This is a genomic window from Pararhizobium qamdonense, assembly GCF_029277445.1.
Taxonomy (GTDB): Bacteria; Pseudomonadota; Alphaproteobacteria; order Rhizobiales; family Rhizobiaceae; genus Pararhizobium; species Pararhizobium qamdonense.
This window is the reverse complement of sequence record NZ_CP119566.1, coordinates 4,313,864-4,362,853: the sequence shown is the minus strand read 5'-3', so window position 1 is coordinate 4,362,853 and position 48,990 is coordinate 4,313,864. Positions and strand designations below refer to the sequence as shown.

The window sequence follows — 48,990 nt, the reverse complement described above, 5'->3', positions numbered from 1 at the left end:
GTCGCCCTTTTCCCCTGCCGTTGCGTCAGACTGTTTTACCGAAATCTGACGTGCATTCTCCCCATTCTCGAATACGATCGCCGCCGTCACCGAATTACCAAGCATATTGCCGCCTTCCAATATCATTCCGCGACGCCGCCATTGCTGCCGGCGTCAGCCTTTATGTCTGTCTCGTGCGGCCCTTTTTCAAAGGCATGCCGCCCAATTCAAACGCTCTCCTGACCGTCAAGTGGAACCCTCATCTTCCTCTTGTGGTCCGGTTTCGTGCAAAATCCATTCAGCAAAGCCAAACGCATGTCCCGCTTGCACATTTCATTCCATCGTCCAGTCAGGCCTCGCGTCCTTTCCAGCCGTTCATGTCAAACCGGCCGTCCCAACCCTCGTGACAAGAAGGGCAGGCCAGTTTGTCGATAGTGCGGCCTTGCCCGCATATCGGCCATGTCCACGCAACGCTTGAACAATGGCGCAATGTGCATCGTCGAGCGCACCCGGCAATTCCAATCGTTCACAACCAAAAGTCGCAGAGTGTCATTCCGGGCAAAGATATTGCACAGCTGAAAACCGCCAGTTCTGATTGATGGAACGTTGTGGAACCACCCCGTTACAAAAGGCTTAGGTGAAATTTGTGCCGCCTGTTGAAAGGCTGCCTTTTCATCTTGTTCACAGGTCTGTCCTGCGCCTTCTGTGAGGGGCATTTAGGCAGGATCGTGGCACAAGATCAATCGCGAATTTTAGCAGTCCGGAAGGCCCGGCCGTTGACTCTCATAGCGTGTCCTGCATGGACGGGAGCCCTTCGCAAGAGAATCGCTTTTGAATCAAGGGCTTTGAATTTTGACCCGGATGTTAGCTGGCGAAAAACAAAAAAAATAAAAAATTTCTTGACTCGTTTAGAGCCCGGACGGGCCTTGCCAGGAGGCGGTTGAGTCTATGCCTCCTCCCGCAACCATTTGAATTTATTAGAAAATTATTGTCATTGCGGAGACATATTAACTTTTTTAAAGGAAGGGGCTTCAGTCTGCCGGAAGTCCGAATCTGAAAAGCCCGGTCATGGACCGGGCTAATTCATTGATGATATTTTAATAAGCCGGCTTAAGCCGAGAGCGAGTTGACGCGGCTTGCGAGACGCGAAACCTTGCGCGATGCCGTGTTGGCATGCAGCACGCCCTTGGTGGCTGCGCGCATCAGTTCCGGCTGGGCTGCCTTCAGGGCTGCCTGAGCGAGAACCTGGTCGCCGGAAGCGATGGCTTCCTCGACCTTGCGGATGAAGCCGCGAACGCGCGAACGGCGGGACTTGTTGACTTCCGTGCGGCGGGCGATCTTGCGGGTCGCTTTTTTCGCCGAAGTTGTATTGGCCATTTGGTGTCTCTCTTCGAAATCTGACAAAAACTCTCTACCGCCGTGCCGGGTCACTGCGACCTGTCGTCCAAGCAAGTAGGGAGCAATATCGGAAAACCTTGGAGCGGCTTTCCAAACTGTGGGCGGCATATAGCCTTAAACAGCCCGCCCGTCAACGCGCTATTTTCGAAAACGCGGCTTGCGGGCATGCCCGGCAGTATCGGCTATTTCTGGCATTTCGGGCAATAGAAGGTGGAACGGCCCGCCTGCACGACGCGCGCGACCGTCCCGCCGCAGCCAGGCGTGCGGCAAGGCTCACCTTCGCGATCATAGACCGAGAATGAATGCTGGAAATAGCCGAGCGTGCCATCCGTCTGGATATGGTCGCGCAGCGACGACCCGCCGGCGGCAATGGCATCGGCAATGACGGCCCGGATCGCCTCGGTCAGGAGCACGAGCATTGGTTTTGGCCTACCCTTGGCATCCACCAGCGTGCCGGCGGCGCGCAGCGGCGACAGGCCGGATCGCCACAGCGCCTCGCAGACATAGATATTGCCAAGGCCGGCAATGGTCTTCTGGTCAAGCAGCGCCGATTTCAACGGCTGCGCCTTGCCTGAAAAACGGGCGGCCAGATAGGCGGCATCGAGCACATTGCCGGTCGGTTCTTCGCCAAGCCCGCGCAGGAAGACGTTGCCGGAGAGCGTTTCACGCCGGGCAAGGTCCATGAAGCCAAAGCGGCGCGGGTCGTTATAGATGACGCGGACAGGGCCGTTTGGGCCTTCCAGGTGGAAGACCACGTGATCGTGCTTTTCGCTTTTGCCGCGCGGATGGTGAAAATCGCCGGGTGTTGCGGATGCAGTGCCATCCTCCACCCGGAACGATCCGGACATGCCGAGATGCGCGATGATCACGTCGCCGCCTTCAAGATCGATCAGGAGATATTTCGCCCGCCGGCCAAGCGAAGCGATCCGTTGTCCCGACACCAGCGCTGCAAAGCCATCGGGGAAGGGGAAGCGCAGGTCCGCACGCCGCAGTTCGGCTCTCACCAGAAGCGCACCTTCCATGGCGGGCACAAGGCCGCGCCTGACCGTTTCCACCTCGGGAAGTTCCGGCATTCCTGTCTCCTCATCGTCAGCCAAAGGGCCGGGGCCATTTGGCAATTCCATTCGCAGCCCACATATCCTATAGCAAGCCGGTCTCGACCGGCGCGAATGCCGCAGGCCGCAGCCTGCGGCAGAGATAGCGTGGATGAAGCGAATTCGCTATGGTCGGCGCAACAGCGATTGAACGGAGTAGATCTTGATGACGGGTGAGCGCACTTCTGCCGATGGCGGCATGGAAACCTCCTACGGGTTTCGCCAGGTTGGCCAAGGCGAGAAACAGGCGCTCGTCAACGACGTCTTCCACAAGGTCGCCAAGCGCTACGACATCATGAACGACATGATGTCCATGGGGCTGCACCGCGCCTGGAAGGATGCGATGATCGCTTCGCTCAATCCGCGCCGATCCGAGGATTACAAGGTTCTCGACGTGGCCGGCGGCACCGGTGATATCGCCTTTCGCATTGTCGAGGCATCGGACCGCAAGGCGCATGCGACCGTGCTCGATATCAACGGTTCAATGCTCGGCGTCGGTGCCGAGCGTGCCGGAAAGAAGGGCCTGTCGCAAAATCTCACCTTCGTCGAGGCCAATGCCGAGGAGCTGCCGTTCGAGGCCAATTCCTTCGACGCCTATACGATCGCCTTCGGCATCCGCAATGTGCCGCGCATCGACGTGGCGCTCTCGGAAGCCTACCGCGTTTTAAAGCGCGGCGGCCGCCTTCTGGTCCTGGAATTCTCCGAGGTCGAGATGCCTTTGCTCGACAAGGTCTATGATGCCTGGTCGTTCAATGCGATCCCGAAATTCGGCCAGATGGTGACGGGCGATGCCGAGCCCTACCAGTATCTGGTGGAATCGATCCGCAAGTTCCCCAACCAGCGCGATTTCGCCGCCATGATCACCAAGGCCGGCTTTTCGCGCGTCACCTATACCAATTACACCGCCGGCATTGCCGCGCTGCATTCCGGCTGGAAGATCTGACGCATGATATCCATTTTCGTGAAGCGCTCTAAGGGGCTGCATCGGCGCGGCGGCAAGCCGCTATGAGCACGCCTGGAGCCTATCTTCGCCTCATCCGGATCGGCTGGGTTCTGGTGCGCGAGGGCGTCGTGTCGGCGCTGCCGTCGGAAGATTTGCCGCCGCTGCCCAAAGCCGCACAATCCGTCGCCGGCCTCTTTGCGCGCCGCCGCGCCAGGCAAGAAGACCGCAGCGACCGGCTGGCCCGCGCGATCGAGCGGCTCGGCCCCTCCTATGTGAAGATCGGCCAGTTCCTGGCCACCCGCCCGGATGTGGTCGGCGCCGAATTTGCCGAGGATCTGTCCTTCCTGCAGGATCGCATGGCGACGTTTCCGGTTGCCGAAGCGCGCGCCGCCGTCGAGGCCTCGCTCGGCCGTCCGGTTGCCGAACTCTACACCCATTTCGGCGACCCGATCGCCGCCGCCTCGATTGCGCAGGTCCATCCCGCAATGGTGCTGAAGGACGGCGTCGAGCAGAAGGTTGCCGTCAAGGTCATCCGCCCCGGCGTTCGCCAGCGTTTTGCCCATGATCTGGAGGCCATGTTCCTCGTCGCCGGGCTGCAGGAGCGTTTCCTGCCCCATAGCCGCCGCCTGCGGCCGGTCGAGGTGACGAAGACGCTGGAGCAGACCACCAAGATCGAGATGGATCTGAGGCTTGAAGCCGCAGCTTTGTCCGAACTCGGCGAGAACGCCGCAGATGATCCAGGCTTCCGGGTGCCAAAGGTCGATTGGGAACGCACCGGCCGCGATGTGGTGACCATGGAGTGGATCGACGGCACCAAGATGTCGGATGTCGAGGGCCTGCGCGCCGCCGGCCACGATCTCGATGCGCTGGCCGATACGCTCATCCAGTCGTTCCTGCGCCATACCCTTCGTGATGGCTTCTTCCATGCCGACATGCACCAGGGCAATCTGTTCGTCGATCAAAAGGGCATGATCGTCGCCGTCGATTTCGGCATTGTCGGCCGTCTCGGCAAAAAGGAGCGCCGCTTCCTTGCCGAAATCCTTTATGGCTTCATCACCCGTGACTACCGCCGTGTCGCCGATGTACATTTCGAGGCGGGATATGTGCCCTCCCACCATGATGTCGCAAGCTTCGCCCAGGCGATCCGCGCCATCGGCGAACCGATCCACGGCCAGCCGGCCGAAACCATCTCCATGGCCAAGCTTTTGACGCTGCTGTTCGAGGTCACCGAACTCTTCGACATGGAGACAAGGCCCGAACTGGTCATGCTGCAAAAGACCATGGTCGTCGTCGAAGGTGTCGCCCGCACGCTCAATCCGCGCTTCAATATGTGGAAAGCGTCCGAGCCGGTGGTCGGCGCCTGGATCCGCGATAATCTCGGCCCCAAGCGTATCCTCGGAGACGTCAAGGAGGCCCTTCATGCCGCCGTCAGGCTGGCGGAAGCCGCACCGGAGATTGCCGCCAAGACCGAGAAATTCTCGCGTGAAATCACCGCCATGGCCGAAAACGGCATGCGCTTCGATGCCCAGACTGCCGAGGCCATCGGCCGGGCCGAGGCGCGTCATAGCCGCTCCGGCCGTGCAGCGCTTTGGGTGATCGCGGTGACGCTGATCGTGATTGCCTGGCGGATGTTTTAAGCGGCTATTCCTTGCCGGACTTGATCATGATGTCGCGGAATTCCACTTCCACGGTGTCGGCGTAGCGCAGCCCGTTGGTCTTGTCGTGGCGCATGAAGGCGGGCGGCTTGATGGTCACGGTCAGCGTATATTTGCCGTCGCCAGGGACCTTGATATTGCGGCCATAATGGTAAAGCCCCGGGTGCCAGAGAAACGGCACCTCGAAAGGCCCGATCTTGCGGCTACCATCTGCGGGTTTCAGGCTCGCCTTGATCTTCAAATAGGGGATGAAGCGGTGATCGCCGGCATCGCTGACCGAGATCTCGATATGGCAATTCTCCGTGTCCGGCTCCGTCCATTCGAGTTCGCCTTCGCTTTTGAGCATATACATGCCCTCAGCCCGCTCCTGGGCATAGCCGACGATATAGTCGCCGGCCCGCTGCGTGCCGCCGCTGTCTGCCACCTCTTCAGCCATGTAGCGCAGGGATGCCTGGTAGGCGTCGCCCTCGGCGCGCGCCATGTCGAGTTGCTTGCGGTCGGCTTCGTCGCTGGGTTTGGTCGGTGGGGTTCGCGTGCGCATGGATAGAGCTCCGGCGTTTGTTGGATGCACGGAAACGTCGAACTTGCCGCTGAGGTTCCAAATCCGGGGACATCGCTGTCAGGTGAGGGGACACACCTCAACTGCCGCGTTGTTTTCAGTTTGAGTGGAAACATTGCGAAACGAAAAACGGGAAAGATTACAGAGATTTCATGATGTTGGACTTCATTATGGCGTAGTTTCAATCTATCTGTCGCGAAAATGAAGACCGCGACCCCTGATTGAAGCCGAAAGAGATGTGAATGGCGGATGCCACCCGGAAAATTGCTCCTGCGGTTGAAGAGCTGGACGCTGCTGCCGCGCCTCAGCCGGTGCCTGCCCGCAGCAGGCGCCGCCGGATGCGCAAGCGCTGGCTGATCCTTCCGGTTGTGGTTCTCGGAGCGGCTGCCTGGTACGGCTGGTCTGTCTATGGCAAGCAGGAAGCGGCAGCCGCCGCCGTAACGGAAATGCCGCTGCGCGGCGATATCGAAAATAGCGTCACCGCATCCGGTCTTTTGAGCCCCATCAAGGATGTCGATGTCGGCGCCCAGGTTTCGGGCCAATTGAAGAGCCTCAAGGTCGAGATCGGCGATAGCGTCAAGGAAGGCCAGCTGATCGCCGAGATCGACAGCGCCTCCATCGAAACGCAGATCGAAATCGCCGAGGCCGAGCTTGCCAATCTCGAAGCGCAGATGATCGACAAATCGGCGCAGGTGGTTCTGGCCAGTGCCAACCTGACGCGCCAGCGCGCGCTTGTGGCAGGCAACAGCGCCGCCCAGTCGGCGCTCGACGAGGCGGTGGCGGCCCTGGCGGCAGCGGAAGCCAATGTGGATTCGCTCAAAGCCCAGGTCCGCAAGCAGGAGGCAACGCTCAAGGATACCCGCATCAGCCTTGGCTATACCAAGATCTATGCGCCGCTGACGGGAACGATCATCGATACCTCGGCCAAGGAAGGCCAGACCCTGAATTCCAACCAGACGGCGCCGACCATCGTCACCATCGGCAATCTCTCGACCATGACGGTCGAAGCGCAGGTGTCTGAGGCCGATGTCGGCAAGCTGAAACTGGGCATGAATGCCTATTTCACCCTGCTTGGCCAGCCGGGCAAGCGCTATCCCGGCACCCTGCGCCAGATCAAGCCGACGCCTGCGACCGAAAACAATGTCGTGCTCTATTACGCCCTGTTCGACGTGCCCAATCCCGATGGGACGCTGATGATGAACATGACGGCGCAGGTGTTCTTCGTCGAGTCCTCGGCAAAGGACGTGCTGACCGTGCCGGTCGCAGCCGTTCATTTCGGCCGCGACCGCGCCTCCGGGGAGATTACGGTCGTCACCGCCTCCGGTACCCGTGAAACCCGCAAGGTCGAAACCGGCATCCGCAACCGGGTGCGCGTCGAGATCAAGGAAGGTCTGGATGAAAAGGACACGATCGTCGTCAGCCAAGGCTCCGGGGATGGCGGGTCCGGTGACAGAGCCACGTCCGGCCGGGGTAATTCGCGGCGCGGCATGCCGCCGATGTTCTAAGGACGCAATCCGATGACCCCGATCATCTCGCTCAAGGATATCCGCAAGACCTTCGTCAACGGCGACGTGGCTGTCGAGGTCCTGCGCGGTGTTTCGCTCGATATCCAACCGGGCGAATTCGTCGCCATCGTCGGCGCGTCCGGTTCCGGCAAGTCGACTTTGATGAATATTCTCGGCTGTCTCGATACGCCGACCGGCGGCCGCTATCTGCTCGAAGGCGAGGACGTCTCTGGCCTGAACGCCGACGAGCTTGCGGCAAGGCGCCGCCAGCTGTTCGGCTTCGTCTTCCAGAGCTACAATCTCGTGCCAACCGCCACCGCGCAGGAAAATGTCGAGATCCCCGCCATCTATGCCGGCATGCCGGCGCGCGAGCGTGAGGAGCGTGCGAGCATGCTTTTGCGCTCGCTGCGGCTCGGCGACCGGCTCGATCACCTGCCAAACCAGCTGTCCGGCGGTCAGCAGCAGCGTGTTTCGATCGCACGCGCGCTGATGAATGGCGGCCAGATCATCCTCGCCGACGAGCCCACCGGCGCGCTCGACAGCCAGAGCGGCAAGGAAGTGATGGCGACGCTGCGGCAGATGAATGAAGACGGCCATACCGTCATCATCATTACCCACGCCCCGGAACTGGCCGAATCCGCCGATCGCGTCATCGAAATCAGCGACGGCCTGATCGTCGCAGACCGGATCCCCGGCAATGTCAGGCGGATCGGCCGCGCCAAGCCGGTTCTGGCAGCCCGCAAGCCCGGAAAAGCCGCTATTATCACCGATGTCGCCGCCGCCGTGCGCATGTCGTTCCGCGCGCTTCGGGCCAATCTGTTTCGAACCATCCTGACATTGCTGGGCATCGTCATCGGTGTCAGCTCGGTCGTGGCGATGCTCGCCATCGGCACCGGCGCGCAGGATTCCGTGCTCAGCCGCATTGCCGCGATGGGTTCCGACCTTCTGGTCGTGCGGCCGAACATGTCGAATTTCCGCGGCGGCGAAGGCGGCAGCATCGTCTCGCTCATTCCCTCCGATGCCGATGCCATTCTGGAACTGCCCAATATCAGCTTCGCGGTACCGGAAATGTCGAGCACGCTGACGGTCCGCGCCGGCAATCTCGATACGCAGACGACGGTCAACGGCACGGTGCCGCAATTCCCGCAGGCCAAATCCTGGACCGTCGAGGACGGCGCCTTCCTCGAAAAGACCGATATGGATGCCTATGCGTCAGTCGCCGTGCTCGGCCGCACCGTCGCCGATGCGCTGTTTCCCGATGGCGCCGATCCGCTCGGCCAATATATTCTGATCAAGAACATCCCTTTCCAGGTCATCGGCGTGATGTCGAAAAAGGGCGCCAGCGCCGGCGGCAACGACCAGGACGATACCGTTCTGGTGCCGCTGTCGACCGGAAACCTGCGCCTTTTCGGGGCGAGAAACGTCCGCTCCATCACCGTGCAAGTGAAGGATGGCGACGCCATCAACGTGACGCAGGACCAGATCCAGGCGCTTCTGGATGAACGTCACAAGCGCCAGGACACACAGATCATCAACATGGCCGCGATCCGCGAAACCTTTACCGAGACCTCGAATATCCTCAAGGTCTTCCTCGGGTCGATCGCCGCCATCTCGCTCTTGGTCGGGGGCATCGGGGTGATGAACATCATGCTGGTTTCCGTCACCGAGCGCACCCGCGAGATCGGCATCCGCATGGCGACGGGTGCGCGCAGCCGCGATATCCTCACCCAGTTCATCGTCGAGGCTCTGGTCGTGTCCGCGCTCGGCGGCCTGATCGGCGTCGGGCTCGGCCTCAGCATTGGTGCGGTGGCGCAGGCCTTCGGCATCGCCGTCAGCTTTGCGCCGGGGCCCGTCATCCTTGCCTTTGGCAGCGCCTTCCTCACCGGGCTGATCTTCGGCTATCTGCCGGCCTATAACGCCTCTCGCCTGCAGCCGGCCGTGGCATTGGCCTCCACCTGACCGGTTCGGCACATCGTTCCGGTTGACGCAGCCTGCCTGATCGTTTCCACTGATGCCAGAGATCAAGGAGGAAACCATGCCCGACGCTGACCGCTTCCTGACGCAGGCCATAACGCTCGCCCGCGACAATGTCCGCAAGGGCGGGCGGCCGTTCGGCGCCGTGCTGGTGATTGATGGAGAGGTGGTGGCAACCGGCGTCAATGGCGTGATCGAGACGCATGATCCGACAGCCCATGCCGAACTCGTTGCGGTGCGCGCGGCAGCGATCAAGCGCGGTACGGCGACGCTCAAGGGGGCTTCAGTCTATGCCAGCGGCCATCCCTGCCCGATGTGCCTCGCCGCCATGCGGCTGGCCGGCATTACAGACATTGCCTATGCCTATTCCAACGAAGATGGCGCCCCCTATGGGCTGACCTCGGCGCCGCTCTATGCCGATCTGAGCAAGCCTTTTGCCGATCAGCAGATGACGTTTGCCTATCGTCCGGTGCGGCCGGAAGAAGAGACGGATATCTACGAGTTCTGGCGGGACATGCAGCAGGGCTAAGCCGTTGGGATCGGCCGGCACTTTGCGGCAGGCAGAGGGGTGAGATGCAGAACTATTTGTTGCGCGTATGGTCATCCCTATCGCTGCCGGGCCTGGTGATCGGCGTCCTGTTCTTTGCCGTGTCGCTGACGCCAAGCCTCATTCCGCGCCCCTATATGCTACAGGGCGTGTTGTCCGGCTGTTCGCTTGCGGCCGGATATGGGCTCGGCGTGTTCGGCCGCTGGCTCTGGCACTATCTCGAGCTTCCTGCCCTTGCGCCAAGGCTCGGGCGTCTGATCCGGGTCCTGGCTGTTGCCGGATGTGCAGGCGTCGCCATCGTTTTCCTCTGGCAGGCCGCCCGCTGGCAAAATTCCGTGCGCAGCCTGATGGGGCTTGATCCGGTGGAGACGGCCGAGCCGCTGAAACTGGCGCTGATCGCCCTTCTGGTATTCATCGTCCTGATCACGCTCGCCCGTCTTTTCAGGATCACCTTCGCCTTTCTGTCGCGCAAATTCGAGCATGTCACGCCAAAGCCTGTCGCCCGCCTGCTCGGTATCTTTCTGGCGCTCGCGTTGTTCTGGTCGGTCGCCGACGGCCTGCTTCTGAAAGCCGGCTTGCGGCTGGCGGACTCCTCCTTCCGCGAGCTGGATGCCCTGATCGACAGCGATCTGGCGCCGCCTGAAAATCCCTTGAAGACCGGCAGCGCCGGATCGCTCATTCCCTGGCAGGATCTTGGATTTCGCGGCCGTGAATTCGTCACCTCCGGCCCGACGGCGGAAAAGATCGGCGCTTTCCTTCATCAGCCGGCACTGGAGCCGATCCGGGTTTATGTCGGCCTGAATGCGGCCGAAACCGCTAAGGACCGCGCGGCGTTGGCGCTTGCCGAACTCAAGCGCACCGGCGCCTTCGAACGCTCCACGCTGATTGTCGTGGTCCCGACCGGCACCGGCTGGGTCGATCCGGCAGCGATGGATACGGTCGAATATCTGCACCATGGTGATGTGGCGAGCGTCGCCCTGCAATATTCCTATCTCACCAGCTGGCTGTCGCTGCTGGTCGAGCCGAGCTACGGCGCGGAGGCGGGCGAGGCGCTGTTCAAGACGGTCTATGGCTATTGGACGACGCTGCCGAAGGATAGGCGCCCGAAACTTTATCTGCATGGCCTCAGCCTCGGAGCGCTGAATTCTGAGCGCTCGGCCGATCTCTTCGATGTGATCGGCGATCCCTTCCAGGGTGCGCTATGGAGCGGCCCTCCCTTTGCAAGCGCCGGCTGGAAATCGGCGACGGCAGGACGAGAGCCGGGTTCTCCGGCCTGGTTGCCGCGCTTCCGCGACAGTTCCGTCATCCGCTTCACCGCGCAGAAGAATGCGCTGGATATTCCGGGCGCGTCATGGGGCCCGATGCGGATCGTCTATCTGCAATATGCCAGCGACCCCGTGACCTTCTTCGATCCCCATTCCTTCTACCGGGAGCCGGACTGGATGAAGCAGCCGCGCGGCCCCGATGTCTCGCCCTATCTGCGCTGGTATCCGGTCGTCACCATGCTGCAGCTGGCGCTGGATATGGCGATGGCGACGACCTCGCCAATGGGCTACGGCCACGTTTATGCGCCCGAACATTACGTCGATGCCTGGATGGCGGTGACCGATCCGCAAGGCCTGGCGCCGGGCGATGTCGAGCGCCTGAAGGCGATGGTGTCGAAACGGGATTGAGGTTCCGGCGGCAGTACGCGGCCGGAACCTTGGATATCAGGCACGGCTGACGGGTGCGAGCAGCCTCAGCGCATTGATCGTCACCAGCACGGTGGCGCCGGTATCGGCGAGGATCGCCGGCCACAGCCCGGTGATGCCGGCAATGGTGGTGACCAGGAAGACCGCCTTCAGGCCCAGCGCGATGATGATGTTCTGACGGATGTTGGACATCGTCCGTTTCGACAGGTCGATCATCTCGGCGACATCCCCGACCCGGCCGTGCAGCACGGCGGCATCGGCGGTTTCGAGCGCCACATCGGTGCCACCGCCCATGGCGATGCCGATATCGGCCGCGGCCAGCGCCGGCGCGTCATTGATCCCGTCGCCGACCTTGGCAACGGTAAATCCCTGCTGCTTCAATTCGCCGACGATCCGCTGCTTGTCTTCCGGCATCAGCTCGGCGCGCACCTCGATGCCGAGCTGCTTGCCGATGGCGGTCGCCGTGCGTGTGTTGTCGCCGGTCAGCATGACGATCTTCACACCCGCATCCGTCAGCGCTTTCAGCCCCGATTTGGCGTCTGGACGTGGCTCGTCGCGCATGGCGATCGCGCCGGCCAGGGTCTCGCCGATGATCAGCACCGAGACGGTCTTGCCCTCGTCGTTGAGCGCGGTGATTGCGGCCGTCTGGTCGGCAGACAGCGCGATGCGGTCGCCGGCAGATTGCGGCGAGCCAAGAAAGACCGCCTTGCCATCCACCGTCGCCGTCACCCCCTTGCCGCCCAGCGCCTTCGCATCGGACACAGCGGGAACTGCGACCTTGTCTGTTGCAGCGCGCTCCAGGATCGCCTTGGCGAGCGGATGGCTGGAGCCGGTTTCAAGCGCGGCAGCAAAGATCAGCACGTCGGCTTCGGAATGGCCGAAGGCGAGGATATCCGTGACCTTGGGCTTGCCTTCCGTCAGCGTACCAGTCTTGTCCAGCGCAACGGCGGTAATGGTGCCCAGAGTTTCCAGGACAGCGCCGCCTTTGAGCAACAGGCCACGGCGGGCACCGGCCGACAAAGAGGCAGCAATGGCGGCCGGCGTCGAGATCACCAGGGCGCAGGGGCAGCCGATAAGCAGGATAGCAAGGCCCTTGTAAACCCATTCACCCCATTGGCCGCCGAAAAACAATGGCGGAATGATCGCGACCAATGCTGCGACGATGACCACGCCCGGCGTGTAATAGCGCGAGAAACGGTCGATGAAACGCTCGGTCGGTGCCTTGGATTCCTGCGCTTCCTCGACCAGCTTGACGACGCGGGCAATGGTATTGTCGGCGGCCGTCGCCGTCACCCGGACGCGCAGGGCTGCATCGCCGTTGATTGTGCCGGCGAAGACCTTTTCATCGACGCCCTTGCGCACCGGCGTGCTTTCGCCGGTCACCGGCGCCTCATCGATGGCGCTTTCGCCCGACAGGATCACGCCATCGGCGGAAATGCGGTCGCCGGGACGAATAAGAATGGTGGCGCCGACGGCCAGGCTTTCGGCAGGGACCGTCCGCGTCTGGCCGTTTTCCTCCACCAGCGCCTCCTTCGGCACCAGGGCCGCCAGCGACTGAATGCTCTGACGTGCCTTTCCGGCGGCAACGCCTTCCAGAAGCTCGCCGACAAGGAACAGAAAGACCACGGCTGCCGCCTCTTCGCCGGCATTGATGATGACAGCGCCAATAGCCGCAATCGTCATCAGCATCTCGATCGAAAACGGCGTTCCGGCCATCGCAGCCATGATGGCGCGCCGGGCAATCGGGATAAGCCCGATCAGCATGGCAACGATAAAGGCGTAGGATGCGATCGATGGCACGAGATGGCCGACGCCATAGGCGATGACCAGCGCCGCACCCGAAAGGATCGTCAGCCTGCCCTTTTTGCTCGCCCACCACGGACCGTTTGTTGGCCTATGGTCATGCCCGTGCAGGCCTTCGACGGCGTCTTTGGCGGCGGGCTTGGCATGATCGTGACCCGCATGGTCGTGGCCGTTGTGATCGTGATCCGCATGATCGTGCTTGGCCTGATCGTGCTTGGAATGATCGTGGCCGTCATGGCTTTGATCGCCGTGATCATGGCCGCAGCAGGCTTGCTTGGTATCCGCAACCGGCGCAGTTTTGCCGGCGATCTGCGAGACGGAGTAGCCGAGGCCGGTCACTTTTTTGGCGATTGCCGTGAGGTCGCTGACATCGTCATGCTTCACGGTCATCGTGCCCGCCGTCACCGAAACCGAAACGTCGGTGACACCCGGCATGCGCCGGACTGCCGTATCGATCTTGGATGCGCAGGAAGCGCAATCCATGCCCTCAACCCGGTATCGTGTCTGTGTTGCCTCTGCCATCGTCCGCTTCCTGTGTGCGTGCTTGTCAAACTCTGGCATCTTTCCTACATCCTCTAGTGACTAGAGGTGCAAGAGGAAAATAGATGAAAAATATCAGTATTGGCGAGGCGGCGCGAAAAAGCGGCGTCAAGGTGCCGACTATCCGCTATTATGAAGGCATCGGCCTCTTGCGTGAGCCAAGCCGCAGCGAGGGCAATCAGCGCTCCTACGAGCAATCCGACCTCAATCGCCTGACCTTCATCCGCCATGCCCGCGAACTCGGTTTCGAGGTGGAGGCCATCCGCACGCTTCTCAGCCTGCAGGACAATCCCCTGCAATCCTGCGCGTCCGCCGATGCCATCGCCAAAGCAAGACTCATCGAGGTGGAACAGCGTATCCGCAGCCTGATGGCGCTGAAGGCCGAGCTGGAAATGATGGTGGAGGGGTGCGGCCATGGCCGGGTCGATCAGTGCCGGGTGATCGAGGTTCTCGCCGATCACGCCCAGTGCACGCATCACGGCCATTAAAGCTGGAAGTCACAGTGCGATTGATGGCTGGGAACAGCCTTGATCATGCAAATTTCCGCCGAAAAAATATTTACAGCCGTCTGGAACCTTTTAAATATTCCTGCGTTAATCGCCAGTCGATAATCCTACCCGTCAATTTATATGCCCGGAAAAATTTAATGCCAGATCGGTCCCGCCGAGCCCAGTTGCGCGAAACGACGTCGCAAGCCCACGCCTCGCTCGACCAGATGGTCGGCTCCTTTGATAGCGCGGATTCATACAAAAGCTATCTGCGGGGCATCTGCGCATTCCGCGAGGCTGTCGAGCGAAAGCTCACATCGGCAGGCTGGCCGCCGCATTGTGATAGCTGGAGCCCCGAGCTGTTTTCAGATCTGATCGCGCAGGACCTTCAAAACCTGGGCGTCAACCCGCAGCCGATGGTGGAGGAGCCGGACGTGGAGGAGAGCCCCGAGGCTTTGCTGGGCATGCTCTATGTGCTGGAAGGCTCCGCACTTGGCGCCCGCGTTCTGTACAAACGGGCGCAGACGCTTGGCTTTGATGCGGATTTTGGCGCCCGGCATCTGGCCGTTCAGTCGCGCCGCAGTGATCGCTGGCCCGCATTTCTGGCCTTGCTTGAAAATGCCGATGGTATCGATATGGACCGGGTGGCCGATGCCTCGCGGGCAACATTCAAGGCTGCCGAACAGGCATTCCGTCAGGCATCCCATGAGCCAGCGTGACATCAATACCACCGGGCAGGTCGATCTCACCAATTGTGACCGCGAGCCGATCCATCTTCCCGGCAGCATCCAGCCGCATGGCTGCCTGATCGCCTGCGATGCCCGGGCGGCCACGGTTTTGCGGCATTCCGCCAATGCCGGAACCATGCTGGGTGTTTCTGCCGATCTCAACGGCTTGCCGCTGGAAACGCTTGTCGGGTCCGAAGCGACGCATACGTTGCGCAACGCGCTATCGACGCTTGCAGAAGGCGGGCGTCCGGCACTGCTGCCGGGGCTGCATGTCACGGCCGGTATTTTCGATGTCTCGGTGCACATTTTCCGCTCGACCGTCATTATCGAGTTCGAGCCTGCGTCCGCCGGCCAGCCGCTGCAGCTGGCGCGCAGCCTGATCGGCCGCATCAGCGATATCGGCGATATCGATGGTCTGGTGCGCCAGTCCGCCCGGCTGATCCGCGGCATGCTGGAATATGACCGCGTGATGATCTATCGCTTCGAGCAGGACGGCTCCGGCAAGGTGGCGGCCGAGGCCAAGCGCGGTGATCTCGAAAGCTTTCTCGGCCAGTATTTTCCCGCCAGCGATATTCCGCAGCAGGCCCGCATCCTCTATTTGAAAAACACCATTCGCATTATCGGCAATGCCAGCGGCGAGCGGATCGGCCTCATGCCGGTTTTCGACGCCTCGGGCGAGGCGCTGGACCTGTCGCTGGCGCATCTGCGCAGCGTTTCGCCCATCCATTGCGAATATCTGCGCAACATGGGTGTCGCGGCATCGATGTCGATTTCGATCATTGTCGATGGCGCTCTCTGGGGCCTGATTGCCTGTCACCATTACCAGCCGCGGATTTTGTCGATGGCGGAACGGGTGGCGGCCGAAATGTTCGGCGAATTCTTCTCGCTGCATCTGACGTCGCTGCGGCAGAAATCCAAGCTGGCAGCCGCCAACCGCGCCCGCGCCTCGCTTGATCGGTTCCTGCGCCTGGCCTCTCATCACGCCGATATCGCCCATTTGCTGACGGAACACCTGCCGGATTTCGATGCGCTGATGCCCTGCGACGGGATTGGTTTGTGGATGAACGGGGTGTGGAGTGCCTATGGGACTGTTCCGCCTGCCGCCGCTATTCCCGAACTTGCGCGGCTTGTCGGCACGCTGGCCGAAGGCCGGGTCTGGGCCACGCATGCCCTGTCGCAGCGCATGCCGGAGGCGGAGGCTTTCTGCGCGCAGGCCGCAGGTGTCCTCGCCATCCCCCTGACGCAGACCAAGCGGGATTACCTGCTGTTCTTTCGCAAGGAATTGATCCAGACCCTGAATTGGGCCGGAAATCCCGACAAGACCTATGAGACCGGTCCGCTGGGTGACCGGCTGACACCGCGCCAGAGCTTCGCCATCTGGAAACAGACGGTGCATCAGCAAGCGCAACCCTGGACGGAAGCCGACCGCGAGATTGCCGATGTGACGCGCGCAGCTTTGGTCGAAATTGGATTGCGCCACAGCGAGCTGATGGCGGAAGAGCGCAGCCGCGCTGAAGTGCGCCAGCGCATGCTCAATGAAGAGCTGAACCATCGCGTCAAGAATATCCTGGCGCTGATCAAGTCGCTGGTCGGCCAGCCGCTGCAGGACGGCCGGACGCTGACCGATTATGTCACGTCGCTGAAGGGCCGCATCCAGGCTCTGTCCTTCGCGCATGATCAGGTGGTGCGCGGCGATGGCGGCGGGCTGCTGCTCGATCTGTTGAATGCGGAACTGACGCCCTACCGGCAGCCGGCCATATCGATCACGGTCCATGGGCCGCCGGTCCTTCTGAATTCGCGTGCCTTCTCGGTCATGGCTCTGGTCCTGCATGAACTCTCCACCAATGCCGCCAAATATGGTGCCCTGTCGCGGCCGGGCGGCCGTCTCGACATATCCTGGTCGCTCACCGCGCATGGCGATTGCGATATCGTCTGGCGTGAATCCGGCGGCCCTCTCGTCTCGCCGCCGTCGCGCACCGGTTTCGGCACGGCGCTGATCGATCGCAGCGTGCCGTATGATCTCGATGGCCAGAGCGAGGTGACCTATGCCAGCGAAGGGGTTACGGCCCGGTTCCGGCTGCCTGGAAAACATATTTCGCTGACGGAACAGGCGGTCTATTCGCCCTCCGGCCAGATAACCGGCGAAGAACCGCGCAAGGCGTCTCTGCCAGAAGATCTGAAGGTCATGCTGGTCGAAGACCAGATGCTGATCGCGCTCGATGTCGAAGGCATGCTCGGCGATCACGGGGTGCTCGATGTGATGACGTCGGCCTCCGCCGCTGATGCCTTGAGCAGGCTTGCGCAATACACGCCCGATGTGGCGATCCTCGATGTCAATCTGGGCGCCGGCACCTCGCTTGCCGTGGCGCGCGAACTGGTGGGGCGAAACATTCCCTTTCTGTTTGCCACCGGCTACGGCAACAACGAAATGATCCCGCCTGATTTCTCCTGGGTACCGGTCATTCGCAAGCCTTATGACGCGGCGTCGCTGATCACGACGATTGCCGGGCTTTTGGAAAACAGAGGCACCCGGTGATCTGATTGCCTCGCGGCGGTGCGTCGAGTAGGGTCCAGCCGGAAGGGCAGGCGCAACCGCCGCCCGGCAACGGAATTCGCCATGACGCTTCAGGGAAAACGTATCCTCCTCATCATTTCCGGTGGGATCGCAGCCTATAAGAGCCTCGATCTGATCCGGCGCCTGCGTGAGCGCGGAGCATCCGTGCGCCCGGTGATGACGGCCGGTGCGCAGGCCTTCGTCACCCCGCTTGCCGTCGGCGCACTGGCTGCCGATAAGGTCTTCACCGAGCTGTTTTCCCGCGAGGACGAACAGGATGTCGGCCATATCCGTCTCGCCCGCGATTGCGATCTGATCGTGATCGCGCCCGCGACCGCCGGCCTGATGGCGAAAATGGCGCATGGCCTTGCCGATGATCTCGCCTCCACCATCCTTCTGGCGACCGATACGCCGGTGCTTGCCGCCCCTGCCATGAACCCGAAAATGTGGTCGCATCCCGCCACCCGCCGCAATCATGCAACGCTTGTTGCCGATGGCATCCGTTTCATCGGTCCAGCTTCCGGCGAAATGGCCGAAAGCGGCGAAAAAGGCGAGGGGCGGATGGCGGAACCGCTTGATGTCGCCGCTGCCGCAGAGGCGCTGCTCGATATAAGCCCCAAACCTCTCACCGGTAAAAAAGCCATCGTCACATCCGGACCGACGCATGAGCCGATCGATCCCGTGCGCTATATCGCCAACCGCTCGTCCGGCAAGCAGGGCCATGCCATTGCCGCCGAACTCGCCCGGCTCGGCGCCGATGTGACGCTGGTCTCCGGACCGGTCACCATCGCCGATCCGAAAGGGGTCACGGTCGTGCATGTGGAGCGGGCCGAAGAGATGCGTGACGCGGTCCTTGCGGCATTGCCGGCCGATATTGCCGTCATGGTCGCCGCTGTGGCCGATTGGCGGGTGGCAAGCGCGTCCGGCAACAAGATCAAGAAGCAGCCCGGCGAAGCGCCGCCGCCGCTGCTGCTGACCGAAAATCCGGATATCCTCAAAACCATCGGCCATCATGCCAAACGGCCGGAACTGGTGATCGGTTTTGCTGCAGAGACGCAGAATGTCGCTGAAAACGGCCGCTCGAAGCTGGTGCGCAAGGGTGCCGATTACATTCTTGCCAATGACGTCTCGCCCCATACCGGCATCATGGGCGGTGATCGCAATACGGTGAAGGTGATCGGCAAGTCGGGTGACGAGGACTGGCCGGAAATGGACAAGCAGGCCGTAGCCGAACGGCTCGGCGCGCTGATCGCCTCACATTTCCGCTGATACCATCCGGTCCATCCGCGCCGTGCCGGGCGCTGTACCCGCCGTGCCGAACAGGCGCACATCGACGCCGTTTTCGCCGACGATGACGGCGGTTCCATCCGGAATTTCCACCCAGGTATTGTCGTCGTCGTTCAGCGGCTCGGAGACCAAGCAATAGCCGCCGCTGGGCCCCATCGGCGACGCATAGAGCGTCGGCGCCTTCCAGTCGGATGCATAGCGCACGGCATAGAGATCATGTCCGTCGGAAAGTGCCGCCGTGAAACGCACCAGAACCTTGCGCTCCAGGTGCTCGGCCAGCCGTTCGACGAAAGCGAGCGTCTCGGCGATTGCGCCCAGCGGATCCTGATCTAGGCCGAACTGCAGCGCCAGCAAGAAGAGAAGTTCACTATCGGTCGAGCCGGTGCGGGCGGTGTAGAGATCGTTGTCGAGCATCGCCTCCATCGGCCGGCGCAAATGCTCGAAATCGCCGATCTGGCCGTTGTGCATGAAGGACCAGCGGCCATGCACGAAGGGGTGGCAATTGTCGCGCCGCGTGCCGCCGCCGGTCGCAGCCCGCACATGGGCGAGAAACAGCGGCGAGCGGATCTGCCTAGCAATGCTTTTCAGGTTGCAGTCTGACCAGGCAGGCAGGATATCGCGGTAGCGGCCGGGTTCCGGATGATCGCCGTACCAGGCGATGCCGAAGCCGTCACCGTTGGTCGCCGTCTTGGCGCGGGTGGCGCAATGGGATTGCTCGATCAGCGAATGGGCCGGCGAGGACACCAGTTCTTCCAGATAAAGCGGCTCTCCGCGATAGGCTGCCCAGCGGCACATGCAGGATACTCCGGATTGCGGGGATGGCCCGCCTTGATGGTTCGTTAACCATGATATTGGCCGATCATCCGGCCGAACATGGTAAAAATGCGTTAACGAACTCAATCATTTCCCCATCTTCCCGGTCAATTGGCCATTTTGGGACGTCCGGCCTGTTTGATGGGGAATGCCGGACGAGAAACCGGCCCATTCAGTCCGGCAACCACTGGTAGGCATCATCCTTGGAATACCCGCTAAACCGCCGAAAAAATGCAGATGTGGAATGTATGTTCTATTCTTGCGGCGATGTTTTGCATAAGGTCCTACGCGACAGCAGAGAGCAGGAAGAGACCCGGATCCATGGCCGAACCCGAAAACAGCATCGCCATTCCGCAGGATTTCGACGGGCTCAAGACGATCATCCTGGAGCGCAAGGCGCAGCTGCCGAAGCGGCTGCGCCAAGTGGCAGCCTATGCGCTCGACAATCCCGACGAGATCGCCTTCGGCACGGCAGCCAGCATCGCAACGTCCGCCGATGTTCAGCCCTCGACGCTGGTGCGCTTTGCCCAGCATTTCGGCTTTGAAGGGTTTTCCAGCCTGCAGCAGATTTTCCGGGCACGTTTGCGCGAGCGCACGCCCGGCTATGATGAGCGCCTGAAGGCACTGAGTGGCAATGATCACAGCAAGCTGGAAAGCGGCTCGATCTTCAACGGCTTCGTGGCCGCAGCCCATCGTTCCCTCGACAATATCGCCAGTTCCGTCGAGCCTGAAGCCTTCGAGCGCGCCGTCAATATCCTGGCTGCGGCCGAAACCATCTATCTCGTCGCCAAGCGGCGGTCCTATCCGATCTCCGGTTACATGGCCTATGCCTTTGGAAAGCTGAAGGTCAAATATCAGCTGGTCGGCACGGCGGCCGGGATCGATGACGATATTCTGGCCATGGCCGGCCCGAAGGATGCGGCCTTCGCCGTCAGTTTCTCGCCCTATGCGTCCGAGAGCGTCAATCAGGCCAAGCTGCTCGCCAATCGCAGGGTCCCCGTCGTATCCCTGACCGATTCGGCCTTCTCGCCGCTGGCGGAATCCTCGAAAGTCTGGTTCGAGCTGGTCGAGGCCGATCATGCCGGGTTTCGCTCGCTCTCCGCCAGCATGGCCTTCGCCATGGCGCTGACGGTTGCCGTTGCGGAAAAAAGGCGGCGGATCGGCGAAGATGATTTAATAGAATGAAAATTCCACATTGACTAAACGACGGAATTTATGTTTCATAACGGCGATACCCCACCAGCCAATAAAAATGTCGGCGCGACGCAAGCGCCCGCCGGGAGGAAGCAGTGAGCCAGAGCAACGGTACGCAGGCGGACAAGCCGCTTGATCTTATCACCATCGGCCGCGCCTCGGTCGATCTTTACGGCCAGCAGATCGGAACCCGGCTTGAAGATGTCGCCAGCTTCGCCAAATCCGTCGGTGGCTGCCCCACAAATATTTCCGTCGGCACCGCGCGCCTCGGCCTGAAATCGGCGCTTCTGACCCGTGTCGGCAAGGAGCAGATGGGCCGCTTCATCCGCGAGCAGCTGGAGCGCGAGGGTGTCGAGACGAAGGGTATCGTCACCGATCCCGAGCGGTTGACGGCCCTTGCCATCCTGGCTGTCGAAAGCGACCATTCCTTCCCGTTGCTGTTCTACCGCGACAATTGCGCCGATAGCGCGCTCTGCGAAGACGATATTTCCGAGGACTTCATCCGTTCGGCCCGCGCCATCTTGGTCACGGGCACGCATTTCGCCAAGCCGCATACCGATGCCGCCCAGCGCAAGGCGATCCGCATCGCCAAGGAAAGCGGCGCCAAGGTGGTGTTCGATATCGATTACCGCCCGAACCTGTGGGGCCTTGCCGGCCATGATGCCGGTGACAATCGCTACATCGCCTCGGAAAAAGTGTCGGCGCATCTAAAGACTGTGCTTGCCGATTGCGACCTGATCGTCGGCACCGAAGAGGAAGTGCTGATCGCATCCGGCGACAGCGATCTTCTGGCAGCGCTGAAGACCATACGCGCCAATTCGAAGGCGACGATCGTCTTGAAGCGCGGCCCGATGGGCTGCATCGTCTATGATGGCGCCATCTCCGATAATCTGGAAGACGGCATTGTCGGCAAGGGTTTTCCGATCGAGGTCTACAACGTGCTTGGCGCCGGCGACGCGTTCATGTCCGGTTTCCTGCGCGGCTGGCTGAAAGACGAGCCGCACGCGACCTCGGCCACCTGGGCCAATGCCTGCGGCGCCTTTGCCGTGTCGCGCCTGCTCTGCGCGCCGGAAATCCCGACCTGGACCGAGCTGCAATTTTTCCTCGAAAAGGGCAGCAAGGAAAAGGCGCTGCGCAAGGACGAGGCGATCAACCACATTCATTGGGCAACCACGCGGCGCCGCGAAATCCCGCAGCTGATGGCGCTCGCCATCGATCACCGCAGTCAGTTGGAGGATCTCGCCGGGGACAATGCCGAGCTTTTGGCCCGCATCCCGGCCTTCAAGGTTCTCGCCGTCAAGGCGGCCGAGCGCATCGCCAATGGCCGTCCCGGCTTCGGCATGCTGATCGACGACAAATATGGCCGCGATGCGCTCTATGCCGTCAACAAGAACTTCTGGATCGGCAAGCCGATCGAGCTTCCTGGCTCGCGTCCGCTGCAGTTCGAGTTCAGCCAGGATCTCGGCAGCCGGCTGATCGAATGGCCGGTCGATCACTGCATCAAGGTCCTGAGCTTCTTCCATCCCGATGATCCCGCAGAGATGAAGGCCGCCCAGATTGCCAAGCTGCGATCCGCCTTCGAGGCGGCCCGCAAGGTCGGCCGCGAAATCCTCATCGAGATCATCGCCGGCAAACATGGTACGCTTGATGATACCACGATCCCGAGGGCACTCACCGAACTCTACGATGCCGGCCTGAAGCCGGACTGGTGGAAACTGGAGCCGCAGGCAAGCCGCGCCGCCTGGGCCGCGGTCGATGCCGTGATCGAAGCGCGCGATCCCCATTGCCGGGGCGTTGTCCTGCTTGGGCTGGAAGCGCCCTATGAGGCGCTGAAGGACGGCTTTGCCGCCGCCCGCACATCAAAGACCGTCAAGGGTTTCGCCGTCGGCCGCACGATCTTCGCCGAGGCCAGCAAGGCCTGGCTGGCGGGCGAGATCGATGACGAACAGGCGATCGCCGATATGGCGGGCAAGTTCGAGGCGCTGGTCAATCTCTGGCTCGGGCTGGCGGAAACGAAGGCCGCCTGATGGGGTGGTGCGGCATTCGTGGCTGTACCCCCCCTCTGTCGGCGACGCCGACATCTCCCCCTCAAGGGGGGAGATGAACCGGAACTGATGTGCCAACAACGGGAAAAGAATGATCTCCCCCCTTGAGGGGGAGATGTCCCAAAGGGACAGAGGGGGGTAAAACTTTCCTCATAGACAAGGTTTAATGCGAGGCAATGTCCTCGTTCGAGGAGGAAACAATGAGCCACAAGACCGTTCGCCTGACCATGGCGCAAGCCGTCGCGCGGTTTCTGACCAAGCAGATGACCGTGATCGACGGTGAGAAGACCCCGATCTTCGGCGGTGTCTTCGCCATTTTCGGCCATGGCAATGTCGCCGGTATCGGCGAGGCGCTGCATGGCATCAAGGACACGCTGCCGACCTACCGCGCCCAGAACGAGCAGGGCATGGCCAATGCGGCGATCGCCTTTGCCAAGGCAAGCTTCCGCCGCCGCTTCATGGCCTGCACCACGTCGATCGGCCCCGGCGCGCTTAACATGGTGACATCGGCAGCCCTTGCCCATGTCAACCGCCTGCCGGTCCTGCTTCTCCCCGGCGATGTCTTTGCCAATCGCCGTCCGGACCCGGTCCTCCAGCAGATCGAGGATTTCGGCGATGGCACGATGACCGTCAACGACTGCTTCCGCCCGGTTTCGCGCTATTTCGACCGGATCACCCGCCCCGAACAGATCATCCCGGCGCTGCGCCGCGCCATGCAGGTGCTGACCGATCCCGCCGATTGCGGCCCGGTCACGCTGTCGCTCTGCCAGGATGTGCAGGCGGAAGCCTATGATTATCCCGAAAGCTTCTTTGACGAAAAAGTCTGGACCTCGCGCCGCCTGCATCCGGATGCGGACGAACTGGCCCATGCGATCGCGGTGCTCAAAGCGGCGAAAAAGCCGGTCATCATTTCCGGCGGCGGCGTGCTGTATTCCGAAGCCAGCAAGACGCTTGCGGCCTTTGCAGAACGGCATGGCATTCCGGTCGTCGAAACCCAGGCCGGAAAATCATCGCTGCCGCACAGCCATCCTCTCAACATGGGCTCGGTCGGCGTCACCGGCACATCGGCCTCCAACCAGATGGCCGAGGATGCCGATGTCGTTCTCGCCGTCGGCTCGCGCCTGCAGGATTTCACCACCGGCTCCTGGTCGCTGTTCAAGAACGACAGCCTGAAGATCATCGGCCTCAACACGCAAGCCTTCGACGCCGCCAAGCATGAAGCCCTACCGCTGGTCTCCGACGCCCGCGTCGGCCTCGATGCGCTGAGCGCCGGTCTGGGGTCGCACAAGGTGGATGCCAGCTGGACGCGGAAGGCAACGGACGGCAAGGCCGAATGGCTGAAGGCCGCAGACAAGGCGACTGCAGCGACCAACGCAGCGCTGCCCTCCGACGCGCAGGTGATCGGCGCCGTCCAGCGGGCCCGCACGGAAAATACCACGCTGGTCTGCGCCGCCGGTGGTCTTCCCGGTGAATTGCACAAGCTCTGGCAGGCGGATGCCCCCGGCAGCTATCACATGGAATACGGCTTCTCGACCATGGGCTATGAAGTCGCCGGCGGCCTCGGCGTCAAGCTCGCCAAGCCCGACAGCGACGTCATCGTCATGGTCGGCGACGGCAGCTACATGATGCTGAACGCAGAAATTGCCTCGTCGATCATGCTCGGCGCCAAGATCACCATCGTGCTGCTCGACAATGCCGGTTACGGCTGCATCAACCGGCTGCAGATGGCGACCGGCGGTGCCAACTTCAACAACCTGCTTCGCGACACCCATCACGTCACGCTGCCGGCGATCGATTTTGCCGGTCATGCTGCAGCCATGGGGGCGCTCACCCGCAAGGTCGCCTCGATCAGCGAGCTGGAAATCGCGCTGAAGGAAACCGCCGGCGAAAACCGCACCACCGTCATCGTCATCGATACCGACCCGCTGATCACCACCGGCGAGGGTGGCAACTGGTGGGATGTGGCGGTCCCGGAAGTCTCCGTCCGCTCCGAGGTCAACGCGGCCCGCAAGGGCTATGAAAAGGCGCTCGCGTCGCAGCGTATCGGTTAGAACAGGTATTCACACACTCCGTCATCCTCGGGCTCGCCCCGAGGATCCAGCCGCAAGGCGCCATCGGAAAGCCCGGGGATGACGGCAATACAAAATGAGAGGGGAAGGCCGGCCGCCTTCTTTCCAAGGAGAATGTTCATGAAAGCCAAACTCGGCATGTCGCCCATTGCCTGGTGGAACGACGACCTTCCGGAACTGAGCGACGACGTGTCGCTGGAGGAATGCCTGCGCCAGTCGCGCAGCGCCGGCTTTACCGGCATGGAGCAGGGGCGCCGCTTTCCCAACAATCCCGACGAGATGCTGCCGATCCTGCGCGCGGCCGACGTGACGCTCTGCGGCGGCTGGTTTTCCGGCACGCTGGTCGATGAGGATCTCTCAGCCAACAAGGACCGCATCGCGCCGATGATCGAGCTGTTCAAGGCTGTCAATGCGCCTTGCATCGTCTATGGCGAAGTCGGCCGTTCGATCCAGGGCGACCGGTCCAAACCGCTCGCCACCAAGCCGCGCCTTGGCGATGACGAGATGAAAGCCTATGCCCGCCGCGTTACCGAATTCGGCGAATGGTGTGCAGACCAGGGCATGCCGCTCTCCTACCACCACCATATGGCGGCTGTCGTGGAAACCGAGCCGGAACTCGACGCCTTCATGAAGAATTCGGGCGAGGGCATCCCGCTGCTTCTGGATGCCGGCCATCTGGCCTTTGCCGGCGGCGACGTGCTGCGCGCCATCGACAACCACCATGCCCGCATCAACCACGTGCATGTGAAGGACATCCGCCAATCCGTCGTCGACGGCCTGGATCGCAGCCGCCAGTCCTTCCTGGACGCGGTGGCGCTCGGCGCGTTCACTGTGCCCGGCGACGGCTCGCTCGATTTTGGCGCGATCGTTCAGCGTTTTGCTGATTACGGCTATGAAGGCTGGTTCGTCGTCGAAGCCGAGCAGGACCCCCGCAAGTCGCCGCCGCAAAGGATGGCAGAGGTCGGCTATGCCGAACTGATGCGCGTCATGACCGCTGCAGGCTATACAGTGGAAACGGAAGGGTTTCCGAAGGGGTGATCGCTTCGGGCACATTTGGTGGGGTGGTTTACCCCTCACCAACTTCGGCCAAGGGTTCGCAAATGCTCACCCTGCCTGCGTATCCTCTCCCGCAAGGGGAGAGGTAAAACCTGCCGCACCATCCTGCCTCATGTGAGGGGCGGTGATTGTGGCACCCTACCTCTCCCCTTGCGGGAGAGGATAGTAAGCCCGCGTGAGACGCAGTCGAACGCATGGGCGCACTTGGTGAGGGGTAGAAACGCTCCTCGAACACATGAGGAGAACATCATGCCGAACCTGCTCGTAAAACCCAAGGGCGACAAAGGCCGCGTAACGCACGTCACGCCGCAAAACGCCGGCTGGACCTATGTCGGCTTCGATCTCAACAGGGTGAAGGCAGGCGAGACGGTCTCGGGCGAAACCGGGGATCGCGAGGTCTGCCTGGTGTGGGTCAGTGGTAAGGGCGAGACCAGCGTTGACGGTCAGGATTTTGGCGTGGTGGGCGAGCGCATGACGCCGTTCGACGGCGCGCCGCATGCGTTATATGTCGCGCCGGGCGCAGCATGGCAGGTAACGGCCGTTACCGATCTCGAACTCGCCGTCTGCTCCGCGCCGGGCGGTGGCGGCTTCAAGACCAAACCCATCCCTGCAGGCACTCACCCGCAAATGACACGCGGCAAGAATACCAACACCCGCTATGTCACCAACATCATGCCGGAAGACGACAATGCCGCCCATTCCCTGCTGGTGGTCGAGGTCATCACCCCCGGCGGCCATACATCGTCCTATCCGCCGCACAAGCATGACGAGGACAATCTGCCGGCCGAGAGCTTTCTGGAAGAAACCTATTATCACCGGCTGAACCCATCCCAGGGCTTTGCCATGCAGCGGGTCTACACCGATGACCGCTCGCTGGACGAGACGATGGCGGTGGAGGATGGTGACGTGACGCTGGTGCCGAAGGGATATCATCCGGTGGCAGCGATCCATGGCTACGACCTCTATTATCTCAATGTGATGGCCGGCCCGTCCCGCGTCTGGAAATTCAACAATGCTAAGGAACATGCCTGGCTGTTCACCGGCGTCTGATGCGCTAGTTTCCTTCTGAACGAGGAGAAACAGCATCATGCATATCGATGGACATTGTCACTGCGGCGCGATCCGGTATGAGGCTGAGATCGATCCGGACAAGATCGGCATCTGCCATTGTACCGATTGCCAGCATCTGACCGGCTCGCCCTACCGGGTGACGGTCTCCGTGCCGGCAGCCGATTTCCGCATCATTGCGGGCGAGCCAAAGACCTATACGAAGACTGGCGACAATGGCAGCACGCGCTTCCAGATGTTCTGCGGCAATTGCGGTTCACCAATTTATACGACGGGCACCGGTGCGGATGCCGAAGAGGTCGGTATCCGTTGGGGCAATATCACTGAGCGCCGCGATCTTGCGCCCAAGCATCAGATCTGGTGTTCTTCTGCGGCCAACTGGTTTGGCGAGCGCGATGCGCTGCCGGGCCGGGAGCGCGAATGAAGTGCGCGAATAAGAGCGCGAATGAAGTGTGCGACTGAGGAGCGGTGCAGGTCATGAAAACCGGGATATTCCGGATGCGTCCCTGTGCAATGAAGGGGGTGGAGGCCGTCGAGGCGGATACCGCCCATAGTTTCGGCCGCCATACGCATGACCAGTTCGGCATCGGCGTCATCCTGCGCGGCGCCCAGAAATCTGCCAGCGGCCGCGGTCCGGTCGAAGCCGGTCCCGGCGACATGATCACCGTCAATCCCGGTGAAGTGCACGACGGCCATCCGATCGGCGCTGAAGGCCGTGCCTGGCGGATGCTCTATGTCGATCCGGAGGTGATTGCTGAGGCCGTTTTGGATATCGGCGAGGGCAGGGCGGAGGATTTTGTCTTTTCGCAGCCGGTCATGCACGACGGACGAGCCGTTCGAAGTCTGCTGCCGGTCTATGCAGCGATGACGCAGATGGGTGAAACACTGGCGCCGGAATCAGGATTCCTGCAGCTGCTTGCTTCCCTGATGACCCGCCGTAACGTTTCCCGTTTCGTCCCGCCATCCGTCAAACGGGCCATGGCCATGCTGGACGATGATCCCGCTGCCGCCACGTCGCTTGCCGATCTCGCTGCCGCAAGCGGCCTCAGCCGTTTCCAGGTGGTGCGGGCCTTTTCTGAAATGACCGGCATGACCCCGCATGCCTATCTCGTGCAGCGCCGCATCCGCTCCGTTCGCCGGATGATCGCCAAGGGGACGCCGCTTGCCGATGCGGCCTTTGCCGGCGGCTTTGCCGACCAGAGCCATATGACCCGGGCTTTCGTCCGCGCCTATGGCATCACGCCGGGCGCCTACGCTCTGGCGCATCGCTGACCCCTGCAATTTCGTTCAAGACCAGCGGGCAAATATCCGCTTTTCTGCGGCCTTCCTCATTGAGCGGAGTGCATCATGACCCTTGAATATCTGCTGACATCCATCGTCGTTATCCTGCTGCCCGGCACCGGCGTGCTCTATACGCTGGCAACGGGCCTCAATTCCGGCGCGCGCGCCAGCATTCTCGCGGCCTTCGGCTGCACGCTCGGCATTCTGCCGCATATCATTGCCAGCGTCGCGGGACTGGCGGCCCTTCTGCACACCAGCGCGCTGGCCTTTGAGGTGATCAAATATCTCGGCGTTGCCTATCTGCTGTATATGGCCTTTAGCGTCCTTCGCGATGCCGAAAGCCTGCAGGTCACGGAGAAAGCCCGGCCCATGCGGCCCGGCAAGATCATCGCAACGGCCATTCTGCTCAACAGTCTCAATCCGAAACTGTCGCTGTTCTTTCTGGCTTTCCTACCGCAATTCGTGCCGGATGCCACACCGTCGCCCACCCTGTCTATGCTGTGGCTTGCCGCCGTGTTCATGGCGCTCACCTTCATCATTTTCGTGTTCTACGGCGTCTTTGCCGCAGCGGCACGGCGCCATGTCATTTCGCGTCCTGGCGTGACCCTCTGGCTGCGACGCGGTTTTGCCGGTGCCTTCGGGCTGATGGGGCTGCGGCTGGCGCTCTCTGCGCGCTAAGGCGGGCAAGAAAGCTCGCCGGGGCCCGTCCAGAGGCGATATCCATTTGATCTTGAGGGGGAATCCCCTTATTCGAACGGGGTAAGCCGCGCAGTCACAAGACAGGCGGCGACCTTCAAAGGAGTCAGTCCCCGTGTCTTCAGTGTCCCAGCCGGTCTTCGGCAAGAAATACTCCGCCTTTCTGTTCGATATGGATGGAACGCTCCTGAGCTCCATCGAAGCGGCCGAACGGGTCTGGGGGAAATGGGCTGCAAGCCACGGCCTGGACGTCGCCACCTTCCTGCCGACCATGCACGGCAAGCGCGGCGTCGATACGATCCGCCAGCTGGGCTTGCCGGGCGTCGATCCGGAAGCGGAATCGGCGATCATCTGCCAGGGCGAGATCGAGGATATCGAGGGCGTCAAGCCGCTGCCGGGCGCGATTGAATTTCTCAAAAGCCTGCCGCCGGAGCGCTGGGCCATCGTCACCTCGTCGCCGCGTGAACTCGCCAAGGTGCGCATCGCCGCCGCCGGCCTGCCGGAGCCGAAATTCATCGTCATCGCCGAGGATGTCTCGCGCGGCAAGCCGAGCCCGGAATGCTACCTGCTCGGCGCCAAGCGCGTCGGCTTCGATGCCAAGGATTGCCTCGTGTTCGAAGACGTCGCCGCCGGCGTCATCGCCGGCGAAGCGGCCGGGTCCGACGTGATGGTCATCACCGCCACGCACACCCATCCGTTCGTAACAACCCACCAGACGATCCCGGGCTATATCGGCATCGAAGTCTCGGTCGATGAAAACGGTGATCTCACCCTGACCGATCGCCGCTGATCGCAACCATCACCGCCCCGTGTGGGTGAGGATATTGACGATCGTGCCGAAGGGGTCGCGGACGTAGAAGCGCCGCACCCCCCAGGGTTCGTCGGTGATTTCATAGACGATCTCCAGGCCCATCCGCTTGGCTTTTGCATGGATCTCATCGACATTATCGACCTCGATGGACAGCTGCGGCACCGGCGTTCCGGAGCCGCCTTCGCTGGCGATGGACACCTGTGCTGGCGCCTGCTCCCCGGATGCGAAAGTCAGGATCCAGCCGTGGTCCATGACGAGGTCGAGACCGAGCAGGTCGCTATAAAAGGCCCGGCCCGCCTCAGGGTCCCTGGCCTCAAGATTGGCGACGATACGAAGAACGGTCATCGCTCAAATCTCCTGTGCCCGCGCTTTCGCCATCGACGCGTCGAGTTGCGAGATCAGGGACAGGAGCATGTCGTTGGCCGGTGTCGGCACACCGGCCATGCGCCCCAAAAGCGTGACGGCGCGGGTGAGCGGCGTGATCTCCATCGGCCGGCCCTGTTCGAGATCCTGCAGCATCGAGGTCTTGGCATTGCCGAGCCCCCGGCCATGCTCCAGCTTCTCCTCCACCGTTTCGCGGACATGGCAGCCGAGCTTCCCGGCGACGCTATGCACCTCCGTCATAACCTGCTTCACCAGGTCCACGGCCGGTCCGTCCATGATCTCCGAAATCCGCCCCCTGGTCAGCGCGCTGATCGGATTGAAGGCCGCGTTGCCGAGAAATTTCGACCAGATCTCATCGCGGATGCGATCCGTCGTCTTGATCGTCCAGCCGCTGGCCTGCAGCAGATCCGCAATCGCCGTCAGTTCCGGCGAGATCGCGCCGGAGGGCTCGCCGAGATGCAGAAGGCCGCCGCTGGTGAGCCGGATATGGCCGGGCTCCAGCATCTGCGCGCCCTGATAGATGACCCCGGCGATCACGCGCTGCGGGCCGATCCGCTGCCAGATCAGGCCATCCGGATCGAGCGCCTCGACCTTGCGGCCTTCAAGACCACTCGTCTTGTCGCCATGGAAATACCACCAAGGAATACCGTTCTGGATCATCACCACGCGGCTGTCCGGTTTCAAAAGGCCGGCAATGTCGGCGCTGGCTGCCGTCAGCTGATGTCCCTTGAGGGTCACAATGACGAGGTCTTGGCGCTCAAGTTCGCCTGCATTACCGGTTGCGGCAAATCTGGCAACCAGCGGCTCGGTCTTGCCGGGCTCATGCAGGTGCAGACCCTTGTCCCGGATGGCGTTGAGATGTGCGCCGCGCGCGATCGCCGTGATCGTCGCGCCCTTGAGCATCGGAGAGGACGCCAGCCGCGCCGCCAGCGCCCCGCCAATGGCGCCTGCGCCGAAAATGCAGATGCTGCGGAACTGGCCCGGCTTCGTTTCGGTACTTTCCATATCGTCCCCTCCAGGCGTTTCCTTCGCTGTCACTGTCGTAGCAACGGCCAAAGCACGCGGCCAGCCGCGAAATCTGCCTGCCGCTAAAACGTGATCGCAACCGGCTACTTTATGGCGCGCGAGAACGCGTAGGAGCCCGAATGCACGGTGGGCGCTCCCCGATCTCCCCCTCTCCCCCGCGGGGAGAAGTGCCGAACGCAGTGAGGCGATGAGGGGGCCTTTCGGCAAATTCGGAGCGTCCCGCCCCCTCATCCGCCCTTCGGGCGCCTTCTCCCCGCCGGGGAGAAGGGGAGATTGAGAGCAATCACGCCGCCTTTGCGACGTGATATTCCTTGATGGCGATCATCTTGATGGCGGGATAACGCTCCGCCTCGTAGCGCAGCGAGAACGTGTCCTGCGCCAAAAACACCGGATCGCCATCGAGATCGCGGGCGATATCGCCGCGCCGGGCGGTAATGAACTTGTCGAGATCCGCCGGCTGGTCGGCCGAAATCCAGCGGCAGACCGAAAAGCGGGCAATGTCGAAGGAGACCGGCAGGCCGTATTCCGATTGCAGCCGTTCTTTCAGAACGTCCAGCTGCAGCGCGCCGACGACGCCGACAATGGCGGGCGAGCCGTCTTCGGGCGAAAACAGCTGCACGACGCCTTCTTCGGCCATCTGCTGCAGCGCTTCCTTGAGCTTCTTTGCCTTCATCGCATCTTCCAGGCGCACGCGGCGCAGGATTTCCGGCGAGAAGTTCGGCACACCCTGAAACACCAGCTGCTCGCCCTCGGTCAGCGTGTCGCCGATCCGCAGCGTGCCGTGATTGGGGATACCCACCACGTCGCCGGCATAGGCGGTGTCGGCCAGCTGCCGCTGCGAGGCGAAGAAGAACTGCGGCGCGGTCAGCCCGAGCTGCTTGCCGGTCCGCGCCAGCCGCGCCTTCATGCCGCGTTCCAGCTTGCCGGAGCAGACGCGGGCAAAGGCGATGCGGTCGCGATGGTTCGGGTCCATGTTGGCCTGAATCTTGAAGACGAAGGCGGTCATTTTCTCGTCGGTTGCATGCACGGTCCGGATATCGGCCACCTGGTCGCGCGGCGGCGGTGCGATGTCACCCAGCGCGTTGATCAGGTCGCGCACGCCAAAGTTCCGGAGCGCCGAGCCGAAGAAGACCGGCGTCAGATGGCCTTCGAGGAAAGCCTTCTTGTCGAAGGGCTTGCAGGCTTCGATGGCGAGCGACGTCTCGTCGATGAAGGCCTCGCGCTCGTTTTCCGGCAAGCGGTGGGCGACCATTTCCGGGCCGTTGACCTTGGTGGGGATTTCCTGCGTGTCGGAGCCGCGCACGGTATTGTCGGCCAGGTGATAGGAGCCGCAGAAGGTCTTGGAACGGCCAATCGGCCAGGTCACCGGCGCGCAATCGAGCGCCAGCTTCTCTTCCACTTCATCGAGAATTTCGAAGGGATCGCGGCTTTCGCGGTCCATCTTGTTGATGAAGGTAATGATCGGGATGTCGCGCATGCGGCAAACCTCGAAGAGCTTCAGCGTCCGTGGCTCGATGCCCTTTGCGGCATCGATGACCATGACGGCCGCATCGACGGCGGTCAGCGTGCGATAGGTATCGTCGGCAAAGTCTTCGTGACCGGGCGTATCGAGAATGTTGAAGACATTGCCGTGATATTCGAAGGTCATCACCGAGGTGACGACCGAGATGCCGCGTTCGCGCTCGATCTTCATCCAGTCGGATCGCGTCTGGATGCGGTCCTTCTTCGCCTTGACTTCGCCGGCAAGCTGGATCGCGCCGCCGAACAGCAGCAGTTTTTCGGTCAGCGTCGTCTTACCCGCATCCGGGTGGGCAATAATAGCAAAGGTGCGACGGCGGGAAACCGCCTCGGCGATACTTTCGGCCATGATGTGAATCCTGTGAGTTGCCGCGTATGTAGCGATTCCGTGGATAACTTGCAATTCGCATTGGCCCTACCCAAGCCGGAATTGCTAGGAAGAAGCATGTCTATTCCATCCTCCACCCGCCCGGCCCTCAAGCTCGTCCGCCTGCAAAACGGCGAGGGCATCGATCTTCCCGCTTATGAGACTGCAGGCGCCGCCGGCATGGACCTTCGCGCCGCCGTCGAGGCGGACCGGCCGCTGTTCCTCGGCCCCGGAAAACGGGCGCTGGTGCCGACCGGCTTCATCTTCGAGGTTCCCGCCGGTTACGAGGCGCAGATCCGCCCGCGCTCCGGCCTTGCCTTCAAGAACGGCATCACCTGCCTGAATACACCCGGCACGATCGACAGCGATTATCGCGGCGAGGTCAAGGTTCTGTTGATCAATCTCGGCGACGATGATTTCCTCATCGAGCGCGGCATGCGCATCGCCCAGATGGTCATTGCTCCCGTGACGCAGATTGCCGTGCTGGAAACAACGGATGCCAGCGACACCGCGCGCGGCGCCGGCGGCTTCGGCTCCACCGGCGTTTAATTGGCAGGCGCTGCAGACAGCCACGGCCTGACATTCCGGCAGGATTACTTTGACGATCCTGCAGCCTGGGCCGCGCTGGCCGCCCTCCTCAAGGATACGTTCGGCATCGATGTCTCCATCCAGGATCACTTTGGCGGTCCGGACCCGACCAGCATGCCGTTTGGTTATTTCGATGCGGACGGCGTTTGCGCTGCCAATTTCAGCGTCTTTTCCATGCCAATGATAATCGATGGCCGCCTGGTCCGGACAGCGGGGTTCCAGTCGGGCGCGGTGCGGCCGCAATGGCGCGGCAAGGGGCTTTATCGCGACCTGATGAACCGCGCGTTCGGCTGGTGCGACGAACAGGGATTTGAACTCGGTATCCTCTTGACGGACAAGCCGGCACTCTATGAGCCCTATGGCTTCCGGATCCTGCCGCAGCACCGGTTTGTAGGCTCCCCGCCGCCGGTGGCAACGAAGCCCGCCGGCCCGGCGCGCGCCCTGTCACTGGATAAAGCTGCCGATATCGCCCTGATCCGGCACGCGTTGCAGGGGAGAACGCCGGTTTCCCCGGTTTTCGCCGTGGCGGCGCAAGCGGAGATGTTCCTGCTCAACAGTGCCTTCGATGCCGGTATCAGGCTCAGTTTAATGGAGGACTGGGAAGCCGTCGTGGCCTGGACATCCGAGGGCACAACGTTCGAACTTCTCGACATCGCCGGAAAATCCATCCCGCCGCTCTCGGCCATTCTCAGCGCGCTTGATCAGCATCCCGATCACGTCCGGGTTTACTTCCCGCCCGGAAAATTGGGCTGGCAGGCCACGCCGGAGCTGTCTCCGTCCGATATCTGCCTGATGGTCCGGGGAGACGATGCCAACCCCGTGTCCAGCCCCGTCATGCTGTCGCCCATGGCCGAGTTCTGACGGCTATCTCATGGCGCCGAGCGGCGGCAGCCGGCGCTTCACCGGCGACGATTTGACGATGGATGTATTGGTTTGGGATCGCTCGGCGATCCGGTCGAGGATCGCGTCCAGCTGCTCCATGTCGCGCACCAGAAGCTTGGCGATGAAGCAGTCATCGCCCGTCACCTTGTCGCATTCGACGAATTCCGGTGTGTCCTGGATCATCTTCTCGACAATATGCAGCATGCCGGGCATGGGACGCACCCGAACGACCGCCTGCAGCGCATAACCGAGCGCCGCTGGATTGATGGAAACCGTAAAACCGGTGATGACGCCGCGATCCTCCAGCCGCCGTAGGCGGTCGGCGGTGCTGGGCGAGGACAGGCCCGCCTCCTGCGCCAGCTCTTTTAGCGATATCCGCGCATTGAACGAGAGAATGTCGAGCAGGCGCCGGTCGAGATCGTCGAGCATTGAGAACTCCGTAAGGCGAAACAAACGACATGCCTTCCATGGTAAGGCATATTGCCAAAAAAGCCTTCCAAAATCCATATATTCCGATGTCCTTCCACCATAATCTGCTGCTTCGTTCAAAGGGTGGATGAATGGACAAGGATATCAGGACCGGCAGCATCGAAATGACCGCCGCCATGCTGATTTCGGGAACGATCGGCTGGTTCGTGCTGATGTCCGGCCAGCCTGTGATTGATGTGGTGTTCTGGCGTTGCCTGTTCGGGGCGCTGACGCTTCTGACGATCTGCGCCATCCTCGGCCATTTTCGCGCGGGCATTCTGACATGGCGGCTGTTTACGCTGGCCGTCATCGGCGGCGTCGCCATCGTCGTCAATTGGCTGCTGCTGTTCGGCGCCTATGCGCGCTCGTCCATTTCCATTGCCACCATGGTCTATAACACCCAGCCCTTCATGCTGTTGGCGATCGGCGGCCTGGTGTTCCGCGAAAAGATCACCGCCACCAAACTCGGCTGGCTTGCCGTCGCCTTTATGGGCATGGTCGCGATCGTTCAGGCAAAGCCCTCAGGCGGTTATGCCGGTAGCGATTACCTGACGGGGATTGCCATGGCCTTGGCGGCCGCGTTCTTTTACGCGCTCGCAGCCCTTGCCGCCAAGCGGTTGAGGGGCACGCCGCCGCACCTGATCGCGCTGATCCAGGTCGTGACCGGCCTGTTGATGCTGGCTCCTTTCGCCGGCGCATCCGGCTTGCCAGCGCAGCCCTATCAATGGGCGTTGCTGGTGGCGATGGGCGCTGTGCATACCGGGCTGATGTATGTGCTGCTCTACGGCGCAATCCAGAAATTGCCGACCCATCTGACCGGCGCGCTGTCCTTCATCTATCCGGTGGCAGCGCTTGCCGTTGACCGCATCGCCTTTGGCCACCAGCTGCAGATGACCCAGCTTCTCGGCTCAGCAGCAATCCTGATTGCGGCCGCCGGCATGACATTCGGCTGGACATGGCGAAGCCGGATGCGGCATCATGCAGGCTGAGAGTTCACTCATGGGGGCCTGCATGATCACCTGCTATCTGCGCTACACGATCGATCCCTACAAGCTCGCCGAATTCGAAGACTATGCCAAACTCTGGATCCCCCTGGTCAAACGTCTCGGCGGCACCCATCACGGCTATTTCATGCCGCAGGAAGGGGCGAACAATATTGCGCTCGCCCTTTTCAGCTTCCCAAGCCTTGCGGCCTACGAAGACTATCGCGTGAAAATGGCTGAGGATGCCGAATGCCAGGCTGCTTACGCGCTTGCCGAAAGGACCCGCTGCATCGTCAGCCACGAGCGCAGCTTCATGCGGCCGATCTTTTAGATAAAGGCCTAGAACGTGATTTCGCCCGCGCGGCGAAGCTCGACCGCGTGCGCTCCGGCATGGAAGCCGCCAAGCATGTGGTTGTGGTGGGCGACGATCTGCGCAAAGGTCAGTTCGCCCATGTCGCCGGTCGTGTGGCCGTCGGATAGAAGCGTGACGTCGTAGCCCAGCGAAACCGCGCGGCGTACGGCCGTATCGACACAGAATTGCGTCTGACAGCCGCCGATGACGAGATGGGTGATCGCAAGTTTCGCAAGTACCTCGCCAAGGTTCGTCTGGAAAAAGCTGTCGCAGCTGGTCTTGTGAATGACCGCCTCGCCGAGGACAGGCGCGATCTCGTGGCGCAGGCCCCAGCCGTTGGAAGAGCGCGCCAGCGGATTGCCAGGCCCGCCGTCATGCTGCACCAGAATGACCGGAATATGCGCGGCGCGGGCACGGGCCTGGACCGATTGCAGACGGCCAATGGTTTCGGTGAAGGCGGCATCGATGGCCGGCTGGCGTTCCGGCGTGCCTTCGCCGTCGAGAACGGCGTTTTGAACGTCGATGATGAGAAGCGCTGTGGTCATGGCTATGCTCTGTTTTGGTGTCGAAAAAGGGATGTGGTCAGCGCCGGCTGTCCATCGCCATGCGGACCGCAAGCGCGCCGAGCACGCCGCCCATCAGCCAGCGTTGCACTGAAAGCCAGGCCGGACGGCTGGCAAGAAAGGCTGCGATCGAGCCTGCGGTCAGCACGAACAGGGCGTTGACGGTGACGCTGGTGACGATCTGGATCGTTCCGAAGACGATGGACTGAAAAAAGATGTGCCCGAGCGCCGGATCGATGAACTGCGGCAGCAGCGAAAGATAGAGAACGGCGATCTTCGGATTGAGCAGACTTGTCGCAAAGCCCATGAGGAACAGGCGCTGCGGCGGGTCCTTTGCCAGGTTTCGCATCTCGAACGCCGACCGCCCGCCGGGACGCACCGCCTGCCAGGCGAGATAAAGCAGATAGAGCGCGCCACCGATGCGCAGTGCATCATAGGCATAAGGCACGGCCAGCAGCAGCGCGGTGATGCCGAAAGCCGCCGACAGCATATAGACGAGAAAGCCGAGCGCGACCCCGATGAGCGAGGTCAGCCCCGCCATCGGCCCCTGACAGAGCGAGCGCGAAATCAGGTAGATCATGTTCGGGCCTGGCGTCAGCACCATGCCGAGCGCAACAAGGGCGAAGGCTGCAAGGCTGGCTGCTGCGGGCATGAAGGACGTCTCCCCTGAAACGCTGGCGGGCGGAAATCCCGGTCCGTGACGAGATGTTGAATTAGCGGGAACTGTCACCTGGATCAATGCCGTACGAATTGCCCGCCTGGACAAAAACGGTTAGATATTGCGCTTGCCTATCAACGGAGCCGAAATGAGCCTCGCCACGCTTTTTGCCTATTGTACCGCGCTGTTCATTGCTGCCGCGATCCCCGGGCCCGGCATGACCGCGATCGTCGCGCGGGCTTTGGGCTCCGGCTTCCGCGAGACCTTCTTCATGGGGCTTGGCCTCGTGCTTGGCGATATCGTCTATCTGACTGCGGTGATCCTCGGGCTGGCGCTGGTTGCGCAGACCTTCACCACCACCTTCATGATCATCAAGATCCTTGGCGCGCTCTATCTGGTTTATATTGCCTACAAGCTCTGGACCGCCGGGCTTTTGCCGCAGGATATCCAGGCCAAGAAAAGCACCAGCATGGGCATGTCCTTCCTGTCCGGCCTTTTGGTGACGTTTGGCAATCCGAAGACCATGCTGTTCTATGTGGCGCTGGTGCCGACCTTGATTGACGTTCACCAGATCGGCCTCAACGACTATGCCGTTCTTTTGATGGCAACCTTTACCGTGCTGATGGCGGTGCTCATCCCCTATATCCTGCTCGCGTCGCGGGCACGGCTGCTTCTCAAGCAGCCACGGGCATTGAAGTCGTTGAACAGGATTGCCGCCGGGATCATCGGAACGACGGCCGCCTACATCGCCACCCGTGCCGCCTGAAAAAATCGTTCCGTAACTGCCGGTTCCGAGATCGTTTTTTCCAACAGGAACAAGGTGCTGGCGAATGACACTCTGGCAAGCCAGCGGCTTTGCCCCTATTCTCCCCGCAACTGATGAGAAAAGGGAGAGCACCATGTCAGAACAGCGCAAGCCCGGCCGCGGCCGCGTCTATGCTTCGATCACCGAGACGATTGGCGATACGCCGATCGTGCGGCTCGACAAGCTGGCCAAGGAAAACGGCGTCAAGGCCAACCTTCTGGCCAAGCTCGAATTCTTCAATCCGATTGCTTCCGTCAAGGACCGTATCGGCGTGGCGATGATCGAAGCGCTGGAAGCCCAGGGCAAGATCACCCCCGGCAAGACGACGCTGATCGAGCCGACCTCGGGCAATACCGGCATCGCACTCGCCTTTGCCGCCGCCGCCAAGGGGTACAAGCTCATCCTCACCATGCCGGAGACCATGTCGATCGAGCGCCGCAAGATGCTGGCGCTGCTCGGCGCCGAACTGGTGCTGACCGAAGGCCCCAAGGGCATGAAGGGCGCCATCGCCAAGGCCGAAGAGCTGGCCGCATCGCTGCCGGACGCCATCATTCCGCAGCAATTCGAAAATCCGGCCAATCCGGAAATCCATCGCAAGACGACGGCCGAGGAAATCTGGAACGACACCGACGGCAGCGTCGATATCCTCGTTTCCGGCATCGGCACCGGCGGCACGATCACTGGCGCCGGCCAGGTGCTGAAAGGCAAGAAACCGTCGATCAAGGTGATCGCCGTCGAGCCGGCCGAATCGCCTGTGCTCTCTGGCGGCGCCCCCGGCCCGCACAAGATCCAGGGCATTGGCGCCGGCTTTGCGCCCGCCATTCTCGATACGAAAATTTATGACGAGATCATCACCGTTTCGAGCCCTGAGGCGATCGAGACCGCCCGCCACGTTGCGCGCCTGGAAGGTGTCCCCGTCGGGATTTCGTCCGGTGCCGCTCTGAAAGCTGCGATCACGATCGGCCAGCGCCCGGAAAACGAAGGCAAGACCATCGTCGTGATCATTCCGTCCTTTGCCGAACGCTATCTGTCGACAGCGCTGTTCGAAGGTCTTGGCGGTTAAGAAGCCCTTAAGAGGATGGCGCCGCAATCTGGTGGCGCCATCCTCACTCCCGCACCCTCGTTGCCATTTCCGTGGGGTGCTCGGGGAAAGACAACCCGCTGCCACCAGCGCAGAAGGGAATCTGCCAAACGGGCGATCAAACCGCTCAGCTATCGATATTCTTTTTTCAAAGAACCGGCAGCACCTTCATTGAGGTGCTTGCCCTAACTAACGGCGTGCACGGTGTCGCCGGGACAATCTCATGCCGCTGCCGTCAGCCGCTCGCCAGCGATCCGGTAGGAGATCGCTTCGGCCAGATGAATGCGCCCGACCGTGATCTTTTCATCGAGATCGGCCAGCGTGCGGGCGACCTTCAGCACCCGGTGATGGCCGCGCGCAGAAAACTTCATTTTTTCAGCGGCATCCCGCAGCAATTGCAGCCCGCCGGCATCGGGCTCGGCCATTGTTTCAATCATCGATGTGGAACAGCGGGCATTGGAGAGAATGTGCGGCATGCCGAAGGTGATGAACCGGTCCATCTGGATTTCGCGGGCGCGCGCCACCCGCCTTGCAACGACGCTGGAGGGCTCGGCAGGGGCTGGGCGGATGAGATCGGCGGCGGTGACGGAGGGCACGTCGATGCGGATATCGATCCGGTCCATCAGCGGCCCGGAAATGCGGCCCTGATAATCGGACAGGCAGCGCGGACCCCGGGCACAGCTATGGCCGGGCTCGCCGGCCATGCCGCAGCGGCAGGGGTTCATCGCAGCAACCAGCTGGATCGCGGCGGGATAGGTAACGCGGTGATTGGCACGCGCGATGATGCACTCGGCTGTCTCCAGCGGCTGGCGCAACGCATCGAGCACCTGCGGCGTGAATTCGGGAAATTCGTCCAAAAACAGCACGCCATGATGCGCGAGCGACGCCTCGCCGGGCTTGGCCCGCAGGCCGCCGCCGACCATCGCAGCCATGGTGGCGGAGTGATGCGGCGTGCGGAACGGCCGCCGGTCCGACAGCTTGCCGCCTGCCAACTGTCCGGCGATCGAGTGGATCATCGAGACCTCAAGCAGCTCGGGCGGCGACAGGGGCGGCAGGATCGAGGGCAGGCGGGCCGCCAGCATCGACTTGCCGGAGCCGGGCGGGCCGACCATCAACAGGTTGTGGTTTCCCGCTGCCGCCACTTCCAGAGCCCGCTTGGCGCTTTCCTGGCCCTTGATATCGGCGAGATCGGGCATATTGGCAGCACTGGCGCGCACCGCCGGTTCGGGACGCGACAGAACCTGCGTGCCGCGAAAATGATTGGCAAGTGCGATCAGGCTGCGCGGCGCCAGGATATCGATCTCTGATCCCGCCCAGGCCGCTTCCGCGCCGCTCTCTGAAGGGCAGATCAGGCCCTTGCCGACGGCATTGGCGCCCATGGCGGCGGGGAGAGCCCCGGCAACGGCTGCAATCGTGCCGTCGAGATTGAGTTCGCCGATCACCACATAGCCATCCAGCGCATCGCCGGGAATAGCGCCGAGCGCCGCCATCAGGCCGAGCGCAATCGGCAGGTCGAAATGCGAACCCTCCTTGGGCAGATCGGCCGGGGCAAGATTGATGGTCACCTTCTTGGCGGGAAGCGACAGGCCGGAGGCATGCAGCGCAGCCTGAACCCGCTCGCGGCTCTCAGCGACAGCCTTGTCGGGAAGGCCAACGATCTGCATGCCGATCTTTCCCGGTGCGACCATCACCTGAACATCGACGGGTACGCCTTCTATGCCCTGAAATGCAACCGTACTGACACGTGCGACCATGATTGTCCCTCTTGCCGCGCGGCAGGCCGACAACCCGCCAATGCAACCTCAACCGGTTGTGGCTTCAAAACTTACACGGAAAAAGGAATAAAACAAGAACAATTATCGAACAGATTCACTCTTCACAAACGGAAGAGTTGTGGTAGGTTGTAAAAATGGAACGAAGGAGAACAACCGTGAACGGATGGAGGTAAATTCAGGTTGTGCCAGCCTGCCGGGATGGCTGGCCGCCCCGGCGTGCGGAAAGCTTTGCTCGGGCTGTCATCAACTGCGCTTGCGCTCGATCGCTTCCCATAACAGGGCTGCGATATCGGCGCCGCCGAATTTCTTGACTTCGCGGATGCCGGTGGGGGAGGTGACGTTGATTTCGGTCATCACGTCGCCGATCACATCGATACCGACGAGCAGGAAGCCGCGCTCGCGCAAGGCCGGTCCGATGCGGGCGCAGATTTCCTTTTCGCGCGCCGTCAAATCCGTCGGCATCGGCGTGCCGCCGGCATGCATGTTGGAGCGGGCGTCGTGTTCGGCCGGCACCCGGTTGATCGCGCCGACAGGCTCGCCATCGACAAGGATGATGCGCTTGTCGCCCTTGCGGACGGCGGGCAGATATTCCTGGGCGATGAAGGGTTCGCGGAACATCTGGCCGAACATTTCGAGCAGCGACGACATGTTGCGGTCGTCGCGAGTCGAATGGAAGACGCCGGCGCCGCCATTGCCATAGAGCGGCTTTAGGATGATATCGCCCATTTCGGCGCGGAAGCTGGCAATTTCGGCGGGATCGCGGGTGATCAGCGTCTTCGGCATCAGGTCGGGAAATTCGGTGACGAAGATCTTTTCCGGCGAATTGCGCACCCAGGCGGGATCGTTGACCACCAACGTTTTCGGGTGGATGCGCTCCAGCAGATGCGTCGAGGTGATATAGGCCATGTCGAAGGGCGGATCCTGGCGCAAAAGCACTACGTCCATGCTCGACAGGTCGATGCGCTCGGCCTCTCCCAGCGTGTAGTGGTCGCCCTTGACGTCGCGCAGCGTCAGCGGCTCGACGGTGGCGATCACCTTGCCGTCGCGCAAAGACAGCTGGTTTGGCGTGTAATGGAAGAGCTTATAGCCGCGCGCCTGCGCCTCGAGGCTCATCGCGAACGTGCTGTCGCCAGCAATATTGATGCCTGAAACATGATCCATCTGGATCGCGACATTTACGATTTTCGCCATAAGACATTCCCTGTTGATCGTGGGCATCGTTGAGGTTTCTGTCTATAGCAAATGGCATAAGGGACGCCATACAGATTTCTGCTGCGGTTTCGATCAGGCGCGCCTTCGCGTTCACGCGGCGCGGTTATCGCCCGTGGTTTGTCTCATCTGCAATGTCTGCCGCTTTTTGGCGCGGCAGGGTCGGCCGGGGCACATCGGGTGCCTCAGGTAGTTAAGTGTAGGTGACACGCGATGTGCCCCGTTTCGGTGTCTTTTGCCGCGCTTCTCAGGTTCTTCTGCGCCACTCTTTTTCAAGGAGAGGCCTCCAATGCCCCAGCCCGGCCGCTTATCCGCCAGGCTTTTCACTAAGGCGGGGTTTCGCCCTGGGCCGTCATAAGACGGCGTGACGAACCCGGCACGCCCGGTTCATTGGCGAACCGGAGGAGAACCACCTTTCACGCAGTCCCGGGGATTTTGCGCGCGTTCCGCAAAACCGTCCGGGCACCGGCCCCACCTCGCCGGCAACGCAAACCGGTGTATCCGTGATGGGACGGGAGTGAGTATGGCACGGGTTTTGGGGGCGGGGATTTTGGGGGATGAAATTTTTTTTTGGGAGAGTGCCAGGGGAGGCCGTGCTGCGGGAGCAAACTTGGCCGTCACGCGCTAACCTCGTCCTATCGTGGTTTTTCGTGGTAGCCATGCATCATGCAGTTACCTGACCTCGCTCCAGATATTCGATTTCCTTTGCTTGGCCCGGACGAGTGCGAATTCTCGTTTCAGGTAAAAACACAGGCGATGGGTCCGCACATCAAACACCATTGGGGCTGGGACGAGGAATTCCAGCGCGGCATTCACAGCAAAAACATGCTGGAGAAACCATTCTCGAAAATCGAGTTTCAGGAAAAACCGATCGGCACAATCTCTCTGCAACGGTGCTCTGCCCATTTTCAATTCGGTGAATTTTATCTCGCAAATGAATTCCGTGGCCGGGGAATTGGCACCGCAATCCTGCGCCATTGCCTCATCCTAGCCGACGGGTTGCGTCTGCCCGTACGGCTGGAATATCTTCTCTGGAATCCGGTCGGCACGCTTTACCGGAGGCATGGTTTTCTGGAAACGGCCGCCACATCAACACATTATTTGATGGAGCGGCCCGTGCTGGCGTCGAAGCTGTGATCGTTGGGTTGGTTTCTTTGGACCGCATGTCCCGTTTGGCCGGATCGCGCCAAGAGCGGCGTCAGCCGAAACCCTGAATAGGTTGCCATTCACATTATTCATGAAACTATTTTGGATGGGCGATGGATTCCCGTTCTGGTGGAAACTAGCATTGGCGCTGGCTTTACACTGAACGGTATTTTTGATGCCTCTTCTCGACGAAAACGCAATGCACCCCATCACCCTGCCGGAAGGTACGCTGTACCGCGATACCGTCTACCTGAAGAATGTGATCAGCCATCCGCGTATGGAAATCGGCGAATACAGCTATTTCACGCACTCCGGAAAGCCGGAAGACACCGCCGGGATACTCGCACCCTATCTGGGCCATAACGTCCGCGAGCGGTTGGTCATCGGCAAATTTGTCCAGATCGCCCGGGGAAGCTATTTTATCACAAGTTCAGCCAATCATCCGATGACGGGCTTTACAACCTATCCCTTCCGGATCTTCAAACCAGAGACCTTCGGCTACAAAGACCTGCCGGCGAAAGATACCGTGGTCGGGCACGATGTATGGATTGGCCATGGCGCAGCGATCATGCCCGGTGTGCAGATCGGTGCAGGCGCGATCGTGGCTGCTGCGTCGGTGGTCGCTCGAAACGTTACACCTTACGCAGTTGTCGCAGGAAACCCAGCCACGGTCATCCGGATGCGCTATCCCGCCGAGATCGTCAGCCAGCTTCTCGAGATAGCTTGGTGGAATTGGCCCATTGAAAAAATCGAAGCGAATTTGGCGGCCCTGGAATGCGGTGACCTTGTGGCGCTAAACATGGTTTGAGAGCCAACAAATTCACAACAAGAGCGCATCATGTGACTGCCTCATAGGGTGACGATCCCACACGTCACAACCAGCGGCCAAACGCGAACTTCGAAATCAACCTTGCCGCTGTTTCCGGAACATAAGCGACAACGCTAATCCTCAACTTTGAGATCGCCCGGAAATCCGGGCGCACTTTGATATCATCTCAGCTTTTCATACGGCAATCTGTCTCTCGTCCCAGCAACGTCACGCCGCCGCATACACCACCGTCACGCCACGCTGGCGAAAATAAGCCTGCAGCAGTTTTCGGCCAGAACGGTTGTTCTGCACCAGCCTGGCCGGGTCGAGGATGGCTTCTTTCAAGCCCTCCCGCGTCAATGCTGCCTTGAGATTGGCGATGTGCATATCGATGTCGGCATTGTCCGCCTGGAGCGATTCATAAATGCGGTTTGTGGCCTCGGCTACGGTCTGTTCGCTCACTGTTACGCTCCTGTTGTTGCTTGGCTGGCGCTGTGGCGCCTGTCTTGGCCTGACCCTATCGCGGTGAACAATGGCGGTGTCAACGGGGGGCGGTGGATTGACCGTCTGAGCTTTCGCGCCGCACTGCCTTAACGGGCGGTGCCGGAAAGGTCTGGCGCCGGTTCGCAATATTCGATCAGCAATTCGATGAGGACGCGGATCTTGCGGGCGGGGTGCTGGCCCGGCGGGCGGATGACATAGGCGCCGGCCGGCGGCGGCGGATGACGGGTCATGACCGGCACAAGCGCGCCGGAGGCTATGTGGTCATGGGTGAGGCAATCGGGCAGGTAAGCGATGCCGAGCCCTGCCGTGGCGGCGGCCACGAGGGCAACGCCGTTATCCGCCTTGAAGCGTCCCTGCGGGCGCACCGTGATGATTTCGCCGCCATCCGTGAGTTGCCAGCTTTCGGTGCCCTGCATGAGGGCCTCGTGCGCCAGCAGTTCCTCCGGCGTCTCGGGCGATCCATGCTGCCTGATATAATCCGGGCTCGCGACCAGCTTGCCGAAGATGGGGCCGACGCGTCTGGCGATAAGATTAGAGTCCTGAAGGTAGCCGACCCGTATCGCGCAATCATATCCTTCGGTGATCAGATCGACGAAGCGATCACTGTAGCATGTGTGGATTTGCAGCTGCGGGTGGCGGCGCGCCATTTCGGCAAGGATGGGCGCAAAGTGCGCCTGGCCGAAAGACAGCGGCACGGCCACGCGCAGGCGCCCGCGAAGCGCGCCGGCAGGCAGGATCGTTTCCCTGGCGACATCGATCTCGGCGCAGACCCTTGCGGCATAATCGCGGAACGTCTCGCCGGCCTCCGTCAGAGCGGCGCCCCGGGTGGTGCGCGCCAGAAGCTGGACGCCAAGTTCCGCCTCCAGCCGGAAGAGCCGCCGGCTGACGATGGACTTGGAGACGCCGAGCCGGCGCGCTGCAGGCGATACGCCACCCGCATCGGCCACTTCCACAAACGTCCGCAGCTCCTCGATATCCATTGAGCGTTCCCCATTCCGCGACGCAGCTGGCCGCCAACTGGTACTACCGCATCTCAGGTAGGAACGGCAATACTGGTGTGAGGCAACGGCGCCTTCGCGCCTGTCTCCCGGAAAACCAGTGCCGCTCAAACGGCAGCAAAGGATTTAGCAATGACCTTTCGTAACGGCCTCTCTTCGCTTCTTCGTCCCGAAGACTCGGTCCTCGTCCTGATCGACCACCAGCCCTACCAGCTGGCCAATCTCAACAGCCACGACCCGCATGCGGTGGTCAACAATTCGACGGCGCTGGCCAAGGCCGCCAAGGCTTTTGGTGTCCCGACCATCCTGACGAGCGTGATCGCCGAACGCGGCGGCCTCATCTTTTCGCAGATCACCGACGTGTTTTCCGGCCAGGATGTCATTGACCGGACGTTCATCAACACTTGGGAAGACAGCAAGGTCGTGGACGCGGTCAAGGCGACCGGCCGCAAGCAGCTGATCATCGCCGGCCTTTGGACCGAGGTCTGCGTCGCGATGCCGGTCATCCAGGCGCTGGGGGAAGGCTGGGATGTTACCGTGATCACCGACGCCTCCGGCGGCACTTCGGTCGAGGCGCATGCGGTCGCCATCCAGCGCATGATTGCGGCCGGCGCCAACATGATGACCTGGCTGGCGCTCGCAGCGGAATGGCAGCGCGACTGGGCGCGCACCGAGCACGCCGCCGAACTGACGGAGGTGCTCAAACAGCACGCCGCCGGCAGCGGCGTCGCGTATATGTGGGAACAGCAGCTGCTGAACACGCCGGTGCCCGCCAACGCAGGCTGATTTGAGCGGGGATGACGGACGTTGAACGCGTGATGCAAAAAAGTGATCGCCTGTCCGGGTTCGTTATCCCCATTCTTTGGAATGCGATAATGTGTATCGGAGGACCGGCTTTTAGAGACCGCCGCCCCCCGAATATTATCTGATGGAACGGCCCCGTCCCGGCTTGGAAAGTATGACTGACACGGTTCTGCCTTCGGAGCGCCAGCCGGTTCAGGATCATGCTATTTGCAGACCTCGAAACTCGCGATAGTGTTGAGCAATGGCAAGCGGGATCGATGATGAAAGAACGGAAGCGAACCGCAGGGCTTGGAATGCTCAGCGATTTGATGCCTGGCGAGCAGCGTTTGGCAGCCCAGAGGCAGAGGCACGAAAGATAGTCGCTGAGCCGGAGCATGTTCTTCGTCGGCTTCTTCCCCATCTCGGAAGTGTTGCGGGGAAGCGAATTTGCAATGTGCAGGGTTCCCATGGCCGTATCGCAGTCGCGCTCGCGCGTCTGGAAGCCGATGTGCTTGTGATCGATTTTGCAGAGGAAAACAGGCGCTTTGCGCTTGAGCTTGCTGCGAGCGCGGGCGTGGAGATCGAATATGCGGTGTGCGATATCCTCAAGGCGGATGAACTCGGCCTCGGTCACCAATTCGACATTCTGGTGCTTGAGCTTGGCATTCTCCACTACCACCAGGACTTGGACCGTTTTTTCGCGGTGATGCGGGAACTCATCGCAGACGGTGGCACGCTCCTTTTGAATGAATTTCATCCGTTGCAACGTAAACTGTTTTGGCCCGAAGGCCCGCATGATTACTTTCAAACGGATTTGGTTGAAGCGGATGTGCCGAACCCGGCTGACGGCGGAGCCAGTCTTGGAACATGCACCTATCGCTTTTGGACCATGGGCGAGATCTTGACGGCCGTGGTCAAGGCGGGGTTCAAGCTCACAAAGCTTGAGGAGCATCCTGACTGGGTAGACCCGACAATCCCCGGCTCGTTTACGCTGCTGGCCCAGGCGTAAGGCCATGTCCGAAAATATCGTCATTCCGCAGCAGTTTCATATTGGCGAGGCTCCCGGCTGGTCCGTGAACCACCGGATCAATTCGGCTCTCCCTGGCTATCTGATGATCAGTTCGACGACGGCCACGAATGACCTTAGTGATCTGTCCACCGAAGCTTTACGTTCAATTGGGACAGTATTTGCCAGCGTGCAACATGCATTGAAATCGGTCTTGCGCGCGAAACGGATCTATATCAGCCGTTTTGGGCATGCGCCGGGTTATGCCATCCATTTTCACGTCATTCCGATATACGATTGGGTTGAGGAGCTTTTCTGGCAAGACGACCGCTACCGGGTGCTCGAAACATTGGCGGAAGGGCCAGGCGAAACACCGACCGATGGGGCGGAGTTGACGCTTTTTGTCTGGCGCGAATTCTGTGAAAGATCCGAGCCTCCACCGATCAAAGGTCCGTCGGTGGCCGAGACTATCGCGATGTTGCGCGAGGCCATCGCATTTCCTTAAGGCCAAAGGCCCGCCATCACCGCCCACCGCTCACGCGTCCGCGATCTCCAGTCTTTCCGCGCGCTTGCTCCCGGATGCTGCGAAGGGTTGCGCCAGGCGTTTGCCCGTTGTGGCGTCGAAGAAGTGCAGGCGGTCGGGGGCGATGGTGAGGGACAGGCTTTCGCCGATCCCGATCTCGGGCGATAGCGATGCCGTCAGCTTCTTGCCGTCGATCGTGCCGTGGACGAGGCGTTGGGCGCCGAGTTCTTCGATATAATCGACCTTCAGCGTTAGGGCCTGTTCACTTGCTGTGGCAATCCGCAGGTCTTCGGCGCGGATGCCGGCGGTGACCTGGCCGGGGAAGGCTGCCGCGCGGCCGAGGTCGAGGATCTGGCTGCCGAAATGCAGGAGGGTGCCTTCGCGGGTGCCGCGCAGGAGGTTCATGGCGGGGGAGCCGATGAAGCTCGCGACGAAGGTAGAGGCGGGGGTGTGGTAAACATCGAGCGGCCGGCCGATCTGCTCGATCTCGCCGCCGTTGAGGACGACGAGGCGGTCGGCGAGCGTCATGGCTTCCAGCTGGTCATGGGTGACGTAGAGCGAGGTCGTGCCGAGGCGCTTTTGCAGCTGCTTGATCTCGCCGCGCATGGAGACGCGCAGTTTGGCGTCGAGGTTCGACAGCGGTTCATCGAACAGGAAGGCCGCGGGTTTGCGCACGATGGCGCGGCCCATGGCGACGCGCTGGCGCTGGCCGCCGGACAGCGCACGTGGTTTGCGGGTGAGGTATTGCTCGATCTCCAGCATGCGGGCGGCTTCGGCCACGCGCG

Annotated in this window: 46 protein-coding genes (1 of these 46 running past the window's edge); 30 read left to right on the top strand and 16 right to left on the bottom strand. The window is 61.6% G+C overall.

What is annotated here, in order from left to right:
* Positions 1–1,089: 1,089 nt before the first annotated feature.
* On the bottom strand, positions 1,090–1,356 hold the full coding sequence (gene rpsT / locus PYR65_RS21300) for a 30S ribosomal protein S20 (protein WP_060638011.1): 267 nt from the start codon (positions 1,354–1,356) through the stop codon (positions 1,090–1,092).
* A gap of 203 nt (positions 1,357–1,559) precedes the next feature.
* On the bottom strand, positions 1,560–2,450 hold the full coding sequence (mutM, locus tag PYR65_RS21295) for a bifunctional DNA-formamidopyrimidine glycosylase/DNA-(apurinic or apyrimidinic site) lyase (RefSeq protein ID WP_276119417.1): 891 nt from the start codon (positions 2,448–2,450) through the stop codon (positions 1,560–1,562).
* Positions 2,451–2,637: 187 nt separating this feature from the next.
* Here mutM and ubiE point away from each other — a divergent pair, with 187 nt between their 5' ends.
* Together ubiE and ubiB are read left to right on the top strand one after the other, a co-directional pair.
* On the top strand, positions 2,638–3,414 hold the full coding sequence (gene ubiE, locus PYR65_RS21290) for a bifunctional demethylmenaquinone methyltransferase/2-methoxy-6-polyprenyl-1,4-benzoquinol methylase UbiE (RefSeq protein ID WP_276121127.1): 777 nt from the start codon (positions 2,638–2,640) through the stop codon (positions 3,412–3,414).
* 62 nt (positions 3,415–3,476) lie between these two features.
* On the top strand, positions 3,477–5,051 hold the full coding sequence (gene ubiB / locus PYR65_RS21285) for a 2-polyprenylphenol 6-hydroxylase (RefSeq protein WP_276119416.1): 1,575 nt from the start codon (positions 3,477–3,479) through the stop codon (positions 5,049–5,051).
* A 4-nt stretch (positions 5,052–5,055) separates the two neighbouring features.
* Here the strand turns inward: ubiB and PYR65_RS21280 are convergent, their stop codons facing one another.
* Positions 5,056–5,610, bottom strand: a complete 555-nt coding sequence (locus PYR65_RS21280) for an iron transporter (protein ID WP_276119415.1) — start codon at positions 5,608–5,610, stop codon at positions 5,056–5,058.
* Positions 5,611–5,870: 260 nt separating this feature from the next.
* On the opposite strand from PYR65_RS21280, the gene PYR65_RS21275 reads away from it, so the two are divergent.
* From PYR65_RS21275 to PYR65_RS21260, 4 genes are all read left to right on the top strand, one after another.
* Positions 5,871–7,133 carry an efflux RND transporter periplasmic adaptor subunit gene (locus PYR65_RS21275; protein WP_276119414.1) on the top strand — a complete coding sequence of 421 codons (1,263 nt, stop codon included), beginning with the start codon at positions 5,871–5,873 and terminating at the stop codon, positions 7,131–7,133.
* Positions 7,134–7,145: 12 nt separating this feature from the next.
* The gene (locus PYR65_RS21270) at positions 7,146–9,092 is read left to right on the top strand and encodes a MacB family efflux pump subunit (RefSeq protein ID WP_060638017.1); all 1,947 of its coding nucleotides are present in this window, start codon (positions 7,146–7,148) and stop codon (positions 9,090–9,092) included.
* A 76-nt stretch (positions 9,093–9,168) separates the two neighbouring features.
* Positions 9,169–9,636, top strand: coding sequence for a nucleoside deaminase (locus tag PYR65_RS21265; protein ID WP_276119413.1), 468 nt, complete (start codon positions 9,169–9,171; stop codon positions 9,634–9,636).
* A gap of 44 nt (positions 9,637–9,680) precedes the next feature.
* The gene (locus PYR65_RS21260; RefSeq protein ID WP_276119412.1) at positions 9,681–11,327 is read left to right on the top strand and encodes an alpha/beta hydrolase; all 1,647 of its coding nucleotides are present in this window, start codon (positions 9,681–9,683) and stop codon (positions 11,325–11,327) included.
* A gap of 36 nt (positions 11,328–11,363) precedes the next feature.
* Here PYR65_RS21260 and PYR65_RS21255 read toward each other — a convergent pair whose 3' ends face one another.
* Positions 11,364–13,670, bottom strand: a complete 2,307-nt coding sequence (locus tag PYR65_RS21255; RefSeq protein ID WP_276119411.1) for a heavy metal translocating P-type ATPase — start codon at positions 13,668–13,670, stop codon at positions 11,364–11,366.
* Between the two features lie 83 nt (positions 13,671–13,753).
* Here PYR65_RS21255 and PYR65_RS21250 point away from each other — a divergent pair, with 83 nt between their 5' ends.
* The 4 genes from PYR65_RS21250 to coaBC all read left to right on the top strand — a co-directional run bounded on the left by PYR65_RS21250 (position 13,754) and on the right by coaBC (position 18,727).
* Positions 13,754–14,176, top strand: coding sequence for a MerR family transcriptional regulator (locus PYR65_RS21250; RefSeq protein ID WP_276119410.1), 423 nt, complete (start codon positions 13,754–13,756; stop codon positions 14,174–14,176).
* A 158-nt stretch (positions 14,177–14,334) separates the two neighbouring features.
* Complete coding sequence (locus PYR65_RS21245; RefSeq protein ID WP_276119409.1) at positions 14,335–14,895, top strand: biliverdin-producing heme oxygenase; 561 nt, start codon at positions 14,335–14,337, stop codon at positions 14,893–14,895.
* Positions 14,882–17,440 (top strand): HWE histidine kinase domain-containing protein, encoded by a 2,559-nt coding sequence (locus tag PYR65_RS21240; RefSeq protein WP_276119408.1) that lies wholly within the window; start codon positions 14,882–14,884, stop codon positions 17,438–17,440. The genes PYR65_RS21245 and PYR65_RS21240 overlap by 14 nt, the downstream gene beginning before the upstream one ends.
* 81 nt (positions 17,441–17,521) lie before the next feature.
* Positions 17,522–18,727, top strand: a complete 1,206-nt coding sequence (coaBC, locus tag PYR65_RS21235) for a bifunctional phosphopantothenoylcysteine decarboxylase/phosphopantothenate--cysteine ligase CoaBC (protein WP_276119407.1) — start codon at positions 17,522–17,524, stop codon at positions 18,725–18,727.
* Here the strand turns inward: coaBC and PYR65_RS21230 are convergent.
* Complete coding sequence (locus tag PYR65_RS21230) at positions 18,713–19,540, bottom strand: class II glutamine amidotransferase (protein WP_276119406.1); 828 nt, start codon at positions 19,538–19,540, stop codon at positions 18,713–18,715. The two genes, coaBC and PYR65_RS21230, sit on opposite strands and share 15 nt — an antisense overlap.
* A gap of 339 nt (positions 19,541–19,879) precedes the next feature.
* Here PYR65_RS21230 and PYR65_RS21225 point away from each other — a divergent pair, with 339 nt between their 5' ends.
* The 9 genes from PYR65_RS21225 to PYR65_RS21185 all read left to right on the top strand — a co-directional run bounded on the left by PYR65_RS21225 (position 19,880) and on the right by PYR65_RS21185 (position 29,757).
* Complete coding sequence (locus PYR65_RS21225; RefSeq protein WP_276119405.1) at positions 19,880–20,743, top strand: MurR/RpiR family transcriptional regulator; 864 nt, start codon at positions 19,880–19,882, stop codon at positions 20,741–20,743.
* Between the two features lie 104 nt (positions 20,744–20,847).
* Complete coding sequence (locus PYR65_RS21220; protein WP_276119404.1) at positions 20,848–22,779, top strand: bifunctional 5-dehydro-2-deoxygluconokinase/5-dehydro-2-deoxyphosphogluconate aldolase; 1,932 nt, start codon at positions 20,848–20,850, stop codon at positions 22,777–22,779.
* A gap of 218 nt (positions 22,780–22,997) precedes the next feature.
* Positions 22,998–24,848 (top strand): 3D-(3,5/4)-trihydroxycyclohexane-1,2-dione acylhydrolase (decyclizing), encoded by a 1,851-nt coding sequence (gene iolD, locus PYR65_RS21215; RefSeq protein WP_276119403.1) that lies wholly within the window; start codon positions 22,998–23,000, stop codon positions 24,846–24,848.
* 138 nt (positions 24,849–24,986) lie between these two features.
* Positions 24,987–25,904, top strand: a complete 918-nt coding sequence (gene iolE, locus PYR65_RS21210) for a myo-inosose-2 dehydratase (protein WP_276119402.1) — start codon at positions 24,987–24,989, stop codon at positions 25,902–25,904.
* A 267-nt stretch (positions 25,905–26,171) separates the two neighbouring features.
* Positions 26,172–26,972, top strand: a complete 801-nt coding sequence (iolB, locus tag PYR65_RS21205; RefSeq protein WP_276119401.1) for a 5-deoxy-glucuronate isomerase — start codon at positions 26,172–26,174, stop codon at positions 26,970–26,972.
* A gap of 37 nt (positions 26,973–27,009) precedes the next feature.
* A complete protein-coding gene (locus PYR65_RS21200) occupies positions 27,010–27,414 on the top strand; it encodes a GFA family protein (RefSeq protein WP_276119400.1) in 405 nt (134 codons plus the stop codon).
* Between the two features lie 53 nt (positions 27,415–27,467).
* Positions 27,468–28,262, top strand: coding sequence for an AraC family transcriptional regulator (locus tag PYR65_RS21195; protein ID WP_276119399.1), 795 nt, complete (start codon positions 27,468–27,470; stop codon positions 28,260–28,262).
* 75 nt (positions 28,263–28,337) lie between these two features.
* On the top strand, positions 28,338–28,949 hold the full coding sequence (locus PYR65_RS21190; RefSeq protein WP_276119398.1) for a LysE family translocator: 612 nt from the start codon (positions 28,338–28,340) through the stop codon (positions 28,947–28,949).
* A gap of 133 nt (positions 28,950–29,082) precedes the next feature.
* The gene (locus PYR65_RS21185) at positions 29,083–29,757 is read left to right on the top strand and encodes an HAD family hydrolase (protein WP_276119397.1); all 675 of its coding nucleotides are present in this window, start codon (positions 29,083–29,085) and stop codon (positions 29,755–29,757) included.
* Positions 29,758–29,766: 9 nt separating this feature from the next.
* Here the strand turns inward: PYR65_RS21185 and PYR65_RS21180 are convergent, their stop codons facing one another.
* The 3 genes from PYR65_RS21180 to PYR65_RS21170 all read right to left on the bottom strand — a co-directional run bounded on the left by PYR65_RS21180 (position 29,767) and on the right by PYR65_RS21170 (position 33,055).
* On the bottom strand, positions 29,767–30,123 hold the full coding sequence (locus tag PYR65_RS21180; RefSeq protein WP_276119396.1) for a VOC family protein: 357 nt from the start codon (positions 30,121–30,123) through the stop codon (positions 29,767–29,769).
* Between the two features lie 3 nt (positions 30,124–30,126).
* Positions 30,127–31,167, bottom strand: a complete 1,041-nt coding sequence (locus tag PYR65_RS21175) for a ketopantoate reductase family protein (RefSeq protein WP_276119395.1) — start codon at positions 31,165–31,167, stop codon at positions 30,127–30,129.
* A 304-nt stretch (positions 31,168–31,471) separates the two neighbouring features.
* The gene (locus PYR65_RS21170) at positions 31,472–33,055 is read right to left on the bottom strand and encodes a peptide chain release factor 3 (RefSeq protein WP_060638036.1); all 1,584 of its coding nucleotides are present in this window, start codon (positions 33,053–33,055) and stop codon (positions 31,472–31,474) included.
* A gap of 96 nt (positions 33,056–33,151) precedes the next feature.
* Here PYR65_RS21170 and dut point away from each other — a divergent pair, with 96 nt between their 5' ends.
* A complete protein-coding gene (gene dut / locus PYR65_RS21165) occupies positions 33,152–33,622 on the top strand; it encodes a dUTP diphosphatase (protein WP_276119394.1) in 471 nt (156 codons plus the stop codon).
* Positions 33,623–34,522 (top strand): GNAT family N-acetyltransferase, encoded by a 900-nt coding sequence (locus tag PYR65_RS21160; protein WP_276119393.1) that lies wholly within the window; start codon positions 33,623–33,625, stop codon positions 34,520–34,522.
* A gap of 3 nt (positions 34,523–34,525) precedes the next feature.
* Here the strand turns inward: PYR65_RS21160 and PYR65_RS21155 are convergent, their stop codons facing one another.
* Positions 34,526–34,972: an Lrp/AsnC family transcriptional regulator gene (locus tag PYR65_RS21155; RefSeq protein WP_276119392.1), complete on the bottom strand. Its 447-nt coding sequence runs from the start codon at positions 34,970–34,972 to the stop codon at positions 34,526–34,528.
* 131 nt (positions 34,973–35,103) lie between these two features.
* Here PYR65_RS21155 and PYR65_RS21150 point away from each other — a divergent pair, with 131 nt between their 5' ends.
* Both PYR65_RS21150 and PYR65_RS21145 read left to right on the top strand, forming a co-directional pair.
* On the top strand, positions 35,104–36,000 hold the full coding sequence (locus tag PYR65_RS21150) for a DMT family transporter (protein WP_276119391.1): 897 nt from the start codon (positions 35,104–35,106) through the stop codon (positions 35,998–36,000).
* Between the two features lie 22 nt (positions 36,001–36,022).
* Complete coding sequence (locus tag PYR65_RS21145) at positions 36,023–36,325, top strand: NIPSNAP family protein (protein ID WP_276119390.1); 303 nt, start codon at positions 36,023–36,025, stop codon at positions 36,323–36,325.
* Positions 36,326–36,333: 8 nt separating this feature from the next.
* Here PYR65_RS21145 and PYR65_RS21140 read toward each other — a convergent pair whose 3' ends face one another.
* Together PYR65_RS21140 and PYR65_RS21135 are read right to left on the bottom strand one after the other, a co-directional pair.
* Positions 36,334–36,891, bottom strand: a complete 558-nt coding sequence (locus PYR65_RS21140) for a cysteine hydrolase family protein (protein ID WP_276119389.1) — start codon at positions 36,889–36,891, stop codon at positions 36,334–36,336.
* A 37-nt stretch (positions 36,892–36,928) separates the two neighbouring features.
* Positions 36,929–37,561, bottom strand: coding sequence for a LysE family translocator (locus tag PYR65_RS21135; RefSeq protein WP_276119388.1), 633 nt, complete (start codon positions 37,559–37,561; stop codon positions 36,929–36,931).
* A gap of 154 nt (positions 37,562–37,715) precedes the next feature.
* Between PYR65_RS21135 and PYR65_RS21130 the strand changes: the two genes are divergently transcribed.
* Both PYR65_RS21130 and cysK read left to right on the top strand, forming a co-directional pair.
* Entirely contained in the window at positions 37,716–38,333 is a 618-nt protein-coding gene (locus PYR65_RS21130) for a LysE family translocator (protein ID WP_276119387.1), read from the top strand.
* A 133-nt stretch (positions 38,334–38,466) separates the two neighbouring features.
* The gene (gene cysK / locus PYR65_RS21125) at positions 38,467–39,435 is read left to right on the top strand and encodes a cysteine synthase A (protein WP_060638043.1); all 969 of its coding nucleotides are present in this window, start codon (positions 38,467–38,469) and stop codon (positions 39,433–39,435) included.
* Between the two features lie 239 nt (positions 39,436–39,674).
* Here cysK and PYR65_RS21120 read toward each other — a convergent pair whose 3' ends face one another.
* Both PYR65_RS21120 and gshB read right to left on the bottom strand, forming a co-directional pair.
* Positions 39,675–41,207 (bottom strand): YifB family Mg chelatase-like AAA ATPase, encoded by a 1,533-nt coding sequence (locus tag PYR65_RS21120; protein ID WP_276119386.1) that lies wholly within the window; start codon positions 41,205–41,207, stop codon positions 39,675–39,677.
* Positions 41,208–41,471: 264 nt separating this feature from the next.
* Entirely contained in the window at positions 41,472–42,419 is a 948-nt protein-coding gene (gene gshB / locus PYR65_RS21115; protein ID WP_276119385.1) for a glutathione synthase, read from the bottom strand.
* A 684-nt stretch (positions 42,420–43,103) separates the two neighbouring features.
* Here gshB and PYR65_RS21110 point away from each other — a divergent pair.
* Entirely contained in the window at positions 43,104–43,574 is a 471-nt protein-coding gene (locus tag PYR65_RS21110; RefSeq protein WP_276119384.1) for a GNAT family N-acetyltransferase, read from the top strand.
* Between the two features lie 184 nt (positions 43,575–43,758).
* Complete coding sequence (locus PYR65_RS21105) at positions 43,759–44,391, top strand: CatB-related O-acetyltransferase (RefSeq protein WP_276119383.1); 633 nt, start codon at positions 43,759–43,761, stop codon at positions 44,389–44,391.
* A 228-nt stretch (positions 44,392–44,619) separates the two neighbouring features.
* On the opposite strand, the gene PYR65_RS21100 is transcribed toward PYR65_RS21105, so the two are convergent.
* A complete protein-coding gene (locus PYR65_RS21100; RefSeq protein ID WP_276119382.1) occupies positions 44,620–44,853 on the bottom strand; it encodes a hypothetical protein in 234 nt (77 codons plus the stop codon).
* Between the two features lie 128 nt (positions 44,854–44,981).
* The gene (locus PYR65_RS21095) at positions 44,982–45,875 is read right to left on the bottom strand and encodes a LysR family transcriptional regulator (protein ID WP_060638047.1); all 894 of its coding nucleotides are present in this window, start codon (positions 45,873–45,875) and stop codon (positions 44,982–44,984) included.
* A 150-nt stretch (positions 45,876–46,025) separates the two neighbouring features.
* On the opposite strand from PYR65_RS21095, the gene PYR65_RS21090 reads away from it, so the two are divergent.
* The 3 genes from PYR65_RS21090 to PYR65_RS21080 all read left to right on the top strand — a co-directional run bounded on the left by PYR65_RS21090 (position 46,026) and on the right by PYR65_RS21080 (position 48,187).
* On the top strand, positions 46,026–46,679 hold the full coding sequence (locus PYR65_RS21090) for a hydrolase (protein ID WP_276119381.1): 654 nt from the start codon (positions 46,026–46,028) through the stop codon (positions 46,677–46,679).
* A gap of 259 nt (positions 46,680–46,938) precedes the next feature.
* Positions 46,939–47,685 carry a class I SAM-dependent methyltransferase gene (locus PYR65_RS21085; protein ID WP_276119380.1) on the top strand — a complete coding sequence of 249 codons (747 nt, stop codon included), beginning with the start codon at positions 46,939–46,941 and terminating at the stop codon, positions 47,683–47,685.
* Between the two features lie 16 nt (positions 47,686–47,701).
* Complete coding sequence (locus PYR65_RS21080) at positions 47,702–48,187, top strand: HIT family protein (protein ID WP_276121126.1); 486 nt, start codon at positions 47,702–47,704, stop codon at positions 48,185–48,187.
* A 30-nt stretch (positions 48,188–48,217) separates the two neighbouring features.
* Here PYR65_RS21080 and PYR65_RS21075 read toward each other — a convergent pair whose 3' ends face one another.
* Positions 48,218–48,990, bottom strand: the 3' portion of a protein-coding gene (locus PYR65_RS21075; RefSeq protein WP_276119379.1) for a sn-glycerol-3-phosphate import ATP-binding protein UgpC. Its footprint extends 337 nt past the window's final position; 773 of the gene's 1,110 nt are visible here — the last part of the coding sequence; its start codon lies beyond the right edge, outside the window; it ends in the stop codon at positions 48,218–48,220.

Bases quoted from the DNA above. Each gene is read 5' to 3' on its own strand.
- PYR65_RS21150 (WP_276119391.1), top strand. From the start codon at position 35,104: ATGGACAAGGATATCAGGACCGGCAGCATCGAAATGACCGCCGCCATG.
- PYR65_RS21170 (WP_060638036.1), bottom strand. From the start codon at position 33,055: ATGGCCGAAAGTATCGCCGAGGCGGTTTCCCGCCGTCGCACCTTTGCT.
- PYR65_RS21175 (WP_276119395.1), bottom strand. From the start codon at position 31,167: ATGGAAAGTACCGAAACGAAGCCGGGCCAGTTCCGCAGCATCTGCATT.
- PYR65_RS21145 (WP_276119390.1), top strand. From the start codon at position 36,023: ATGATCACCTGCTATCTGCGCTACACGATCGATCCCTACAAGCTCGCC.
- PYR65_RS21110 (WP_276119384.1), top strand. From the start codon at position 43,104: ATGCAGTTACCTGACCTCGCTCCAGATATTCGATTTCCTTTGCTTGGC.
- PYR65_RS21180 (WP_276119396.1), bottom strand. From the start codon at position 30,123: ATGACCGTTCTTCGTATCGTCGCCAATCTTGAGGCCAGGGACCCTGAG.
- PYR65_RS21090 (WP_276119381.1), top strand. From the start codon at position 46,026: ATGACCTTTCGTAACGGCCTCTCTTCGCTTCTTCGTCCCGAAGACTCG.
- PYR65_RS21195 (WP_276119399.1), top strand. From the start codon at position 27,468: ATGAAAACCGGGATATTCCGGATGCGTCCCTGTGCAATGAAGGGGGTG.
- PYR65_RS21140 (WP_276119389.1), bottom strand. From the start codon at position 36,891: ATGACCACAGCGCTTCTCATCATCGACGTTCAAAACGCCGTTCTCGAC.
- PYR65_RS21135 (WP_276119388.1), bottom strand. From the start codon at position 37,561: ATGCCCGCAGCAGCCAGCCTTGCAGCCTTCGCCCTTGTTGCGCTCGGC.
- iolB (WP_276119401.1), top strand. From the start codon at position 26,172: ATGCCGAACCTGCTCGTAAAACCCAAGGGCGACAAAGGCCGCGTAACG.
- PYR65_RS21120 (WP_276119386.1), bottom strand. From the start codon at position 41,207: ATGGTCGCACGTGTCAGTACGGTTGCATTTCAGGGCATAGAAGGCGTA.
- PYR65_RS21255 (WP_276119411.1), bottom strand. From the start codon at position 13,670: ATGGCAGAGGCAACACAGACACGATACCGGGTTGAGGGCATGGATTGC.
- PYR65_RS21130 (WP_276119387.1), top strand. From the start codon at position 37,716: ATGAGCCTCGCCACGCTTTTTGCCTATTGTACCGCGCTGTTCATTGCT.
- PYR65_RS21240 (WP_276119408.1), top strand. From the start codon at position 14,882: ATGAGCCAGCGTGACATCAATACCACCGGGCAGGTCGATCTCACCAAT.
- PYR65_RS21105 (WP_276119383.1), top strand. From the start codon at position 43,759: ATGCCTCTTCTCGACGAAAACGCAATGCACCCCATCACCCTGCCGGAA.
- dut (WP_276119394.1), top strand. From the start codon at position 33,152: ATGTCTATTCCATCCTCCACCCGCCCGGCCCTCAAGCTCGTCCGCCTG.
- PYR65_RS21265 (WP_276119413.1), top strand. From the start codon at position 9,169: ATGCCCGACGCTGACCGCTTCCTGACGCAGGCCATAACGCTCGCCCGC.
- ubiB (WP_276119416.1), top strand. From the start codon at position 3,477: ATGAGCACGCCTGGAGCCTATCTTCGCCTCATCCGGATCGGCTGGGTT.
- gshB (WP_276119385.1), bottom strand. From the start codon at position 42,419: ATGGCGAAAATCGTAAATGTCGCGATCCAGATGGATCATGTTTCAGGC.
- iolD (WP_276119403.1), top strand. From the start codon at position 22,998: ATGAGCCACAAGACCGTTCGCCTGACCATGGCGCAAGCCGTCGCGCGG.
- cysK (WP_060638043.1), top strand. From the start codon at position 38,467: ATGTCAGAACAGCGCAAGCCCGGCCGCGGCCGCGTCTATGCTTCGATC.
- rpsT (WP_060638011.1), bottom strand. From the start codon at position 1,356: ATGGCCAATACAACTTCGGCGAAAAAAGCGACCCGCAAGATCGCCCGC.
- PYR65_RS21270 (WP_060638017.1), top strand. From the start codon at position 7,146: ATGACCCCGATCATCTCGCTCAAGGATATCCGCAAGACCTTCGTCAAC.
- iolE (WP_276119402.1), top strand. From the start codon at position 24,987: ATGAAAGCCAAACTCGGCATGTCGCCCATTGCCTGGTGGAACGACGAC.
- PYR65_RS21200 (WP_276119400.1), top strand. From the start codon at position 27,010: ATGCATATCGATGGACATTGTCACTGCGGCGCGATCCGGTATGAGGCT.
- PYR65_RS21230 (WP_276119406.1), bottom strand. From the start codon at position 19,540: ATGTGCCGCTGGGCAGCCTATCGCGGAGAGCCGCTTTATCTGGAAGAA.
- PYR65_RS21260 (WP_276119412.1), top strand. From the start codon at position 9,681: ATGCAGAACTATTTGTTGCGCGTATGGTCATCCCTATCGCTGCCGGGC.
- PYR65_RS21095 (WP_060638047.1), bottom strand. From the start codon at position 45,875: ATGGATATCGAGGAGCTGCGGACGTTTGTGGAAGTGGCCGATGCGGGT.
- PYR65_RS21245 (WP_276119409.1), top strand. From the start codon at position 14,335: ATGCCAGATCGGTCCCGCCGAGCCCAGTTGCGCGAAACGACGTCGCAA.
- PYR65_RS21190 (WP_276119398.1), top strand. From the start codon at position 28,338: ATGACCCTTGAATATCTGCTGACATCCATCGTCGTTATCCTGCTGCCC.
- PYR65_RS21085 (WP_276119380.1), top strand. From the start codon at position 46,939: ATGGCAAGCGGGATCGATGATGAAAGAACGGAAGCGAACCGCAGGGCT.
- PYR65_RS21275 (WP_276119414.1), top strand. From the start codon at position 5,871: ATGGCGGATGCCACCCGGAAAATTGCTCCTGCGGTTGAAGAGCTGGAC.
- PYR65_RS21250 (WP_276119410.1), top strand. From the start codon at position 13,754: ATGAAAAATATCAGTATTGGCGAGGCGGCGCGAAAAAGCGGCGTCAAG.
- PYR65_RS21155 (WP_276119392.1), bottom strand. From the start codon at position 34,972: ATGCTCGACGATCTCGACCGGCGCCTGCTCGACATTCTCTCGTTCAAT.
- PYR65_RS21225 (WP_276119405.1), top strand. From the start codon at position 19,880: ATGGCCGAACCCGAAAACAGCATCGCCATTCCGCAGGATTTCGACGGG.
- mutM (WP_276119417.1), bottom strand. From the start codon at position 2,450: ATGCCGGAACTTCCCGAGGTGGAAACGGTCAGGCGCGGCCTTGTGCCC.
- coaBC (WP_276119407.1), top strand. From the start codon at position 17,522: ATGACGCTTCAGGGAAAACGTATCCTCCTCATCATTTCCGGTGGGATC.
- PYR65_RS21280 (WP_276119415.1), bottom strand. From the start codon at position 5,610: ATGCGCACGCGAACCCCACCGACCAAACCCAGCGACGAAGCCGACCGC.
- ubiE (WP_276121127.1), top strand. From the start codon at position 2,638: ATGACGGGTGAGCGCACTTCTGCCGATGGCGGCATGGAAACCTCCTAC.